The following is a 56,688-nucleotide window of genomic DNA, read 5'->3' as shown; positions in this document are numbered from 1 at the left end:
GGTAGATGGCGCGCAGCTCCTCCGGCAGCTCCGTCAGGTCCTGCACGCTGCCTTCGGCCATCTTGATGCGGTTGCGCGTGCTCTCGTTCCAGAGGCCCAGCTGCTGGAGGTCGCGCACCAGGTAGCGGTTCACCTGGAGGAAGTCGCCGGACAGCGTCTCGCGCTTGAAGAGGTTGGACACCTGCGGCTCGATGCACTCGTAGCAGCCGGCGATGGACGCGATGGTGGCCGTGGGCGCGATGGCGATCATCAGCGAGTTGCGCAGGCCCACCTTCATGATGCGCGAGCGCAGGGCGTCCCAGCGCAGGGTGTCCTCCGGCACGATGCCCCAGCTGTCGAACTGGAGCTCGCCCTTGGCCGCGCGCGTCTCCGGGAAGGCCGGGTGCGCGCCGAACTGCTCCGCCAGGTCGGAGGAGGTGACGAGCGCCGCGTAGTAGATCTCCTCGGAGATCTTCTTGGACAGGTTGCGCGCCTCCACGGAGTCGAAGGGCAGGCGCAGCTGGAAGAAGACGTCCTGGAGGCCCATCAGGCCCAGGCCCACCGGGCGCCAGCGGCGGTTGGAGTCCGCGGCGGTGGGGATGGGGTAGTAGTTGAGGTCGATGACGCGGTCCAACTGCTTGAGCGCGAGCATCGCGTTGGAGCGCAGCAGGTCGAAGTCGAACTTCCCGTCCTTCACCATGCGGCCCAGGTTGAGCGACCCCAGGTTGCACACCGCCGTCTCACCCTGGCTCGTGACCTCCAGGATTTCGGTGCAGAGGTTGGACAGGTGGATGACGTTGCCCGGCTGGCCCGTCTGGTTGCACTTGCGGTTGGAGATGTCCTTGAAGGTCATCCAGCCGTTGCCCGTCTGGGCCAGCACCTTCATCATCCGCGCGTACAGGTCGCGCGCCTTCACCTTGCGCACGGCCTGACCCTGCGCCTCGGCCTCCGCGTAGGCCTTCTCGAAGGCGTCGCCGAAGAGGTCGGTGAGGTGGGGCACGCCCTTCGGGTCGAAGAGGCTCCACTCCTGGTCGGCCTCCACGCGGCGCATGAACAGGTCCGGCACCCAGTTGGCCAGGTTCAGGTTGTGCGCGCGGCGGGCCTCGTCACCGGTGTTGTCGCGCAGCTCGAGGAAGTCCTCGATGTCCGCGTGCCACGTCTCCAGGTACACGCAGCACGCGCCCTTGCGCTTGCCGCCCTGGTTCACCGCCGCCACGGACGCGTCCAGCGTCTTGAGCCACGGGACGATGCCGTTGGAGTGGCCGTTGGTGGACTTGATCAGCGAGCCGCGCGCGCGCACGCGGTGGTACGCCACGCCGATGCCGCCGGAGAACTTCGACAGCATCGCGATGTCCGAATACTTCTTGTAGATGGCGTCCAGCTCATCCGCCGGCGAGTCCAGCAGGAAGCAGCTGGAGAGCTGCTCGTGGCGCGTGCCGGAGTTGAACAGGGTGGGGGAGCTGGGCAGGTACTCCAGCGAGCTGAACAGGCGGTAGAGCTCGATGGCCTCGCGCGCGTTGTCGCCGGAGAGCGCGCACGCCACGCGGAGGAAGAAGTCCTGCGGCGTCTCGATGACCTCGCGGGTCTGCGGGTTCTTGAGCAGGTAGCGGTCGTAGACGGTGCGCAGGCCGAAGTACTCGAAGAGGTCGTTGCGGACCGGATCGATGGCGGCGTTGAGCTTGCGCGCGTTGGCCTGGACGAAGGTGAGCAGGCGGTCCGCGATGAGGCCGTGCTTGTGGCCCGCGGCGACGGACTGGCTGAAGGACTGGATGTCCTGGTTGCTGACCTCCTTCTGGATGAAGGTGGAGAGCAGGCGCGCGGAGAGCCGGGCGTACTCGGGCTCCTCCACGATGAGGGCCGCCGCGGTCTGGATGGACAGGCTGTCCAGCTCGCGCGTGGTGGCGCCGTCATACAGGCCGCTGATGGTCTTCGTGGCCACGCGCATCACGTCCACGCGCGACAGGCCCACGCAGGACTTGCCCACCGCGCGGACGATCTTGTTCAGGTCCACCGACTCCGCCGTGCCGTTGCGCTTCTTCACCCGCATCGTGGTGGCGAAGTCGCTCACGGCCGCCGCGGCCTGCGTGGCGGGCGCCACGGTGACGGAGTCGGGGGGCGGCGAGGCAACGGCGGTCGGCTTCAAGGGCGTCTGGACGGTCACGGGCGTCTCACTTCCAAAGCAAGGCAATGGCGTAGCCATCAGGACGAATCAGACCGTCCTGGTCGGGGCGGACAGCCCCCGTTGGCATGACTTGGCGGTGTGGGGATGGGGACTGACGGGCGATCAGGGCCCGAGGGCTTGGCGACAACAGTCCGACATGTAGTGATTTGTGAGGCAAAAGTGTGTGTCGCGCAAGAAAACCACACTGCCTCCAGGTCTTGGGTGCGGCCCCCCGGAACCCCGGGTGACCGCTCGGCGGCCCACAAGCTATGGGGGGGCATCCAGTGTGTCAACGCTAGATCCTGTGGGCGGCTGCCTGAACCGTCGGATCGATGCTTGCAATCTATGATCACGTACGGGGACGGTTTTCGACGTTTGGCGGCGGACATTTCCGTGTCACGAAAGGGGGGTCCAGCCGCGTGTTTTTCATGGGGTCATCCAACCCCTCAAGATCAGGGCAGGGGCCCCGCATCGGGGGTTGGGCCGGCCGCCGGGGGCTGCGCCGCGGTGTCACCGGAGGGTGACGAGGGGCGCTGCGGGGGGGCGGGTGCTACAGGGCTGTTGTCCGGGGCGCTGTCGGTATGGACGGCGCGGCGCAGGGCCTCTTCCAGGTCGCGGGCGGAGGGGCCCACGGTGGTGAGCATCTGGTTGGCGGCGCGCGCGTGGCGGTTCTCGGTCTCCGAGGCGAGCTTGAGCTGGGCGAGCCCCTCGGACACGAGGCGGCGGGCGTCCTCCAGCTTCTGGCGGGCCTGGTAGAAGGCGACGTCGGTGAGCATGGACTGGAGGCTGCGGCGCTGCTCTTCGGTGATGCCGGAGAGCTTCTCCGCGCGGCGCAGGTAATAGAGGCCGCGCTCCACCTTTGCGGGCTCGCCGGAGGCGATGCGCGGGCGGGCCAGGGTCTCCAGGAGGGGGAAGAGGGCGCGGTCCAGGTCGTCGCGGTCGGTGAACTTCTGCTGCGTCAGCAGGGTGACGTCCTGGCCTTCCAGGGGAATGGGGGCATAGGCGTCCGCGAGGCGCGGGTCGCCGGGGCGGTAGGCGGCGGCCCCGGTGGGCAGGGCGCGGCCCTTCATCACCGCGAGCTCGCCGTTCTCCTGCACGACGGTGAACGTGCGCGCGTTGAGCTGGCCCAGGAGGAAGACGACGCCGCCGCCCAGGCCGAGGATGACGAGGAAGACGAGCAGGCGGGTGAAGGTGCGGCGGGCCCGGTAGCCGAATCCCTGCGGTGAATGGGTGGTCATGTCGCCTGCCCTCCGGTCGGACGGGCGGTGCGCCTGTCCTGGTTGCTGGCCCTTAACTTGGGGCCTCCTGGGGCGACGGTATACTCCCGTGCCCGGAACAGACTCTTGCAATCCACATTTCGTCGCATGGGGCCCAGCGAACTGCTGCCCCGCTACATCTTCGCGGAGAGCCTGTTCGCGCGACGTCGCGTGCTCGAGGTCGATGCCGTGGCGTCCACGGGGGGCGAGAGCGCCCGCTTCCTGGTGGAGCGTGGCGCGCGCACCGTGGTGGCGTGCGACGCGGACGTGGAGGCGGTGGAGGCGGCGCAGAAGGCCCACGCGCACCCGCAGCTGCGCTTCCGCGCCAACGTCTACGACGACCTGGAGCCGGCGAGCTTCGACCTGGTGCTGGTGACGGACCTGGCGCCCTACGTGCGCGCGCCGGAGCTCCTGGCGGAGCTGGCGCGGCTGGTGGCGCGGCAGGGCTTCCTGGTGGGCGGCCTGCGCAACATCGCGGGGCTGGCGCTGCCGCAGTTGGTGGATCCCGATGAGCCGGTGCCGCCCACGTACGGGCAGCTCCTGGACGCGCTGTCGGCGCACTTCCCTCATGTGGAGGTGGCCACGCAGTCGCCGGTGCTGGGCTACCAGCTGGCGTTCGAGCGCGGGGAGGGGCTGCAGGTGGATGGCTCGCTGGTGCGGCACAGCGAGGCGGCGTACTTCGTGGTGATGGCGGGCCTGGAGCCGGCGCGGGTGGTGGACCCCACGTGGGTGCAGCTGCCGCCGGAGCCGCTGGCCTACACCCGCGGCAAGCTGGACGCGGTCGCTGCTCGGGCGAAGGCGTGGGAGGAGCGGACGGAGCGGCTGAAGGAGGTCGTCTCCCGGCTGCGCGCGGAGGTGGGCGACCGCGAGGCGGAGGTGGTGGCGCTCAAGCCAGCGCTGGAGGGCGCGCGGCAGGACATGGCGCGGCTGACCGCGCAGCTGGAGCACGCCCGGGGCACGGTGGAGTCCGCGCGCGAGCGGGATGACCTGAGCAGCCGCCTGCGGCGCCGTGAGCTGGAGTTGCAGGTCGCGACCGAGCGGATCGCGGACGCGGACCGGAGGCTGACGGCGCAGCGGCTGGAGGTGGAGGCGTCGCAGCGCGCGCAGGCGGACGCGGGCGTGCAGGTGCTGGCGGCCCAGGAGTCGCTGCGGCTGGAGCGGGCGCGGCGCGAGGAGACGGCGGCGTCGCTGGACGAGTCCCGCGAGCGGCTGACGCAGGCGTACACGGAGCTGCGCACGCTCCAGGACGAGCTGGGGGCGCTGCGCATCGACCGCGAGCGGGACCGGCTGGCGGCGGAGCGCGCCCAGGACGGAGCCGAGGACCGGCGCCGGCAGGCGGAGGCGGCCCGCGAGCGGGAGCTGCGCATCGCGGAGCAGTATTCGACGGCGCTCGCGGCGGTGGAGCACCTGAAGGCGGAGCTGGCGCGCGCGCAGGACTCCGCGCGGACGGCGGGCGACGCGGTGCCGGTGAAGGAGGCGGAGCTGGCGCGCGCTCGCCGGGAGCTCGCCGAGGCGCAGCAGCGGATGCACTCCGCCGAAGGGGCGCGAAAGGACGCGGAAGGGCGGCTCTCGGAGCGCGAGGCGGCGCTTCGCGGGTTGGAGACGGAGCTGGCCGCGGCCCGGGAGGCCGAAGCGCGGCTGCGGCGGGAGCTGGACGGGCGCGCGCAGGGAGAGTCCGCGGCGCGGGCGCTGGCGGCGCGGCTGGAGGAGGAGCTCCATGCGGCCGGGCTTCGCGTGGAGGCGCTGGAGGCGGAGCAGCAGCGGGTGGAGTCCGCGCAGCACGTCGCGGGACAGCGGCTGGTGGCGGCGGAGACGGAGCGCGTCCGGGTGGAGGCCGCGCTCGTCCAGGCCATCGACGCGGAGCGCGCCCAGGCCCAGGCGCGGTTGGAGGAGGCGCTGGCGCAGGCTCGCGCCGAGGCCGACGAGCGGGTGACGAACGCGCTGGCTGTCGCGCACTCCGACGCGGATTCGCGGCAGGAGCGCGCGCTGGAGGAGGCTCGCGAGCAGGAGGCGTCGCGGCTCGCTCGCGCGTTGGGGGAAGCCCGCGCGGAGGAGGAGGCGCGACTCGAGCGGGCCCTGGCGGACGCGCGTGAAGCCGTGGAGGCGGAGCGCGACGCGGCGCTGGTGGAGGCTCAGGCGAGCGCGGAGGCGGAGCTCGCGAAGGCGCTGGCGGAGGCTTCGGCCGCGCGCGACGCGGCGCTGGCGGAGGCTCAGGCGAGCGCGGAGGCGGAGCTCGCGAAGGCGCTGGCGGAGGCTTCGGCCGCGCGCGACGCGGCGCTGGCGGAGGCTCAGGCGAGCGCGGAGGCGGAGCTCGCGAAGGCGCTGGCGGAGGCTTCGGCCGCGCGCGACGCGGCGCTGGCGGAGGCTCAGGCGAGCGCGGAGGCGGGACTCGCCAAGGCGCTGGCGGATGCCGCTGCGGATCAGGAGCGGGCGCTGGCGGAAGCGGAGCTTCGTCGGGAGCAGGCGCTCGCCGAGGTCCGGGCCAGTGCGGCGGCCCAGCGGGCCCGTCAGCTCGCGGAGTTCGAGGCCCGCTCGGCGCAGGCACTCTCCGACGCGCGTGCGGACACGGAGTCCTTGCGCGCACGGGAGCTGGCGGAAGCCCGCGCCGAGGCGGAGTCGGAGCGGGTCCGGCAGTTGGAGGAGGCAGAGGTCCGGTCCGCTCGGATGCTCGCGCAGGTGCGTGCCGAGGCGGAAGCGGAGCTGGCTCGTCAGCTGGAAGCGGCGGAGGCTCGCGCGGCCAGCGCCGTCGCGGCCCTGGAAGCCCAGCATGCCCTCGCGCTCACCGAGGCTCGCGCCGACGCGGAGGCGCGGGAGGCTCGCGCCCTGGCCGAGTCGAGCGGTCAGACGGAGCAGGTGCTCACGGACGTGCGCGCCGAGGCGGCTCGGGGCCTCCAGCAAGCACGTGACGAAGCGGATGAACGGCTCGAGCAGGTCCGCTCCGAGGCCCGCGACGCCCTGGCCCGCGAGGTGTGGGAGCACGGGGCGCGGCTCGCGGAGGCGAACCAGGCGCGCGAGGCCGCCGAGGCTCGTGGCGTGGAACTGGAAGCCACGCTCCGTTCACTGCGGCAGGAGCTGACCGACGCGGAAGCCCTGGCGACGCTCATCCAGGACGACCTCACGCGGGAGCAGCAGTCCGGACGCACGACCCAGGAGAAGCTGGACGCGGCCGAGCAGGTCCTCGCGACCGAGCGCACCCAACGGCGGCAAGTGGACGCGGCGCTGGCCTCCGCGGAGGAAGACCTGCGTGCGGTGCGTGAGTCCCTGCTCACCGAACAGGAGCGGGGGGCTCGCTGGGAGGCGCTGCTTGCCGACACCCAGGCTCAGTTGCTGTCGGAGCGCGAACAGCAGGCCCGCGCGCAGGTGGCGCTCGCGAACCTCCAGGAGTCCCTTGACGCTGAGCGGGCCCTGCGCACCCGGCTGGAGGGTTCCGAGTCCTCGTGGAACGAGGCCCAGGGCGCGCTGGAGGCGGATCGGCTCCGGTTGGATGCCGCGCTGGGCGTCGCGCGAACGGTCCTGGAAGAGGAGCGCGCGCAACGCGTCAGGCTGGAGGCGTCATTCGCCCAGCTCCGAGTGGACTCCGCCTCGGAGCTTGAGCAAGAGCGTGCGCGGGCCGAAGCCACGTTGGGCACGATGCGTGACGCCCGCGCCGAACTCGAAGCGGACCTGACGGCGACGCGTGCGGCGCGGCTGTCCACCGAGGTCGCGCTCGAACAGACGCGGCAGACCCTTTCAGAGGTCCAGGCCGCCTTCGCGGAAGCGCAGCGTGGGCATGAAGCCGCGTTGCTGGAGCTGCGGCAGTCGAACGCGGCCGTGTCGGACGTGGCTCAAGGACACGCCCGGGAGCTGGAAGAGGCCCGTATCGCGCTGTCGGATGCGAAGCAGGCGCAGGCCGCCCAGGATGCGGCGGTGCGCGAGCTGCGCGCGGAGCTCACCGAGGCCCAGCGGTCCGAGGTCGAGGCCCTTGCGTCGCTGGATGAAGCCCGAACGCAGGCGTCGCTCGAGCGCGAGTCGCGCGCGAAGGACGAGGCGGCGCTCGCGGAGGCCCGCGAGGCCCTGGCCGCGCTCCGCTCGGAGTGGGACGCGCTGCGTGGGGAGTCCACGGCCCAGGGTGCGCGTCTGGCCGAGGCTGAGCAGGAGTCCCGAGCCCGTGAGGAGGCCCTTCGCGCGAGCCTGGAGTCCGAGCGGCTCACCCTTCGTCATCAGGAGTCCCGGCTCGCGGAGCTGGAAGCGGAGCTCGCGGACAGCCAGACCCGGTTCACCGAGGAGGCCGCGCGCCTCCCCGCGATGCAGCAGGCGCTCGCGGACTCCGAAGCCCGACTCACCTCCGAAACCGCTCGACGGATCTCGCTGGAAGAGACGCTCGCGGCGGCGGAGTCTCAGCGGGCCGAGGAGTCCACTCGCTTCGCCGCGCTGGAGACGGCGCTGTCGGAGGCGGAAGCCCGGCATGCCGCCGCGGCCTCGCGACTGGCTTCGGTGGAACAGTCGCTCGCGGAGGCCGAATCGCGGTGGACCTCCGAGTCCACGCGCCGTGCCGAGCTGGAAGCATCCTTCAAGGAGTCGGAGTCCCGGCTCGCGACCTTCGAACAGTCGCTGGCGGACGCGGAGAAGCGCTCTGCTTCCGAGACTTCCCGCCGCGCCCAGTTGGAAGCCTCGTTGACGGAGGTGGAGTTCCGGCTCGCCGCGGAGACGGCGAACCTGAGCGCGCTCGAGGATTCGCTCGCGCAGGCCGAGGCCGCGCGAAAGAGCGCCGAAGCCCGCCTCGAAGCGGGCTCCCAATCGCAAGACGCGGCCCGTGAGGCCGAAGCCCGGGCGACGCGCCTCACGGAGACCCTGACCGCGCGCGAGCAGGAGCTGCGTGAAGCCAGTGCCCTGCGTGTGTCCATGGAGGCGCAGCTGGAAGGCGCCCACTCTCGAAGCGAGCGTCAGCAGCAGGACCTGGACGAACTGCGCGAGCATCTGGAGCTGAAGGCGCAGGAGTTGACGGCCCTGCGCGCGGAGTCGGCTCAGCTCGCCGCCGCGCACCAGGAGCTGCTGCGGCTGGGGTCCGAACTGCAACGCGCGCACGGCGCGCTGCATGAGCGGAGCCAGCAGGTCGGCCGGTTGGAAGCGGAGCTGGTCGACGCCAGCGACCGGCTCGCCGCCACGCGGGAGCACGCCGAAGTGCTCGTGGTGCAGCTCGAGACCGCGCGTCGCTTCGCGGGCAAGGCCACGAACCTGGAGTCCTCGCTCGAAGGACTGCGCTCCGAGCTGGAGACGGCTCGCGCGGAGACGGCCCGCCTCACGGACGCCGTTCGGACCGGGAGCGAACAGGCCTCCTCGCTCGAGGAACAGCTCTCCCGACGCGACGCCCGGCTCTCCGAGGCTGAGGCCCGGTTCGCCGCGGAGAAGGCGGAGCTGGAGGTTCGCCTCGCGGAGATGACGGCCCAGGCCGGCACCGAGCAGGCGGAGCTGGAGCTGCGCCTCACGGAGGCGCTGAGCAGCGCTGGCACCGACAAGGCCTCGCTGGAGCTGCGCCTCAACGAAGCCCTCGCGCGGGCCGGCCTGGAGAAGGCCGAGATCGAAGCGCGCCTCAACGAAGCCCTCGCGCGGGCCGGCCTGGAGAAGGCTGAGATCGAAGCGCGCCTCAACGAGGCCCTGGCGCGGTCGGGGACGGAGAAGGCCGAACTCGAAGCGCGCCTCAACGAGGCCCTGGCGCGGTCGGGGACGGAGAAGGCCGAACTCGAAGTCCGTCTCTCGGAGGTCACCGCGCAGGCCGGCACGGACCGGGCGGAGCTCGAAGCGCGCCTCGCCGAACTCACCGAACAGGCTGGCTCGGAGCGGACCGCCATCGAAGCGCGTCTCGCGGACGTCACCGCTCGGGCATCGGAGGAGAAGGCCACACTCGAAGCCCGGATCCTGGACCTGTCCGCCCAGGCGCAGGCCGTGCTGGCAGAGCACGACGCCCGGCTCGCGGAGGCCCAGGCTCGCGCCGCGGCCGAACAGGCCGAACTGGAAACCCGCCTCACCCAGTCCGCCGGTCAGACGCGCGACGCGCTCTCCGCGCTGGAGGGCCGCCTCGCCACCGCGCTCGAGGACGCTCGGGCCGGACAGGCCGCGCTGGAGGCCCGTGTGGCCGCCCTGTCCCAGTCCGTGGCTGACGCCGAAGCCCAGGCCCGCCGCGCCGACGCCGAGCGCACCGCGATGGCCTCCGAACGCGAGCGTCTCCAGTCGGACCTGACGGTCGCCCGCGCCGCCCGCGTCCGGCTGGAGGGCCGCACCAACTCGCTGGAGACCGCCGCCACGGACGCCGCGCGCCTGCTGGACGCCGAGCGCGCCGAACGCGACGGGCTCACCACCCGGATCCGCGAACAGCAGGCTCGGCTGGAGGCCCTGGAGACGGAGCGCGAGGCGCTGGTCCAGGCCCTCGAGGAGGCGAAGGCCTCCGCCGCCCAGCCCCCGGAGGCCGTGCTGGAGATGGCCGCGGAGATGGAGGTCCTCCAGGCCCACGTCGAGACCATGCAGGACCAGATCGCCGCCCGAGAGGCCGAGCTGGCCGAGCTGCGCCGCGGCAGTGCACCCGCCGCCCCCGGGGCTTCACGCCGGGCCATGCCCGCCCTGGACGTTCCGTCCGCTCCCAAGAAGGTCGGCGAGCGCGAATAGCGGGCGCCGTCTACACTTGCCCCCGTGGACGCAAGCGAACGCATCTTCAAGTACCACGGCCTGGGCAATGACTTCGTCGTCCTGGACCGCCGTGGCACGGGCCTGGACATCGACGCGGTGCAGTCACGCTGGCTGTGCGACCGCCGCCGTGGCATTGGCGCGGACGGGGTGCTCGCCATCCTCCCGTCGTCTCGCGGCCTCGCCCGCATGGTCGTCCACAACGCCGACGGCAGCATCGCGGAGATGTGCGGCAACGGCCTGCGCTGTGCGGTGAAGTATCTGGTGGATCAGGCCCCGCGGCGCCCCGCGCTCATCGACGTGGAGACCGGGGCGGGCGTCCTCACCTGCGAACCCGGCTACGGCGACGGCGGCGTGGTGCGCGTGGACATCTCCATGGGGCCGGCGCGGCTGGTGGCCGCGAACCTGCCGTCGGGGGCGACGGGCCAGCCCTTCGTGAATGCCCCCGTGCCCGGCCATGCGGACCTGCGCGGCACGGCCGTGAACATGGGCAACCCGCACCTGGTCCTCCTGGATCAACCCCTGGAAGCCGCCGAGCGCCTGGGCCCCGGCCTGGAGCGGCACCCGGCCTTCCCGGACCGCACCAACGTGGAGTTCGTCCGCGTGGACGAGGACGGCCTCACCGTCGTCGTCTGGGAGCGGGGCTGCGGCCTCACCCAGGCCTGTGGCACGGGGGCATGCGCCTCGGCCGTGGCGGCGGTCTTGGCGAAGCGCCTGCCCTCGGATGCCTGGCTCCGCGTCACCCTGCCGGGCGGCGACCTGCGCATCCGCGTTCCGGAGGATCTGTCCGACATCCGACTCCGGGGGCCCGTGTCCTTCGTCTTCGAAGGCGTTGTCGCGCTTCCAAGGGCCCGATAGCCTTCGCCTTTCCTCCCTCCTTCCCCCGAGCGCCGTGGCCGGTCCCATCCTCGTCGTCGACGACGACCTGTTCTTCCGACAACTCGCCACGGACCTGCTGTCGCGCCGCGGGCACCGCGTGGTGGCGGTGGAGAACGCCACCCTCGCCCTGGAAGAGGTGGCGCGGGCGACGTTCGACGTGGTCCTCACCGACGTGGTGATGCCCGGCGTGGACGGCTTCGCGCTCACCTCGCGCCTGCGCGAGCGGGACCCGGAGCAGGAGGTCATCCTCGTCAGCCACCGCGACGACGTGCAGGGGTCGGAGGTCGCGCTGCGGCTGGGCGTGGCGGACTGCCTCACCAAGCCCATCGAAGAGGCGGACCTGCAGCTCGCGGTGGACCGCGCCATGGAGCGCGCGCAGCTGCGCCACGAGCGCGCGCGGCTCCAGGACGAGAACCTGGAGTTCGCCCGCTTCCACAACCTCCAGCAGCGCTGCCTGGAGCTGCTCTCCCATCCGGACCTGGAGTGGCTCCAGGAGCGCGTCATCGCGGACCTGGGCGCGGTGTGCGACGCGCAGAGCGCCGCGCTGTGGGTGGTGGACGACCGGGGAGACCTGGCGCTGCGCGCGTACCGGGGCCTGCTCGACAAGCAGTTCCTGCCGGAGAAGATGAGCCCGGAGGGCCCGCTGTCGCTGCGCCTGCGGGAAGCGGCGCCGTGGCTCGCGCGCGATGAGCGCTCGCCGGTGCTGTACGTCCCGCTGGTGGCCGCGGGCGAGGTGATGGGGCTCGCGCAGCTGTCCGACCCGCTCACGGGCGACTTCCGTTCGGAGCACACGCGCGACGCGAAGGTGCTGGCGGACTTCGCCGCGGTGGGCGTGAAGAACGGCCGCAAGCTGATGGCGCTCCAGCGCCTGGGCCTGCGCGACCGCGACACCGCCGCGTACAACCTCAGCTACTTCACCGACTACGCCTCCAAGGAGATCTACAAGGCGCGGCGGTACGGGCGCACGTTCTCGCTGCTCACCTTCAGCATCGACAACCTGCCGCTGGTGCGCGTGCGGCTGGGCGCGCAGGACGCGAAGAAGGCCGTGCGCGGCATCATCAAGGCGCTCAGCAAGATCATCCGCGACTCGGACGTCATCGCGAAGGCGAGCGACCAGGAGTTCTACCTCCTCCTGCCGGAGACGGACTTCTTCGGCGCGATGATGTTCGTGCGCCGCGCGGTGGCCGCGGTGCGCGACGAGCCGGAGGTCCAGGACGTGGAGCAGCGCCTGCCCCTGGCGCTGGTGGGCGGGGCCAGCACCTTCCCCAAGGACGGCGAGGACTTCGACGAGCTGGTGCACCGCTGCCGCCGCCGCATGGACGAGCGCCGCGCGTCGCTCCAGCGCCGGCTGATGTTGGACGGGCTGCCGTTCTGGGACGAGGTGGACCTGCTGCTGGGCACGCCCAACAGCCCGCGCCTGCCCACGGACGACCGCGCCGAGCCCAGCCGCCGGGGCAAGGTGGCGGACGTGCTCTTCGACGAGCTCCAGGTGGAGATCGCGCGCGAGCTGGTGCGCGACCCCGGCTCGCGCGGGCTGCTGTACGTGGGCGGCCCGGAGATCCGCGCGGACCTCCCGCTGGCGGTGGGCCTGGAGCAGGCGCCTCCGGACCTGTCGTCGCGCATCTACCTGCTGGGCCGGCGCGTGGACCTGGAGTCGCACGCGGCGCTCACGCCGGTGTTCCTGGAAGGGGATGACCGCGTGGCGCGCCATGAGTTCATCCTCTGGCTGTCGGAGAGCGCCTCGTACGCGCTCATCCAGCGGCGCGGCCGGGGCGCGACGTGGGGGTTCCACACCTCGGACACCGCGGTGGTGGACGGGCTCATCTCCAAGCTGCAGGCCGAATACGACCTGCAGCCCTACTGACCTCACGAAGCGGAGCAAGCGACCTTGGCCCAGGTGCGGAAGATCCTCATCGCCGACCCCGACCTCGACTCGGTGCGCGCCCTGTCGAGGGCGCTGCGCACCAAGGGCTATCAGGTGCACTACGCGCCGGATGGCTCGCGGGCGCTGGAGGTCGCGGTGCTGCGGCACCCGGACCTGACGCTCTTCGACGAGGCGTGCCGGCTGCTGGACGCGCGCACGTTCGTTCAAATCCTGCGCACCAACCCGCGCACCGAGGACATCCCGGTGGTCCTCACCACGTCCAGCCTGGACACGGACCGGGCGCGGGGCATGCGGGACGGCACGCTGCGCAAGCCGTTCAACCTGGACGAGGTGCTCAGCCGCATCGAGCACATCTTCCGGCGCAATGAAGCGGCCAAGGACCTCAAGAGCGAGCAGCAGGAGATCGAAGGGTCGCTCAGCCAGCTCAGCATCCCGGACCTGATGCAGATCCTGGGCATGAACAAGCGCAACGGCCGGCTGGCGCTGGAGCGCGGCTCGGAGCGCGGGGAGATCACCGTCTCCGATGGGCGCACGGTGAACGCGCGGCTCGGGAGGGTGGAGGGGGAGAAGGCGCTGTTCCGGCTCCTGTCGTGGACCGAAGGCAACTTCACCTTCACGCCGGGCACCAGCGCCGCGCGCCCGCGCATCAACCGCGCGATGGACGACGCGCTCCTGGAGGGCATGCGTCAGTCGGACGAGGTGAACCGCCTGCTGCCGGGCCTGCCGCCGCGCCACACGCGGCTGATGCTGGCGCCGGAGGTGGACCTCTCCGAGGAGCAGCACCCGGTGACGGCGCAGGTGATGGAGCTGCTCCGCCAGCCGCGCGCGCTGGGCGAGGTGCTGGACCTGGCGCCCGCCACGGACATGGAGGTGCTGGGCGTGCTGTCCACGCTGCTCCAGAAGGGCGTGGCGCGGCCCACGGAGAGCGAAGGCCAGAACCTGGGCGCGGGGGACCTCATCGGCGCGGCGGAGGTGCACGCGCTGCGCGGGCGCCTGCTGCGCACGCGGACCCTGGCGAAGGTGGCGACGGCGAAGGTGTTCGTGTGCGGCAGTGGTTCGTCCGCGGCGCGGCGCATCCTGGCGCGGGTGCCGGGGCTGGAGGCGCTGTCGGCGGACCCCACGGCGGTGAAGAGCGGCTTCGGGACGCTGGGGCGCCTGGCGCTGAGCGACGTGCTGAACGTGGACTTCTGCGTGCTGCCGCCCGCGGAGGCCGCGCGCCCCCTGTGGCGCCCGTTCAGCGCGGGGTCCATTGGCGCGCTGCTGATGGACACCTCGGAGCCGGCGGTGCGGCTGGCGCACTATCTGGCGTGGGAGGTCCGCATCCCCATCGTCGTGGTGGGCACGGAGATCCCCGCGCCCTTGCAGGGTGCTCCCGCGGGAGCGAGCGCCCCGGGCGAGGACCTGACGGACGCCCTGCGCGCCATGCTCGTCCAGGCGCTCAACCCCGCGCCCACGCTGCCCGGCGTCTCCCAGGTGCAGCGCGCCGCCGTCGTGACACCTCCTTGAGCCTCGGCGCCCGGGGCTGGGGCGCGGCGCTTCAGGCGGCTTCTTCCAGGACCTCCAGCGCGTCCCGCACGCCCGGCAGCCGGGCGAGCAGCTCATACTCCGCGGGCTGGAGCATGGACACGCGGCGTCCGGCGACGCGCTCCATCCACAGCTCGATGCGGTGGTCCCCGTTCGGGCTGACCTGACGCGAGATGCGGGCGCGGCGGCCTTCCTGGTGGCAGGCGAGGATGTCCTGCTGGAGGCTGCGCAGCCGACGGAAGACCTTCAGCGCCATCCGACCCTCGGGGGTGTCGAACGTGTGGAAGTGCCGGTTCCGCGACAGCGGCCGGCTGGGATCATGAAGCCTCTCCACGAGGCGTCGCACGAAAGGGTCCATCGACGGGGGAGGATAACATCCGCTACCCTGTCCCTCAGCGATGCCCCCTCGATTTTTGCCCCGTCCCTGGACGCTCGTCCTGCTCCTTCCGCTTGCCTGCAAGGACCCGGAGACGGCGGCCGCCCAGAAGCAGGCCGTCCAGGTCCAATCCTCCCTGTCCGAGGGCCGGGAGGCGCTGACCCAGGGCAGCTACAGCCGCGCCATCGCCGCGCTCCAGAAGGCCGCCAACGCGGCGCCGGAGAGCGTGGAGCCGCTGCTGCTCCTCGCGAAGGCCCACCAGGGCGCCGGCAATCCAGGCGCGGCCATCCTCACGCTCAAGCAGGCGGAGGGGCTCCTGCCCGGCACCGACCCCGTCATCCAAAAGCAGCTGGCGGACCTGTACCTGGGGGAGGGGCAGAGCGCCCAGGCCATCTCCACGCTCGTCAGCCTGAGGGACGAGGGCAAGCTGACCAACGACGACATCCTGTTCCTGGCCCGCCTCCAGGCCCGGCAGGGCCACGCGGACGAGGCCTTCACCACGCTGGAGCGCATCCTCCGGGAGAACCCGGATGACGCCGCGACGAAGACGGTGGAGGCGGAGATATTGCTCATGAAGGGCGAGGAGCTGCTCGCGGCCAACTTGATGGACCGCGTGCTCCAGGCCTCGCCCAGCTTCACGCCCGCCCGCCTCCTGCGCGCGCGCTACTTCCTGATGAGCGGCTTCTCCGACCTGGCGGACGCGGACCTCCAGTCCGTGCCCCCGGCCGACGCGGACACCACCGACGTCGTGGCCATGAAGGCCCGGGTGTGGATGGCGTTGAACCGCCCGGCGGAGGCCGAGGGCGCCCTCAAGAAGCTGCTGGAGGATGACGCGGACAACGCGGAGGCGCTGGCGTGGCTGGCGGAGATCGTCCGGGCCCAGGGCCGCGCGTCGGAGGCCCAGCAGCTGGTGGACCGCGCGCTGCACCTGCGTCCGCGCCTGGCCCGCGCGCTGTACGTGCGCGGCCGCGTGCTGGAGGACCAGGACGACGCCCGCGCCGCGGAGGACAGCTACCGCTTCGCCCTCAAGGCGGAGCCCGGCTTCTCGCCCGCGCTGTCGCGCATGTGGCGGCTGCACCTGAAGGCGGGCCGCAAGCCGGACGCGCAGACCGTCCTGGAGCGGCTGATGGGCCTGGGCGAGGCGTCGGTGGAGGAGAAGGCCGCGCTCGCGAACCTCTACGCGCAGTTCGAAACCCAGCTGCCGCGCGGCAGGAAGCTCATCGACGAGGCCCTGAAGCGCGAGCCGCAGAACCCCGAGTACCTGCGCATCCAGAAGGCCATCGACAAGGCGACACCGCAGAAGAAGAAGGCCCCCACGGGGCCCCTCATCATCCGCGGCGGCCGGCGCTGACCCCCGCGGAGGAGGGAAGGCCCTCCGCGTCCGCCACCACCTGCTCCAGCGCCTTGAGGCCCTTGCGCTGGCCCACCGCCACGACGAGCAGGTTCTCGCGGGTGAAGTAGCGACGGGCCACCTCCCGCACCCTCGCGGCCGTCTGGCGGTCCACCTGATCCGCGCGGTGGCTGAACGTCTCCGGCGTGCGGAACAGCTCCACGCCGCCGAACCACCCGGCCAGCTCACCCGGCGAGTCCTGCGAGAACTCCAGCAGCATGCGGTGGCGGCGCTTGGCGCGGTTCAGCTCCTCCTCGCTCGCCTCCTCCTCGCAGAGCGCGGAGAGGACGCGCAGCGCCTCGGCCACCACCAGCGACGCCTTCTCCGGCGCGCTGGCCGCTTCAATCTCGAAGAGGCTGATGTCGTGGTACGTGTCCAGCCCGGCCTGGACGGAGTAGGCCAGGCCTCGCTTCTCCACGATCTCAAAGGGCAGCCGCGACGACAGCCCGTCGTCCAGCAGGCGCCGGAGGATCTGGAGCGCGGGGAAGTCCTCGTGCTGCTCCGGCACGGCGCGGAAGGTGAGCTTGAACTCCGTCTGCGACTCGTCATGCGAGACGAAGTGGAAGTGCGGGCCGGGGCCCAGGGCGGGGGGCGCGCTCTCCGTGGAGGCGACGCCCTGGGGCAGGTGGGCGAAGGCGCGCTCGGCCAGCGCCAGCACCTCCGAGTGCTTCACGCTGCCCGCGGCGGACACCACCAGGTTGCCGGCCACGTAGTGCCGGGCGAAGTGTTCGAGCACCTGGGCGTGGGTAAGGGCCTGCACGGACTCGCGGGTGCCGGCGATCTTCAAGGCCAGCGGGTGGCCGGGGAACAGCAGGCGCTTGGACAGGTTGTCCAGGTCGATGTCGCGCCCCTTGTCGTCCACCTCGTCGAGCATCTCCTCCAGGATGATCTGCCGCTCCACCTCCATGTCGGTGAGGCGGGGGCGGGTGAGCATGTCGCCGATGACGTCCAGGCCCACGCGCAGGTGGGCCGGGTGCAGCGGGGTGTAGTAGTAGCCGTGGTCGCGGGTGGTGGCGCCGTTGAGGTTGCCGCCCACCTCCTCCACCGCCGCGTTCATCTTCACCGTGTCCGGCCAGCCCTCGCTCCCCCGGAAGAAGAGGTGCTCCAGGAAGTGGCTGACGCCGTTGTTCTCCACCGTTTCGTGGCGGCTGCCGGTCCGCACGTAGACGGCCAGGAGGGCGGTGTGCAGGTGGGGCGTTTCGACGGTGACGACGCGCAGCCCGGAGGGCAGCACGTCCCGGTACGGTGTAAAGCTCATGCGCGGGGAAGCCTTAACACGAAGGTCGTCCCCTGGCCGGGAATACTCTGGCAGGAGAGCGAGCCCCCGTGGGCCTGGAGGATTTGTTGGCTCACCGCGAGCCCCAGGCCCGTGCCGCCCTCCTTGGTGGTGAAGAAGGGCTCGAAGAGGTGGCGGCGGACCTCCTCCGTCATGCCGTCGCCGGTGTCGCGCACGGTGACCTCCACGTCGGCGTCGCGCGGCGCGGTGGCCACGGTGAGCCTGCCTCCGGTGGGCATGGCCTCCCGGCTGTTGCGCAGGAGGTTGAGGAACACCTGCCGCAGCTGGCCCTGGTCCGCGAGCACCCGGGGCGTGTCGGGCGCGAAGTCGCGCACCACCTCCACGCCCGCGCGCACCAGCTCCTCGCGGGTGAAGTCGAGCACGCCGTCGAGCACCGCGATGATGTCCTCGGGCTCCAGGTCCGGCCGGGCCGGGCGGGCCATGCGCAGGTACTGTTCGGTGACGTCGGTGAGGCGGTCCACCTCGTGGGTGACGGCGGAGAGCAGCTCCCGCGCCTCGGCGGCGGTGTCGGCGGAGTCGAACGCCGCGCTGTCCACGGCGTCCTGGAGCAGCTCCACGTTGAGGCCAATGGAGGACAGCGGGTTGCGCACCTCGTGGACGATCTGCGCGGAGATGCGGCCCACGGCGGCCAGCTGTTCGGCGCGCATCAGCGCCTCGGCCTGGGACTTGAGCTGCGCCTCGCGCGCCTGGAGCGAGCGGGCCATCTGGTCGAACTCGCGCGCGAGCAAGGCGACCTCGTCCTCGCCGCGCACGCCCAGCTGGGCGGAGTAGTCACCCCGGCCAATGCGGGACACGCCCTCGATGAGGGTGCGCACCGGGCGCAGCGTGCGGGCGCTCCACGCGGTGACGCCCACGCCCACGCCAATGGCCATGATGGACAGCGCGATGATGGTGAGCCCGGTGCGGCGCTCGCGCTCCTCGGCGCCATCCACGCGCTCGCGGATGCGGTTGCCCAGCGTGGCGCGCAGCACGCGCAGCTCCCGGCCAATGGCGCTCTCCAGCTGCCGCAGCTCGGCGGTGGCGCGCGCCACGTCCTGGCTCTCGGGGGATTCGGAGGAGAGCGCGGTGAACACGGCCTCCACCGCGCGGCCGTAGGCCTGGGAGTTGCGCGACAGCTCCGCGAAGCGAGAGTCCAGCTCCATCACGAAGGGCACCTCGCCGCCAGGGGCGAAGGTGAGCACCTCGCGGGCCTTGCCGCGGGCGGCCTCCAGCCGCTGGGCCATCTGGGGCGCGTAGTAGAGGCTCGCCAGCCGGATGAGCGCGCGGCGCGTCTCCACGCTGTTCTGCTCCAGGACCCGTTCGGTGTCCTTCTCCTGGCTGGTCTGGAAGGTCTCCAGCGCCGCGGCGTCCTGGGACAGCTGGAGGTAGCCCTGGCTGACGAGCCGGATCTCCAACCGGTTGCGGTGCAGCTCCGCCACGCTGAAGAGGGACACCGTCCCGAACGTCAGCAGCACCAGCGCGTAGCCCAGGAAGATGCGGGTGGCGAGCGAGAGCTTCATGGCGGAGGGGACAGGACATACGTCCTGGGGCGGGTGCATTACAGCGCAATCCCCGCCGGCACGCCTGCTTCCGCCCCGCCCGGCCGTCCAGACTCCGCCCTTCCGGGGAGGGGGCTGGTAGCGTCCGCCCATGGCTCCGCGCTTCGTCCGCTCCACGCTCCTGGCCGCCTCCCTCCTGGCCCTGGTCCCTGCCTGCGGGCAGAAGGAGGTCCGTCCCTCCCTGGACCTCATCACGGTGGCCTGCGCCGGGACGCCGCCCCTGGAGGGCGCGACGCACCTGCGCTTCCGCGTGACGGGCCCGGGGCTCGACGCGCCCCTCGAGCGGGTGTCGACGGTGGACTGGACGGGTGAGGACGTGCCGGCCCTGCCGGCGGGCCATGCCCGGGTGTTGGAGGTGCGCGCCTACGCGGGCGCCCCGGATCAGGGCGGGCAGCTGGTGTCGCTGGGGCGCTCCAGGCCCTTCGACGTGGCGGAGGGGCAGGCCGCGCCGGTGCGCGTGTTCCTGCGGCGGCTGGGGGCCTTCGTGCCCGTGAACCTGGCGTCGAGCCCCGGCACGTGCTCGGTGCCCGCGGAGGTGCGCGCCGGGCACACGGCCACGACGCTGCCGGACGGACGGGTGTTGATCGCCGGGGGCTTCGCGCCCCGGGTGGATGGGGCGCGGCCGGTGTCTGGGTCCACGGAGGTGTTCGATCCGGCGGACGGGACGTTCCTGCCCGGGCCCGACGTGGGGCCGAGGGCGTTCCACACGGCGTCGCTGCTGCCAGATGGCAAGGTGCTGCTGACGGGAGGCGCGGAGTCGTTCGCCCCGGTGTCGCTGCAGCGCACGTCGCGCTTCGTGGACCTGGGGGCGGGCACCGTGAGCGAGCTCGCGCCGAAGGTGGCGCGCTACCAGCACGCGGCGGCGGTGGACGTGGACGGGCACGTGCTGCTGGTGGGCGGACGCACGGCGGATGGGAGCCCGGTGTTCACGGCGGAAGCCTTCGACATGGCCTCGGGTCGCTTCGTCGACGTGGCCGGAGAGGTGCGGCGTGTCGACACGTCGCTGACCGTGCTGGAGGACGGGAGGACCTTCCTGGTCGCGGGCGGCGCGGACATGGCAGGGCCTGTCCCGGAGGTGCTGGCCGTCGGGTTCGCCGGAACGGACCTCCAGTGGCTGGCCCACGTGCCGCCAAGGCTGCGGGTGCCTCGGGTGGGCGCGACCGTGGCGGTGCTGGGGCGGCCGGAGGAATCCCCGCGCCCGTTGCTGATGGGCGGCTTCGACGGTGTGGACCCGGCCCGGGGCGCGCGGGCGGTGGGGGCCTCCGAGCTCCTGGAGGACGTGAGGACCGTGAGTGACGGCCCCTCGCTGCTGCCCCGGAGCCAACCGTGCGCGGTGTCGCTGCCGGACGGTCGGGTGATGGTGCTGGGCGGGCGGGGGACGGACTCCGGCGCGACGTCCGCGACGGCCTGGGCGGAGTTGATCACCCCGCATCCGGGCGCGCGGCCCACCGTGCTGGGCCTGAAGCTGCTGCCGCAGCCTCACGCGTGGCACACGTGCTCGGCGCTCCCGGATGGCTCCGTGCTGGTGGTGGGCGGCGTGGACGACAGCACCGAGGAGATCCGTGCCCCCGTCGAGGCTCTGGTGATGATGCCTCCGCCTCGCGACTGAAATGGGGCGGCGCGAGAAACACGGAGGCCCCGCGTCCCGGAGAGGGGACGGCGGGGCCTCGGTGTTTCACGCGGGAGCGCGGCTCAGGCGTTGGACGAAGAGGCCTCGGAGGGCTTCGCCTCGGCCTCGGCGGACGCCGGGGCGGCGGCCGTCTCGGAGGGCGCGGACTCGGTCGGCGTGGCCGGGGCGGCGGCGCGGGCCTCCGCCTCCGCGCGGACGCGGGCCATCTCGTCGCTGCGCTGGTCGCTGGCGGCGACCTCGTCCGGCGTCAGCTCCGTGCGCTCGGCGAGCATGCCCGTCTTCTTCTCCAGGTCCTTGATGGCCCGGCGAAGCAGGTCGCGCTCCAGCAGCGTCCGGTTGAGGCGCTTCTCCAGCGCCTTGTACTTGTCCTTGCCCAGGTCGGCCTCGGACTTGGTCACGGCCAGGATGCGCGCCTGCGTGTCGGCGCGGCCCTTCACCCGGCGCAGGTCCTTCTCCAGCTCCACGGCGCGGGCGCGGTCCTTGTTCGCCGCCTGCTCCAGGCGGTCCATCTTCTCGCGGTCCGCGTCGTTCAGCTCGCGGTAGCGGCGCACGGGCTCCGCCGGGGCCACGGGGACGGGCGTCACCGACACCGCCGCGCTCACCACGGGCTCGCTCGCGGGCGCGGCGATCTGCTCGGCCGGGGCGGCGGGGGCGGCGGCGGGCGTCTGCGCCGGGGCGGCGGCGGGGGCCTCACGGCGACGGGCGCCACCGCGCGACTCGCTGTCCGCGCGCAGCCGGGCGTTCTCCGTCAGGGCCTGCGCCAGCTCCGAGCGGGTCTGCTCCAACTGGACGCTGGCGTTGCGCTCCACCTCGGCGCGGGCCTTCACCAGGTCGTTGGAGCCCTTGTCGCCTTCCTTCTGCTCGAAGAGTTTGCGCTTGGCCTGCTTGAGCTGCTCCTTGACCTCCTGGAGCTGCGCGCGCTGTTCGTCCAGCTCCTTCTGCTTGCGCTGGACCTCCGATTCCGCCTTCGCGCGCGCCTTGGTCTCCGATTCCAGCTCGCCCCGGACGGAGGGCGACGAGGACGTCGAAAGCGAGGGCCGGCCGGCGTTGGCGCCGGTGCCGCTCGTGTCTCTGAAGAGCAGCAGGCCGAGCGTCACCGCGAACCCGACCGATACGAGGATGAGTGCAAACAGCAAGGGAACGACCTCCACAGAAGGATGCAAAAAGCGGGGCAGCCTACCGCCCGGACATGGCGCGTCAAGGCTTCACTGGCAGGCGACCCGCCGGGCCCCGCCCACCGCGCCGGCCCGGCGCAGCCGCCCGCCTGCTTTCCGTCCCCCATGAGGGCCATCCTGGTGCACGCTGGGGGGCATGGCGCACCTGGAGCTGAAGCCGAAGCGTGACGTGTCGAGCTTCCGCAAGCTCGCCATCGGCAGCTGGACGACCGCGTACGACCCCACCGTCTACGGCACGCTGACGGTGCGGATGGACGCGGCGCTCGAATACCTGGAGGCCTTCCGCCAGCGCACCGGCGTGCGGCTCACCACGACGCACCTGGTCCTCAAGGCCACGGGGGAAGCGCTGCGCCGGTGCCCGGACGCCAACGCGCTCCTGCGCTACCAGCGCATCTACCTGCGCCAGCGCATCACCGTGTGCGGGGTCCTCCCCGGGCGGGAGGAGGACGGGGCGGGCCCCACGCCCGTGCGGATCGAGGACGTGGACCAGAAGCCCGTGCGGGAGCTCGCGCTGGAGGTGGAGGCCGCGGTGGCGCGTGCGCGCGGAGGCCGCGACCCCCGGATGGAGCAGGGCCGCCGCCTGCTGGAGCGCGTGCCGAACCTGCTGCTGCAGCGCTTCACCGGGCTCATGTCGTTCCTCACGTACACGCTGAACGTGGACCCGTCGTGGATAGGGCTGCCCCGGGATCCGTTCGGCGGCGCGGTCGTGGTGGACGTGGGCGCGCTGGGGCTGGACACGGCGTACCTGCCGCTGGCGCCCTTCACCCGCGTGCCGGTGTTCCTCGCGCCCGGTTCGATCCGGGAGGTGGCGGTGGTGGAGGAGGGGAGGGTGGTGCCCGGCCGCGTGATGAACATCAACGCGTCCTTCGACCACCGCTTCATCGACGGCTACCACGCGGGCGTCATCGCCAACACGCTGCGCGAGATGCTGGAGCACCCGGTGGAGTCCTTCGGACCGCCGCCGGATGCTCCAGGTGCCACGCCCTAGTACGCGTACTCCCAGCCGCCGCGGGCCCGGCTCCCGCCGCCCATGCGCGCGCTCATCTCGCGCAGCCGGCGCACGCGCTCCGGGATGGGCGGGTGCGTGGAGAACAGCGACATCACCCCGCCATGGTGCAGCGGGTTGACGATGAACAGGTGCGACGTGGCCGGAGCCCGGTCATACGGGATGGCCTCCGCGCCGCGCTCCATCTTCAGGAGCGCGCTCGCCAGCGCGTCCGGGTCCCCGCACAGCTCCGCGCCGGTGGCGTCCGCGCCGTACTCGCGCGAGCGGCTCACGGCCAGCTGCAGCAGCGTGGCCGCGATGGGCGCCACCAGCAGCAGGCCCAGGTTGGACAGCGCTCCCGCGATGCCGCCCCCCTCGTCGTCGTCGCTCCGGCTGAGCATGCTGCCGCCGAACCAGAAGAGCATCTGCGCCGCGTAGCTGATGATGCCCGCGAGCGTCGCCGCCACCGTGCCAATGAGCGTGTCCCGGTTTCGAACGTGGCCAATCTCGTGCGCCAGCACGCCCTCCAGCTCCCGCCGGTCCAGGATGTCCATGATGCCCGCCGTCACCGCGACCGCCGCGTGGCTCGGGTTGCGGCCCGTGGCGAACGCGTTGGGTTGCGCCGTGGGCAGCAGGTAGACCTTGGGCTTCGGCATCCCCGCCCGCGCGGCCAGCCGCGCCACCATCTCATGCAGCCACGGCGCCTGTTCGTAGCTCAGGGGCTGCGCGCCGTGGATGGCCAGCGCGATGCGGTCGCTGAACCAGTACGAGCCGAAGTTCATCACCACCGCGAAGACGCCCGCCATCGCGAGCCCCTGCGCGCCGCCCAGCCGCTGACCGATGACGAGCACCAGCGCCGTCAGTCCCGCCAGCAGCACGGTCGTCTTCAATGCGTTGCCCAGCCGGTGCCACCCGCCGCCCTTGAGCGCCGGGGTGGCCGGTCCTCGGGTTGTCATCTGGGGGTCACGCTGCGCCATGGTCCTCGTTCCGTGCCTTTCGCCCCGCGAGGGGGCCACACGAAACGTAAGCAGGCGCAGGGAGGCGTCAACGTGGCGGGTCCAAGCCGCCCCGGAGGCCCACGGCACCAGCCACCGTCCGCCTCAAAGGTAGAAACGATCCGTCACGCCCGCCGTACGCTGGAGGATGGCGCTCCAACCGAGCCACACGTCGATGCCACTGTCGCCCGCCTTCGACTCGCTCCCCAGGGCACCGAGCGAGCCCGTACAGCCCGCCACCGTGCCCAGCCCCGACTCCCGCACGTGCTCCCACAGCGCGCGGATGGAGGGCATGCGGCGAGCCTCGAAGCGGTCCGCCACGTCCTCACGGCCGGTGAAGTCCGGGTCGTCCAGGCGGTCCAGTAGGACGCGTTCCAGGGCCCACCAGAACAGGTACACCTCCGCGCGCCGCCCGGCCGCCACCGCCGCCGCCGCGATGGAGAAGCCCTGGTGGACCCGGTCGTATTCGCCACTGTGCAGGAAGACGACGACCCTGTTGTCCGACGCGCTCACGCGGTGGCTCATACCGTCCAGAAGCCACCACGTCCATTCACGCCCCGAGCGCGACCGGCCGGGCCCTTTGGCTTGCACCCCGGCCCCGCCGCTTGCTAGGAACCAAAGGACCTTCCAGTCTTACACGTTTTTTGCAGCGCCAGAGCGGGTGGCATTCAGCGACATGGGCGATGAGACGACAGCCAGGCGGAAGGATGCCCACCTCGACTTGTGCGCGACCGGCGATGTGGAGCCCGCGCAGAACTCCACCCTGCTGGAGCACGTGCACCTCGTCCACTGCGCCATGCCGGAGATGGCGGTGGACGACGTGGACCTGTCCACGCCGTTCCTGGGCCGGCGGCTGAAGGCGCCGCTGCTCGTCACCGGGATGACGGGTGGCACCGAGCGTGCGGGTGCCGTTAACCGGGACCTGGCGCTGCTCGCCGAGCGCCACGGGCTGGCCTTCGGCGTGGGCAGCCAGCGCGCCATGGCGGAGGACACCTCGCGCACGGCGTCGTACGCGGTGCGGGACGTGGCGCCCACGGTGGCGCTGCTGGGCAACATCGGCCTCTATCAGGCCATCGGGCTGGGCGTGGACGGCGTGCGGCGGCTGTCGGACGCCATTGGCGCGGACGGCATGGCGCTGCACCTCAACGCCGGCCAGGAGCTGACGCAGCCCGAGGGCGACCGGGACTTCCGGGGCGGCTACCGGGTGGTGGAGGAGCTGGCGCGGGCCTTTGGCGACCGGCTGCTGGTGAAGGAGACCGGGTGCGGCATTGGTCCGGACGTGGCGCGGCGCCTGGTGGAGCTGGGCGTGCGCAACGTGGACGTCTCCGGGCTGGGCGGCACGTCGTGGGTGCGGGTGGAGCAGCTTCGCGCGGCGGGCTCGCAGGCGCAGGTGGGCGCGGAGTTCAGCGGCTGGGGCATCCCGACCGCGGCGGCCATCGCCAGCGTGCGCGGGGCGGTGGGGCCGGACGTGCGGCTCGTCGCGAGCGGTGGCGTGCGGGGCGGGTTGGACGCGGCGAAGGTGCTGGCGCTGGGCGCGGACCTGGCGGGCATGGCGCTGCCGCTGTTCCGGGCCCAGCAGCAGGGCGGGCTCGCGGGCGCGGAGGACGCGCTCCAGGTCATCCTGACGTCGCTCCGGCAGGCGCTGGTCCTGACGGGGAGCCGGACCGTCGCGGCGCTGCGGCAGCGCCCTCGCGTGGTGTCCGGAGCGTTGAAGGATTGGTTGGCGGCGCTGTGATGCAGCGTGGATCCCAGGTTGGGAAGGAAGACAATGTCTGACACCGTGACGTCCCGGCTCGCCGGATTCCACAAGCTGCCCCTGGAGGAGCGCCTCGCGCAGATTGGCCGGATGTTCCGGCTGACGGAGACGGAGCTGGAGCAGCTTCGCGGCGAGGGCACGCTGGACCTCACGCTGGCGAACCAGATGATCGAGAACGCGGTGGGGACGTTCTCCCTGCCGCTGGGCCTGGGCCTCAACCTCAACGTCAACGGGCGCGACTACCTGGTGCCCATGGCGGTGGAGGAGCCCTCCGTCGTCGCCGCGGTGTCGTTCGCGTCGAAGATCGTCCGCGAGGCGGGCGGGTTCGTCGCGGAGGCCGACGAGTCGATGATGATCGGCCAGGTGCAGGTGTCCAACTACGGCGACCCCGGCCGGGCCACCGAGAAGATTCTGGACGCGAAGGAGCAGATCCTCGCCCTGGCCAACAGCTTCCACCCAGCCATGGTCGCCCGGGGCGGCGGCGCGCGGGACGTGGAGGTGCGCCTGTTGCCCGCGCCGGAAGGCCCGCGTGGCGAGCCGCTGCTCATCGTCCACATCCTCATCGACACGCAGGAGGCGATGGGGGCGAACCTCATCAACACCGTCGCGGAGGGCGTGGCGCCGCTCATCGAACAGGTGACGGGGGGCCGCGTGTACCTGCGCATCCTGTCCAACCTGGCGGACCGCCGGCTGTCGCGGGCGACGTGCCGCATCCCGCTGCCGCTGCTGGCGGACTTCGACCTGCCGGGCGAGGAGATCGCCGAAGGCATCGCCCAGGCCAGCCGCTTCGCGGAGGCGGACCCGTACCGCGCCGCCACGCACAACAAGGGCGTGATGAACGGCATCGACGCGGTGGCCATCGCCACGGGCCAGGACTGGCGCTCCATCGAGGCGGGCGCGCACGCGTTCGCGTGCCGCGGCGGGCAGTACCGGCCGCTGTCCACCTGGTACCTGGAAGAGGGGCACCTGGTGGGCCGCATCGAGCTGCCGCTGGCGCTGGGCACGGTGGGCGGCCCCATCAAGGTCCACCCGGGCGTGCAGATGGCGCTCAAGCTGATGCGCGTGTCGGGCGTGCGCGAGCTGTCCATGGTGTTCGCGGCGGTGGGCCTCGCGCAGAACTTCGCGGCGCTCCGGGCCCTGGGCTCGGTGGGCATCCAGAAGGGCCACATGGCCATGCACGCCCGCTGCGTCGCGGTGACGGCGGGCGCGCGCGGCGGGGACGTGGAGAAGGTCGCGAACCTGCTGGTGAAGGCCGGGCACGTGAAGGTGGAGAAGGCGCGGGAGATCCTCGCGAACCTGCCCCCGGAGGCCCCGGTGATCGCCGCCACGGTGACCAACGGCTGACGTCCAGCCCCGCGTACCCGACGCGGGGCGCTTGACGGAGCCGGGCAGGGCGCCCGAGAAAGCGCCCGCCCCCTCGTGTGTTCCCGGTGCCATGACTCCCGCAAAGAATCCCCTGGTCGCCTTTGGTGCCGGCAAGGTCATCCTGCTGGGTGAGCACAGCGTGGTGTACGGCTACCCCGCGCTCGCGGGTCCGCTGAGCATCGGCGTGACGGCGCGCGGCGTGCCGGCGCGCTCCTGCACCCTCGACGTGCCGGTGACGGCGGACGCCGGGCAGAAGCGGATGATGCGCAAGGCCTTCGCGCGCGCGGCCCAGCGGGTGGGCGAGCCGAAGGTGAAGGTGACGCTGGAGCCGCAGCTGCCCCTGTCCGCGGGGCTGGGCAGCTCCGCGGCGCTGGCGGTGGCCACGGCGCGGGTGCTGTTGCAGGCGGCGGGGCAGGTGCCCACGCCGAAGGCGACGGCGCTGCTGGCGTGGGAGATGGAGCAGGAGTTCCACGGCACCCCGTCGGGCGTGGACCACACCACGAGCGCGGAGGAGAAGCTCATCCTCTACCGGCGGATCCAGACGCCGTCGGGCGTCACCGGCCGGGCGCGCGAGGTGAAGAGCCCGCGCGCGGTGTCGGTGGTGGTGGCGCTCGCGGGCGCGCGCAGCCCCACGAAGGTGACGGTGGGCGCGCTGCGCGAGCGGCAGGCGCGGTGGCCGGAGCGCTACCGCCGGCTGTTCGCGCAGGTGGGGAAGCTCGTCACCGAGGCGTCGAAGGCGGTGGAGGCGGGGGACCTGGAGGGGCTGGGGGACGCGATGAACGTCAACCAGGGCCTCCTGAGCGCCCTGGGCCTGTCGTCGCCCGCGTTGGAGGACATGGTGTACCGGCTGCGCGGTCTGGGCGCGCTGGGCGCCAAATTCACCGGGGCGGGAGGTGACGGTGGCGCGGTCATCGGCCTCTTCCTCGAACCGGAGCCCGTGGTCGCGCGCCTGACTCGCGACGGCGTGCGCTGCTTCGCGAGCCAGCTCGCGGGGCCGCGGGCCCAGGGAGACATTCCATGAAGGCAACGGTCCGGGCGCATCCCAACATCGCCCTCGTGAAGTACTGGGGGAAGCGCGACGACGCGCTCATCCTCCCGCACCAGTCCAGCCTGTCGCTCACGCTGGCGCCCATCCACGTGACGACGACGGTGGAGTTCGGCGCGGCGGCGGATTCGGTGGAGCTGCATGGCCACGTGGCCAAGGGCAGCGAGCGCGACCGCGTGCTGCGCCTCCTGGACGCCGTGCGCGTGCAGGCGGGGCGCGACCTGGGGCCCGCGAAGGTGGTGTCGCGCGGGGACTTCCCGATGGCGGCCGGGCTCGCGAGCAGCGCGGCGGGGTTCGCGGCGCTGGCGGTGGCGGGACGCGCGGCGGCGGGCCTGCCGGAGGACACGCGGGCCTCCAGCATCCTGGCCCGCCGGGGCAGCGGCTCCGCGTGCCGCAGCGTGCAGGGCGGCTTCTGCGAGTGGCTGCGCGGCGAGCGCGCGGACGGCGAGGACAGCTACGCCGTGCAGCGCTTCGACGCGGGCCACTGGGCGGACCTGCGCATGGTGGTGGCCATCCTCGACCGCGGCGAGAAAGAGGTGAAGTCGCGGGACGGGATGAAGGGCACGGTGGAGACGAGCCCGTACTACCCGGCGTGGGTGAAGGACGCGGAGGCGGAGGTGCCCCGCGCCCGGGAGCTCATCGCGAGCAAGGACCTGGAGGCGCTCGGCGAGCTGTGCGAGCGCAACGCGTGGCGGATGCACTGCACCTCGCTCGCGGCCGACCCCCCGCTCTGCTACCTGAGCCCGGCGACGCTGGGGCTCATCCAGCACCTGCGCGAGCAGCGCAAGAAGGGCGTGCCCGTGTGGTTCACGCTCGACGCGGGCCCGAACCCGGTGCTGCTGACGGACGCGGCGCACGAGGTCGCGGCGGAGGCCCTGGCCCGCGCCTGCGGGGCCGTGGACGTGGTGCGCTGCGTGCCCGGCGGGGACGCGACGCTCCTGGCGGAGCACCTGTTCTGATGGGCCTCGCGCGTCGCACCCGGGCTGGAGTCGAGGCTCCCGTGGACGCGCCGTGCCTGGGGGCGCGCGTCGCGCGTCGCGTCCCGATGAAGCGCGCGGCGGCGGCCCCGCGGCGGTGGCCCGGGCGCGACGGATGCTCCGGGGCGCCCGGAGCCGAGGTGACGGTCTGATGGAGCGAGCGCTCTCCGCCCCGGGCAAGCTGTTCGTCTCCGGCGAGTACGCCGTGCTGTGGGGAGGCGTCTCGCGGGTGGCCGCGGTCGCGCCCCGCACGGCCGCCTTCGTGCGCAGGCGCAACGACTCGTGCGTCCACATCTGCCTGGAGGAGGGCACGCTCCAGGGCCTGACCACGCCTCGGGGCGTGAAGTGGGAGCGCGAGGTGCCCGCCGGCTTCTCGTTCGTCGCCCGCACCCTGGATGAAGCCCTGCGCGCGCACGGCCGCGCGAGCGTGGGCTTCGACGTCGCGGTGGCGCCGGGCGCGCTGGGCCCGGGCGGCCACAAGCTGGGCATCGGCGGCAGCGCCTCCGCGACGGTGCTCGCCGCGGAGGCCGCGCGCTTCGTGCTGGAAGAGAAGTTCGACGTGCTGAAGCTCGCGCTCGTCGCGCACACGCTGGGGCAGGGCGGCAAGGGCAGCGGCGGTGACGTGGCGGCCAGCTTCGCGGGCGGACTCGCGCGCTACCGCCGCTATGACGTCACCGCGCTCGCGGACGCCGCCAACACCGGCCGCTTCAACGCCGCGCTCGCGGAGTCTCCGCCGGTGGACCTCTGGCGCATGCCCGTGCCTCGCGTGGCCATGCTCTACGCCTTCACCGGCGAGAGCGCGTCCACCAAGCTGCTCATCGCCCAGGTGGAGGCACGGCTCGCGGAGGCGGGCCGCGCGGCCTTCGTGGAGCGCTCGGACGCGCTCGGCCACGCCATCGAGGACGGCCTGGGCGGCGGCGACTTCCGCGCCTTCAGCGACGCCGTGAAGGCCCAGCACGCGCTGCTCCTGGAGCTGGGCCCGCTGGAGACCGAGGGCATGCGCCGGGTGCTGGCGCTCGCGGCGTCCTACGGCTGCGCGGGCAAGCTGTCCGGCGCGGGCGGTGGCGACGGCTGCATCCTCTTCGCCCCGGACGCGCAGGCGCGGGACGCGCTGCGCCAGGGCCTGGAGTCGCGCGGCTTCCTCACGCTGACGCTGGACGTGGAGCAGGGCGTGCGCGGCGAGGCGCAGGCGGACGCGCGGCTTCGCGGCTGGGTGGATTCGCTCGTCTGAAATGTCGCGGCGCGCGCCCGGGCGCGCCGTTAGAACATGTGACCGAACGTGATGTAGAAGCGCTGGCGGCCCGTCTCGGTGGAGCGCGCGTAGTCCATGCGCACCACCGCCGCGCGGCGCGAGAAGCGCAACCCGCCGCCGATGCCCGGGTGCCATTCATGCCACTTGCCATCCGACACGCCCGGGTGCCACACGCGGCCCAGGTCCAGGAACACCACCGCGCCCAGCGCGAGCGGCTGGCCGAAGACACTCATGCGCGCCGCCTGGAAGCGCAGCTCCGAATTGCTGAACGCCTTCACGTTGCCGGCGAAGCGGTTGCGCTCGATGCCGCGCACGCTGCTCATGCCGCCAATGCCCTCGGAGACGTTGACGCCGCCCGTCGTCATCCACTCGAAGAACGGCACCTCGCCGAACAGCATGTCCAGCGTGAGCCGCTGCGCGAACACCAGCCGCGGCGTGAGCTTGATGTAGCGGCGCTCGCTCAGCGTCACGCCCGCGTACTGGTAGCGGCTGAAGGTGGCCAGGCCGGACACCCGCAGCGCGACCTCCTCCACGCCGCCGGAGGTGGGGTCGGACTCGTCGTCGCGCGTGTCCCAGAGCGCGCCCGCCAGCAGCTGCCCGCTGGGCCCACCCTCGATGCCGATGGGCTTCTCCTGCGCCAGGATGGACGTCGCGTAGGGGGACACGCGCGTGTAGCGCCAGCCGTAGCCCACGTACGACTGGAACGGGTGGTTCTCACCAAAGGGCCGGCCGCGCAGGCGCACCCAGAGGCCCGGCGAGCCCTTGTCGAAGTTGTACTTCTGGTCGTCCACGTCGCCGCGGAAGTCCGGGGCGGACAGGTTGCCCGCGCCGAAGAAGGGGCTGCTCTTCTCCTGCCGGTACTCCAGCCGTGCCTCCAACCGAAGGGGCCCCAGCAGCTGCGGGCCGTCGTAGCGGAGGTAATGATTCATGGCGCCGCGTGAGCTGAAGAACACCTGCGCGGCCAGGGCGTGCGCATAGGGCGACTTGCCCGGCCCGTACAGATACATGCCGCCCACGGCGCCGTACCCGAAGCCTTGATCCGAGCTGAAGCTCAACAGGGGCAGGGCGATGCCATCCATCGTCGGCGTCTGCTTCACGGGCACGAGCCCGGGCGCGGTCCGTCCGGCCGCCACGGCGCTGAGCGACAGCAGCAGGAAGAAGAGGAAGACGACAGGAGCCAGCATCGAAACCCCGTGAAGCCCCAGGGGGGCGCGTCGATTCCAGCCCGGGACAAGATGCCCTTTCCGCCCGCCTGCCCTCCAAGAGAGCAACACGGCCCCGGAAGCACCTGTCCCCCTGAATGCCCATTTTGCCTTGCCGGATGGGGGAGCCGTCAACGTGCGCGAAAGTCTCAACGAGCTCGTCAGCGAAAATTCACGGAACTGGGCCAACCGCTTGGTCCGGAGGATCGGGTCGAAAGTTCCGCCCGTGGCGGCGCGTCGGCCCCGGAACGCATTGCTCGTCCATCTGGACGGGGTTCCCAAGGCCCTCCTGGACGAAGCCATTGTTTCAGGCCAGATGCCCTTTGTTTCACATCTGGTCAGGTCTGGCGCGTATCACCTGGAGAACGCATTCTGGGGCGCGCCGACCTCCACGCCGTTCTTCCAGGCAGGGCTGCTCTACGGACTCCAGCACCCCAACCTGCCGGGCTACAGCTGGTTCGACCGGACGCTCGGCCGCAAGGTGCAGATGAATGCCCCGGCGGACGCGATGGCCATCGACGCGCGCCTGCGGGGGCACGGCCGCATGAGCCTGCTGGACCACGGCGGCCACACCTACTTCTCGCTCTTCCACGCGGGCGCCCGCAACCACATGTGCATGAGCACGCTGTCGAGCTTCAAGCTGATGGCGCGCTCGCTCTCCTACGAGATGCAGGGCCTGGGCTCGGCGCGCACGCGCGGCGCGTGGGAGTTCCTGTGTTCGCTCGGCATGGAGTCCTGGCACGCCGTGCACGAGGTGAACCAGTGGGCGCGCTCGCTCAACGACTGGCGCCATGAGCAGGGGTTCCTCCTGAGCCGCATCCTCCTCCAGCGGTTGGGCTGGAGCTTCGCGTACACCAAGTCCCTGGTGGACATGGTGCGCGGCGTGCCGCTCATCTACCTGGTGTACGGGAACTACGACGAGGTCGCGCATCGCCGGGGGCCGCGCTCGGCGCTGGCGCTGTCGGAGCTGCACCGCGTGGACGCGTCGCTGGCGGAGCTGTTCGCCGTGGCCCGCGCCGCGCCGGAGCCCTACGACGTCATCCTCCTGTCGGACCACGGGCACGTGGACAGCCTGCCCCTGGAGCAGCGCCAGGGCCGGCGCCTGGAGGCCGTGCTCTTCGAGGGCCCCACGCCGCCGCTGCATGACGACGTGTGGCGCGGGCTGCTGGACGGCAGGGCCCCCCCGGCGCCGGACACGTCCGTGCGCGAGCCCTTCCGTCCGGTGGTGGTGGAGGCCGGCAACTTCGCCCACGTCTACCTGAGCGGGCGCCCGGCGCCGCTGGAGGCGCGCGAGCTGCTGTCGCGCTACCCGGAGGTGCTGGCGCGCGCCCTGGACAATCCGGACATCGGCATGCTGGCGATGCGCCGGGGCACCGAGGCGGTGGTGGTGATGGGCGGCGGTGTCTACGGCCCGGCGGACCTGGACCGCGCGCCGCTGACCTCCGAGTACAGCCGGCACGCCGTGGCGGACTTCCTCCACGGGTTGCCGCGCATGGACACGGCGGGAGACCTGGTGCTCTTCGGCGCGGCCGTCCGGAAGGGCGGCACGGTGGGCTTCGCGTGGGAGTTCGGTTCGCACGGGGGCCTCACGCGCGTGGAGTCCGACAGCCTGGTGATGTGGCCCGCGCACGGCCCCGTGGACCTGTCCGGCCTGAGCCACTGCTCGCGGCTGCACGAGCGGCTGGCCGAGGCGTACCTGGACACCGGCTCACCCCGGAGCCTCCATTGATTCCTCGGAAGGGTGGACCATGCGGCTTCCCAATGCCGGCGGACGCACGTGGCTCAAGGTGCTGGGCGCGGTGGTGGGGCTCGCCCTGTCCGTGTTGCTGCTGTCCACCGCCTTCTTCAAGTGGAACCTGAGCGGGCAGGGCGAGCTGTTCATCCCGCGCTTCCCGCTGCGCAAGTTCGTGGACGACCTGCCGGGGCACCTGGTGTGGCTGGTGCCCTTCCTGCTGCTCCAGGCGTCGCTCGTGCCGCTGCGGGCGGTGCAGTGGCAGGCCACGCTGCGCAGGCCCATCCCGTTCCGCGACCGCTACCACCTGGTGGGCATTGGCGTCTTCGTGCACAACGCGCTGCCCGGGAAGCTGGGGGAGGTGACGCGGGCCTTCCTCCTGTCGCGCACGCAGCACGTGCCCTTCATCCGGGGCCTGGGCACCGTGGGCGTGTGCAAGCTGATGGAGTTCGCCTGCCTGATGCTGCTCGTGGCCCTGTCCTTCCTGGGCCCCTTCGGCGAGACGATGGCCCACTTCCGCGGGGAGATGAAGGTGGCCCTGTCGCTGTGCATCGGCCTGGTGGCGCTGGTGGTGCTGCTGGCCCACTGGGCGGCCCCGCTGGGCCGCTGGCTGCACCAGCGCCACAGCCTGCCCCGCGTGGACAGCTTCCTCTCCCACGTGGGCGAGGGCCTGGGCACCGCGCGCTCCTTCAAGGGCATGGCGAAGGTGTTCTTCTTCTCCATCTTCCCGGTGTTCGCCTCCGCGCTGGCGTACGGGCTCGCGCTGCGCGGCGTGCACATCCCCGGGGGCCTCTTCGCGGGCGCCGTCGTCCTGGGCGCCATCTCCCTGGGGCAGGCGCTGCCGGGCGTCCCCGCGGGCATGGGCATCTACTACTTCGTGACGAGCTGGGCGGCGCGCTCGCTGGGGGCCAACCCTGAGGACGCGGCCGCCTTCGCCACGCTGACCCACCTGGGCACCGTGCTCAGCCTGGTGTCCGTGGGCGCGTGGTCCGTGTACCGCTCCAAGCTGCGGATCCGCGACCTGCGCAAGGGCGGCCGGCTGGCCAACGCCGCCGCGCACCACGTGGCGCACGAGGCCGTGGAACCCGCGCCGCCCTGAGCCGCGAAAGGGGCGGGGCCGGAAAACAAAAAGGGCCCCGACTTGTGGTCGGGGCCCTTCTTTAACTTCATGCCCAGGAGAGGACTCGAACCTCCATGCCCTTGCAGGCGCTAGACCCTGAATCTAGTGTGTCTACCAATTCCACCACCTGGGCGGGTGGGGCGCTGCGGTGCGACGGGCGAGACGTATAAAGAACCTCTTCCGCCCGGTCAAGCACCCTTTTTCACCCTACTTCTTCAGGGGCCATTTCCCCTCGGACTCGAGCTGCCGGCGGATGGCCGGGTTCTCGTCCATGAAGGCGACCAGCGACTCCTCGGTGATCTCCACCGTGACGTCCTCGCCGCCGACCTCCGTCTGGCAGGAGAGGCGGGAGTAGGGCCGCACGTCGAAGCCCATGTCCAGGCGGTCCATCTCGTCGTCCCGCTGCTCGCTCAGCGAGTCCAGGCCCTTGCGGACCCAGACGTGGCAGGTGGAGCACCCGCACACGCCGCCGCAGCTGTGGCCCACCTGGGCCTCGCCCTTCTCCGCGGCGTCCAGCAGGGTGGTGCCCGGGGGCACGTCCACGGCGACCTCCGCCAGGGGGCTCTTGAAGGTGACCTTGGGCACGGCTCAGTACTCCTCCACGGAATGGCCGGACACCACCTGGGTGATGGCGCGGTTCATGACCCGCTCGATGAAGGCCCGGGACGCTTCATCCAGCGCGTGCAGGGCCTCCTTCACGGCCAGGTAGTCCTTGCCCCGCGCGGCCTCGCGCACGCGGTCCATGGCGGCCTGGATGGCCTCCGGCTCGCCGGCCTCCAGCAGGGCCGCGTTCTCGCGCAGCTGGCGGTCCGCTTCGGCCAGGACGCGCTCGGCGTCGACCTGCTGCTCGCGCAGCTGGCGGGCCTGGATGTCGTCCTCCGCGAAGTCGATGGAGTCGAGGAGCATCTTCTCGATCTCCTCCTCCGACAGGCCGTGGCTGGGCTTCACCGTGATGGCCTGCGCGACGCCGGTGCTCTGCTCCTTCGCGGTGACGGAGAGGATGCCGTCCGCGTCCACCTGGAAGCGCACCTCCACGCGGGCCATGCCGGCCGCCATGGGGGGAATGCCGGAGAGGGTGAAGCGCGCGAGGCTGCGGTTGTCCTGCACCAGCTCCCGCTCGCCCTGCACCACGTGCACGTCCAGGCCCGTCTGGTGGTCCTTGAACGTGGTGAACACCTGCGCCGCCGCCGTGGGGATGGTGGAGTTGCGCGGGATGAGCTTCTCCGTGATGCCGCCCATCGTCTCCAGGCCCAGCGACAGGGGGATGACGTCCAGCAGCAGCACCTCGTCCTGGCGGTTGCCGTCGGTGAGCAGGCTGGCCTGCACCGCCGCGCCCAGCGCGACGACCTGATCCGGATCGATGTCGCCCAGGGGCTCGCGGCCGAACAGCTCCGCCACGAAGCGGCGCACCGCGGGCACGCGCGTGGAGCCGCCCACCAGGATGACGCCGTCCAGCTCGCCCGGCGCCGCGCCCGCGTCCTTGAGGGCCCGCCGGCACACCGCGCCCGTCTTCGCCACGAGCGGTTGGATCCACGCCTCGAAGTCCGCGCGCGTCACCGGCTGCGAATGCCCGCCGACGGTGAGCGTCACCTCCGCCGCGTCGGTGAGCGCCTCCTTCGCGCGGCGCGCGGAGCCCAGCACCTCCGCGACCTGCTCGGGGGAGGGGGAGCCCACGCCCATCTTCTGGAGCACGCGCTCCGCGATGGCCCGGTCGAAGTCGTCGCCTCCCAGCGCGGAGTCGCCGCCGGTGGACTTCACCTCGAACACGCCGTCCTCCAGCTTGAGGATGGAGATGTCGAACGTGCCGCCGCCCAGGTCATAGACGGCGAACAAGCCCTGGCTGCCCTTGTCCAGGCCGTAGGCCAGCGCCGCCGCGGTGGGCTCGTTGAGCAGCCGCAGGACCTCCAGGCCGGCGAGCTTCCCCGCGTCGCGAGTGGCCTGGCGCTGCGCGTCGTCGAAGTAGGCGGGCACGGTGATGACGGCCTGCTCCACCTTGCCGGAGAAGTGCGCCTCCGCGCGGCGCTTCAGCGCGCGCAGGATTTCGCCGGACACCTCGATGGGCGTCACCGGCTGGCCACCGGCCACGTCGAAGCGGACCACCTGCGCGCTGGGCGCGAAGCGGTAGTGGCCCAGCTTGCGCGTCTCCGCGTCGTCCGGGCCCCGGCCCATGAAGCGCTTCACCGACACGATGGTGTCCGTGGGGGCCTCGGCCGCGAGCCTGCGCGCGCGGGCGCCCACCACCACGCCGCCGTCCTTGCCGTAGTGCACCACGGAGGGCAGCAGCAGCGAGTCGCCCTCGTCCACCGGGACGCAGCGGGGCTTGCCCTGGGTGACGGACGCCACCAGCGAGTGGGTGGTCCCCAGGTCGATGCCCACCACGTGCCCCTTCGGCTTGAGCGGGTCGTGGATCTGCAGATAGCCGTTGTTGCTCACGCGAGCACCTCCTCCTCGAACGCGTCCACCTGCTCGAGGAAGCGCGTGAAGTAGCGCACCCGCCCCAGCGCGTGCGATGCCTTTCTCACCCCGTCCGGAGAATCACCCGCTCCCTCCAGGGTCCCGAGCGCCGCCACGGCCTCCTGGAGCGCGGCCGCCTTGCGGACCGCCACGTCCTTCGCCATGACCTGGGCCCGGGGCAGGTCCCTCGCCGCGATGGCGTCGTCCAGCTCCTCGCGCAGGGTCATGACCTCCTCCAGGAACTCCAGGGGCATGTCCTTCTGCGCGCCCGCGTCCTCGCGGTCCAGGTCCACGCCGTGGAGCTTGAGCAGGTAGAAGGCCCGGCGCACCGGGTCCTTGAGCGTCTTGTAGGCCTCGTTGAGGGCGGTGGTGCCCTCCAGGGCCTGGAGCCGCTCGCGGGTGTTGCCGGGGGCGACGCGGTCCGGGTGCAGTTGGAGCGACAGCTCCCGGTACTGCTTCTCCAGGGCCGGCACATCCACGGCGTGGGCGCGGGGCAGCCCGAACACGTCGAAGTGGGTCCTCACGGTGGGGGAAGTCCTCGTCCGAATCAGGGGGGAAAACGAAATGGGGCCCGGCGCCGGGCCGGACCCCATGAAGCCCGCTCCCTGACCGACGGGGCGGGCGGGCAAGGCGTCGCGACTCAGACGGAGAAGCTCTCTCCGCAGCCGCAGGCCGCCTTCACGTTGGGATTGTTCAGCTTGAAGCCGGACGCCATCAGCGTCTGCTCGAACACCAGCTCCGTGCCGATGAGGTACAGGTAGCTCTTCGGATCCACGAAGACGCGCACGCCGTCCCGCTCGAAGACCTTGTCGCGCTCGCGGGACTTCTCCGACCACTCCATGGAGTACTGGAGGCCGGAGCACCCGCCGCCCTTCACGGCGATGCGCAAGCCGGCGTCCGGCGTCTGGCGCTCCGCCAGGAGCTCCCTGAGGCGCGCCACCGCGCTGTCCGCCAGGCCAATGCCCTTGGGGGCCGGCTTGGGAGGCGTCTGAGGGGCCTGGGTCGTCTGGGCCTGCTCGTTCATGGTGTCCTCACTCCTGGAAGAACCGCGTGCCGCTGCCTTACGCCTGACGCGACGCGCGCTTCTTCTTGAAATCCTCGATGGCCGCCTTGATGGCGTCCTCGGCCAGCACGGAGCAGTGGATCTTCACCGGGGGCAGCGCCAGCTCCCGGGCCACGTCCTTGTTGGAGATGGTCATGGCCTGATCCACCGTCTTGCCCTTCACCCACTCGGTGACGAGCGAGCTGGACGCGATGGCGGAGCCACAGCCGAAGGTCTTGAAGCGCGCGTCCTCGATGACGCCCGAGTCGCTGATCTTCAGCTGGAGGCGCATCACGTCACCGCAGGCGGGCGCGCCCACGAGGCCGGTGCCGACGTTCGGGTCGTTCTTGTCGAGCGTCCCCACGTTGCGGGGGTTCTCGTAGTGCTCGATGACCTTCTCGCTGTAAGCCATGCGTCTAACGCTCCTTCACATCCACAACGCTTGAACTGATGCGCTTCGCGGGCAACCGATGCGCGGCCAGGCGGGCGGGGGCTCTTTCCGCCGGGCCGGAAATCCAGGGAGGAGCCGGGCGCCTAGTGCGCCGTCCACTCGATGCTCTTCAGGTCGATGCCTTCCTTGGCCATCTCGTACAGGGGGCTCATGTCTCGCAACTTGCGGACTTTGTCCACCACCAGGCGGATGACGAAGTCGACCTCCTCCTCCGTGTTGAAGCGGCCCAGGCCGAAGCGGATGGAGCTGTGCGCCATGTCCTCCTCCACGCCCAGGGCGCGCAGCACGTAGGAGGGCTCCAGGGACGCGGAGGTGCACGCGGACCCGGACGACACCGCGACGTCCTTGATGGACATCATCATCGCCTCGCCCTCCACATAGGAGAACGACAGGTTCAGGCTGCCCGGCATGCGGTGCTCCAGGCTGCCGTTCACCGTGACCATGTCCAGCTGCTCCATGATGCCGGTGCGCAGCCGCTCGCGCAGGCGCAGCAGCCGCGCGGCCTCCTCGGGCAGGTCCTTCCTGGCCACCTCCGCCGCCGCGCCGAAGCCGACGATGGACGCCACGTTCAGCGTGCCGCTGCGCATGCCGCGCTCGTGGCCGCCGCCATCCACCATGGGGGCGATGCGCACGCGCGGCTTGCGGCGCACGTACAGCGCGCCCACGCCCTTGGGGCCGTACATCTTGTGGGCGCTGATGGACGCCAGGTCCACCTGCATGGCCTCCACGTCGAAGGGCACCTTGCCCACGCCCTGCACCGCGTCGCAGTGGAAGAGCACGCCCCGCTGCCGGCACAGCCTGCCAATCTCGGCCACCGGCTGGAGCACGCCGATCTCGTTGTTGGCGAACATGATGGAGACGAGCACCGTCTTCGGCGTCATCGCGGCGGCCAGCTTCTCCAGGCTCACGCGGCCATCCGCCTCCACGTCCAGGTAGGTGACGCGCGCGCCGCCCGTCGGCAGCTCCGCCCACTTCTTGTACGTGTCGTCCGCCTCGATGTTGAACTTCGCGGACAGCTCCGCCAGCTCCTCGGGGGACACGTCGCGCTCCGCCAGCTGGCCCAGCCGCAGCAGCTTGAGCTCATCCAGCCGCTCCTGGCGCACGCGCTCCAGGCGCTTGCAGGTGTCCAGGACCGCCTTGTGCTCCGTCTTCAGGGTGATGATGTGGTCGCCCTTGGACTTGTAGAATTCGATGACGCCCTTGATGGCCAGGTTGTCGGACTCCGTGGCGCCGGAGGTGAAGACGATCTCCTTCTCCGACGCGCCGATCAGCTCCGCCACCTGCCGGCGCGCCTTCTCCACCGCGGCCTCGGCCTTCCAGCCGAACGCGTGGTTGCGGCTGGCCGCGTTGCCAAAGTCCTCGCGGAGGTAGGGCAACATCGCTTCCAGCACCCGCGGGTCGAGCGGGGTGGTCGCGTGGTTGTCCATGTAGATGGGCAGGTTCAGCATGGCTTCCTCGGAAGAAGTGACGCGGGAGGGTGGAACATCCCTCCGCTCCCCGGCGACGCGGTGGGTCCGCGCGCAGCGGCAGGGTCTACATGGGCCCACACGAATGTGGACCGGACTGGTCAATTATAAAATCGACCCCCCTCGGGTCAAGGGAACATAAGGCGAGGAGCCCCCATCCGCGACGCGCCGGGTCGTGGTTCAACACCTCGCCGGAGTGGCGCGCTCGGACCGCGCCGTCCTGGGGCGGGCTGATCCGAAACGGTGCTTCGCGCGCCCATAAGTGCCCGTTTCGTGGCCCCGCGGGGCATGGCCGGGCGCCTGCACTGGAGCGGCCGCGGAGGGTACGCACATGAGCGCCAACGCGAAGTCACACGCCCGGGGCAACGGTCAGGATCCGCAGCTGGAGGGGACGGGGCGGCCGTCGTTGATCCGCCTGGAGGGGGGCCTGGAGCGCTCCCGCTACGCGGACGGGTGGCGGGCGGGCAAGCCGGCGGAGGACCCGGAGAAGGTGAAGCGCTGGGGGCTCATCACCGCGCGGCCCAGCGAGTTCCTCATCCACATGCGCCGGGGCCGGGTGCGCGAGGTGAGCGGGCAGGGCGCCAGCTGCTTCAAGCTGCCGGGGGACTCGGTGGCCATCGTGCCCACCAGCATCCAGCGGCTCCAGTTCACCGCGGAGCAGGTGACGAGCGAGAAGGTGGGCGTGGCGGTGACGGGGCTCGCGGTGTACCGCATCGCGGATCCGCTGGTGGCCTTCCGGATGCTCAACTTCAGCTACCCGGAGCGGGCGCAGGAGAAGCTGGCGGAGCTGCTCCGGGAGATGTTCGTGGGCGCGGCGCGCAGGCTGGTGGCCAACCTCGCCGTGGAGGAGTGCCTGTCTCGGCGCAAGGAGGGCATCGCGGAGGAGCTGATGCGGGAGATCGCCCCCGTGCTCTCCGGCCGGGGCCGGCTGGAGGACCGCACCGACTCCGGCTGGGGCGTGCTGCTGGACACGATTGAGATCCAGGACGTGCGCGTGCTGTCCGCCGCCGTCTTCGAACACATGCAGGCGCGCTTCCGCCGCGAACAGGAGCGGCAGGCGCGCGAGGCGGAGCTCGCCAAGGAGCGCTTCGTCCGGCGCGAGGAGACGGAGGCCGAGCGCGTGCTCAACCTCCAGAAGCTCGCCGCGCGCGAGGAGGTGCGCCAGCGCACGCAGGCCACCGACGAACAGGCGCGGCTGGAGCAGTTGGCGGTGGAGGCGCGCCTCGCGCAGGCGAAGATGGAGCAGGTGCGCCAACAGCAGCAGGAGCGCACGGCGGTGGAGCGCGAGATGGCGCTCGCGAAGCTGGGCGCCGACGAGGAGGTGCGCCAGCGGACCCAGTCCCTGGCGGAGCAGGCCCGCCTGGAGGCGCTGGCCACCGACGCGCGGCTGGAGGAGGCGCGGCTCACCAGCGAACGTCAGCTCACGTACAACCGCGCGCAGGGCGCGCTGGAGCAGCTTCGCTGGGAGCAGGAGGCGGAGGCCGCCAAGGCCCAGGTGGAACTGGAGCGCATGCGCCGCCAGCAGGAGGCCGAGGCCACCCTGCACGCGCTGCGGGTCGAGGAGGCCCGGCAGGAAGCCGAGCAGCTGTCCGCCCGGCTCCAGGTGCTCCTGGCGAAGCAGTCCATCGCGGAGGCGGAGGCCGGCATCGCGGAGCTGGAGCTGCGGCGCACGCGGGCGCAGCAGGGCCTGGAGATGGAGCGCGCGAAGGCGCTGCGTGAGATTGAGAACACGGTGAGTCCGGAGGTCATCCAGCTGACCGTGGCCCGGCAGCTCCCACAGGTGGCGGCGGCCTTCCAGCAGCGGATGGGGGAGGTCCACGTGACGGCGGTGGATGGCGCGAACCCCTTTGGCTACATCGCCGCCGCCGTGGAGGGCGTGATGGGGCTGGCCCGCTCCGCGGGCTTGAACGTGCCTGCCTCCCCGCCGCGGGTGCCGGTGGGGTAGCCGCGTCCCCGGCCTCCGCATATAGAAGGGAGCCTCCCGGTCCGGGATGCGCGGGGAGTCGAGGCACGCATGGACATGAAGAAGCTGACGGTGGCGGCGGTGCTGGCGGGCGTGGTGGTGGCCGTGGTGCCGTGGTTCCTGCCCACCGGCCCGAGCGCCGGCCTGGACGCGGCCCGGTTCCTGGAGTCGGGCAGCCTGGCCTGGGGCGCGCTGGTGGTGTTCGCCGGCGGCCTGCTCACCGCGATGACGCCGTGCGTGTACCCGCTCATCCCCATCACCGTGTCGGTGTTCGGCGCGCGCAAGGCGGAAGGGCGGGGCCGCTCGCTGGCGCTGACCTCCGCGTACATCGTGGGCATGGGCGTCGTGTTCAGCGCGCTGGGCATCCTGGCGGCGAAGACGGGCCAGGCCTTCGGCTCCATGTTGGGCAGCCCCGCGGTGGTGATGGGGCTGGCGCTGTTCCTCCTGCTGCTGGCCTCGTCCATGTTCGGCGCGTTCGAGCTGGCGCTGCCGTCGGCGATGCAGACGAAGCTGAGCAACGTGGGCGGCACCGGCCTCGCGGGCGCGTTCATCATGGGCAGCGTGTCCGGGTTCCTCGCGGCGCCTTGCACGGGCCCCGTGCTCACGGGCCTGCTGGCCTTCGTGGCGAAGTCCGCCAACACGACGCTGGGCGCGGCGCTGCTGTTCATCTACGCGCTGGGCATCGGCGTGCCGTTCTTCCTCATCGGCGTGTTCACGGTGCGGCTGCCGCGCGGTGGCGTGTGGATGGAGTGGGTGAAGAGCGTGCTGGGCATCATGCTGGTGGCGCTCGCGTTCTCGTACGTGAAGGATGCCTTCCCCTGGGCGCGCGACACGGTGAAGGCGCTGGGGGCGGAGGTGGGGCAGGTGCCCGGCGCGGTCGTCGCCGCGCTGCTGGTGACGGTGGGCGTCCTCCTGGGCGCGGTGCACCGCTCGTTCAAGGAGGGCGCGCGCGACTTCGGCTTCAAGGCGCTGGGCGTGGCGCTGGTGGTGGGCGCGCTGGTGGTGCGCGGCGGCGCGCTGGACGCGCGGCCCACGGGGGAGCTCTGGGTGCGCATGGGGCTCGTGGCGCCTCCGGCCGCGCCGGCCTGGCAGTGGCACCACGTGATGCCGCCGAAGTCGGCCACGTTCGACGCGGGCCAGTTCGAACGGGTGCTCGCGGCCGCGAAGAAGGAAGGCCGTCCGGTGCTCATCGACTTCTTCGCGGACTGGTGCGCGGCCTGCAAGGAGCTGGACCGGCACACCTACCCGTCGAGCGAGGTCATCTCCCAGGCGGAGGACGGGCACTTCCTCACCATCAAGATCGACGCGACGAACAGCGAGGACCGCCTGGACGCGCTGATGGAGCAGCTGGGCGTGGAGGGCCTGCCCACGGTGGCGTTCGTGAACCCGGATGGCACGGTGCTGAAGAACCCGCGCGTGACGGGGTTCCTGGAGCCCGTGCCCTTCGCGGCGGAGATGCAGAAGGCGGTGCAGTAGGAGGCCACCGCTGGCCGCCGCTCAGCGGTAGTTCTCCCAGCCCAGCCGCCCCCGGCTCGCCAGCACGCGCTCGATCATCAGCTCGTGCAGCGTGAGGAGCGGCTTCGCCACGTCCGCGCCCTCCAGCCGCGCGAGCGCGCCGGCCATGGCCTCCAGCGTGGACATCCCGTCGGGGTGCGGCGGCCGTCGCAGGCGGCGCGTGTCCGGCCCCGGGGGCGGCAGCCTCAGGCCCGGCAGCCGGCGCAGGGCGGGCACCCGCTGCATCATTCGCCGCGCCTGGGCCCAGCTCCCGTCGATGACGATGAGCCGCTTGGGCGGAGGGCCCTCCGCCTCCGGCGCGTCGGGGAACAGCAGCCAGGTGTCCGGGGTGTCCAGCACCGCCGCGTCGAACGGCGACCCGGGCGCGCCATAGGAGACGATGCCGCAGCGGGGCAGGGCCAGCGCCGCGATGCGCGCGGTGTTGGTGCTCTTCTGCGACTCCTTGTGGTGCCGGATGACGAGCAGCTCCGTGCGCGTGGGGACCACGGGCACGTCCGCGCACAGGCACCACGCCGTGGGCAGGTAGCACCGCTCACAGCGGCCGGCGAGGTCCTCCGGGGTGCGCGACCTCATTTCGTCGCGGTGCGGTAGCGCTCCATCAGGGTCCGCGCCTCCCGCAGCTTCTCCTCGACGAAGCGGTCGTCCGCGTCCGGTTCGTATTCCGCGTCCGGAGGGTCCAGTTGGAAGAGGGCGGACAGGCTGGCGGGGGCGACCTCCAGCCACTCGGAGGTGCGGTTCAGCGCGGCCTGGCGGCGCCCGGCGAAGGTCTCCGGTCCGTCCTCCGGCCCACACCGGCAGATGCGCGCCGAGTCCCCCGACACGTCCACGTAGAGGCCCAGCACCTCCGCGTCCACCTCCGCCGCCAGCGCGCAGGTGGCCTCGCTGACGTAGGCCGCCATGGCCTGCGCCGCCGAGCGCTCCGTCAGCGAACGCACCAGGTACACCTGCCACCCGGCCTCCGTCAGCGCCCCGGCCTCGCTCAGCGGGGCCAGCTCCGCCGGGGGCGCCTGGATGCGCGACAAGAGCCGGCGCACGGGGACCTCCAGCCGCTCGAGCCGGGCGTTCGACGCGGGGCAGAAGAAGACCACGCGGTACTCTCGGCTGTCGGCGGCGGTTTCCATGGGCATACGGCGGTGCCCAAGAGGACCAAATGACTCCCCAGGCACGCAAGGGGGAGTTTCAGCCCCGGGGCGCTTCCCTCGGCCGCCCCCACCATGAGCGACGGTCCCGGCCCGCTCCCTCGCTCCCCAAGGCCGTTGAGCCTCGGCAAGGGGGCACGGGCCGCGCCGCGAAGCGACCCAGCGGGAGGTGTCACCCAAGGCTGACGCACCAGAAGGGGCATGCGCGGGCCGCGCGCCCGGCGCGGATCCACCCGGCGCGAATATCCTCCGGAGCCAGCGAACGGCTGGGGCATGCTGGACGCCCTTTTTCACGCCGGGCGGGGCGCGCGCCACCCGGAGGCAATACACACCCATGGAGAGGAATTGATCCGGGAGTGCCTGGATGTCTGTCTATTCCATGCAATGAATTGGCGTCTGCTTGAAGTGTTCCAGTCGCACTGCCAGATGTGACGCCGGGTGAATCGCGCGCGCGTTTGTCGCATCCGTGAGAAAAAAAGAATCCGACCCTCGGCGTTCTCTGAGGGAAGGGAGGCGGTCGCATGGTGCCAGGGAGGGAGGAGCCGCCGGTCAGGGAGGGCTCTGGAGGGGAATTCGCCGCTTTCGCGATCCGCCATCAGCCGGTGCTGGTCGCCATCGCGCGCAACGTCTGTGGCAAGAGTGCCAGCGATTGCGACGACCTGGTGCAGGACGTGCTGCTGCGGGCGTTGTTGCAATGGGAGCGGCTCAAGCGCTGGCCGGAGCCCGCGCGTCGCGCGTGGCTGGTGCGCGTGCTGCACAACCGGTTCCTGGATCAGTGCCGGCGCCAGGGCGCGGAGACGGACCGGCGGGTGGACCTGCACAACGTGCACATGCTCTTCGAGGATCCGGAGGACGCGCCGGAGCCCGAGCAGTGGGAGTGCGTCACGGAGGACGAATTGCGCCAGGCGGTGGCCCGGCTCAACGAGAAGCTTCGCCAGGCGTTCGAACTGCACGCGCGCGGCCTGCGCCACGCGGAGATCGCCCGGCGGATGAACACCCCCAGCGCGGGAACGGTGGGCACGTGGCTCTTCCACGCCCGCCGCCGCCTCAAGGTCATGCTCCACGACACCGCGGAACGCCGCCGGCAGGAGAGGGAACGATGAGCACCGCGTGTGAGGACCTGCGGCCCTTCCTGGACGGCGAGCTGTCCGCGGAGGACCAGCGCCGCGTCCGGGGCCACCTGGCCCGCTGCGACGTCTGCGCCGGGCGCTTCCATGACCTGTTGCAACTGGAGATGCTCGCGCGGCTGGCGCTGGAGGACGCCGCGGAGAGCGAGCGCTGGGTGTCCGCCCGGCAGGCCCGTGACACGGTGCCGGGCTCCTGGGACGACGAGGTCCCGGCGCACTGGCCCGGGGGCGTCCTCCCGGAGCACGCCCCGCCGCCTCCGGACCGCGAGGGCCGGGCCTGGCACCAGGGCGCGCGCCGCTTCCGCCGCCGGTGTCCGGGGTGCGCCTCCTGCTGCCCCTGGTTCGCGCGGGAGGAGGACGTGGAGGCGGTCAGCGCCCCGCGTTGGCCCTGTCCTCGCGCGAGCCGGTCCGGGGGGACGCTCCTGCGGCCCCGCTCGCGCCGCTGAAGCCGCGGAGGTCTGCCTGCTCCTCCCCGTGGGGCAGGCGGAGGGACGCGCGGCGGACCTTCGGGGAAGAAGCCCCAAGGATTGATTCCGCCCGCGTTTCGACAGGGACGGGAGGCGGCTGCCCGGGACGGGGCCTGGCGCACAATGGATCTCTGGTGCAAGAAGCTCTACCGGTTCCTGGATGGCGAGCTGGAGTCAGGCGACGAGGAGCACTTCCGGCTCCACCTGGCCCTCTGCCGCGCGTGCGCCAGCGGGCTGCATGACGCCATGCAGCTGGAGATGCTCAGCGTCCAGGCCCTCTGCGGCGCCGTGGCCCACAACGACGCGCCCCCGCCTCCGGCCCCCGCCCGCCAACGGGTCGCGCTCCGCCTCGGCCTGCTGCGCGGTTGGCGGGGGCGGACGCTGGGGGCGCTGCTGGCGATGGGGTTGGGGGCGGCCGCCGCGCTGTTCACGGGCTTCCCCTCCCGGATGGCGGATGCGTGGCGGGCGGATGCGTCGGGCCGGGAGCTGGAGGCGCGCATCGCCTACCCGGCCGCGGACCGGTACCTGCCCTACGTCCCCGTCCGGACGGGGGCGGTGGGGGACCGGACCGGGCTGCCCGCCGAACCTCCCGTGCCCCTGCGCACCCTGGCCGCGCTGGAGGAGCAGGGGGACCTGCACGGCATCGCGGCGGCATACCTGGTGCGCGGCGAGCTGCGTCAGGCCGCGGACTTCCTGGCGCGCAGCGCGCCCTCGGTGGACCGGGACAGCGACCGCGCCGTGGTGGCGATGGCGGCCGGCGACCTGCGGGGGGCGCTGGAGCTGCTGGAGGGCGTGTTGCGTCAGGCACCCGACCATCCCCAGGCCCTGTGGAACCGGGCGCTGGTGCTCCGGGCGATGGGCCTGCCCCTCCAGGCGGCGGAGGCCTTCGAATCCGTGGCCCGCCGGGGGGAGCCCGGGTGGAGCGAGGAAGCCGGAATCCGGGCCCGCGCCCTGCGGCAGGCGGGCCACTTCCTGAATTGAGGTCGCCGCGACCCAAGGATTCTGGCGGTCGGCGTCTAATTATCGAGGCGCGGCGTGGCGGTGGCGACGGTGGCGGGATGGAAACACCGCACCCAGGGGGACGCGATGTACCGCATCGATGCGTGGAGCCAGGGGGACGGCGCGATGTGGGCGCCCGGTTCCAACGGGGGCGCGGGTGTGCGGACGGAGGACGCGGTCCGGGAGCCGGGGAACGACCGGACCGAGGATGAGGGGGACGGGGAAGCGGTCTCCCAGCAGGAAGGGGAGGCGTCGCTCTTCGAGTTCGATGAAAGCGACCTGGACGGGGTCGCCAGCTACTGACGTGACGGCGCGCGCGGTTGGGTGTCCGCGCTCCATGCGGCTTTCGGGGGAAGGCCGCCCGCTTCCAGTGGATCCACCGGCCGTGAAGGCCGGGTTGGGTCCCGGAGTTCCGGACCGGGGGGGACGGGGCCCGGAAGCGAGCAGGAGCGAGGTCGTCCGAGCGGGTGAGCAGGTGGGATGCGCCCCAGGCCCTCTGCTCCCGGATCCTTCAGGGTTCCGGGAGCGGGGGGCTTCGGTTTTTCGCGCGCTAAGCTCCCGGCCTCCTTCCCGACCTGGAGTTCCCGACATGATGCGTTGGCCCGCGGCAGTCCTGTCCGCCTTGAGCCTGGGGTGTCTGGTGGCCTGTGCCACCGCGCCCGTGCGTGACACCCCCGTTGCTGCCTCCACCCGTGTGCCTCCTCCGTCCCAGGCGCTGGCGCTTCGCGAGTCCTGGCTGGCGGGGCGGCACGCGCTGCTGCTCGACATGATGCGGCGGCACGGCGTGGGCATGTGGGTGGTCATCAACGAGGAGTTCCACGATGACCCGCTGACGGCCTGGGTCGCGCCGCCGCTGCCCTACGCGGGCAACCGCGACGTGTTCGTCTTCGTGGACGCGGGCGACGCGGGGCTCAAGAGAATCGCGCTGACGGGCTACGCCACGGAGGCCGTGACGCGGTTCTTCGAGATGCCCGCCGTGGAGCGCAAGCAGGAGGAGGCGCTCGCGGAGCTGGACGCGCGCTACCGCCCGCGCACCATCGCGCTGGGCATGGATGGCCGGCGCGGGGTGACGCGCAGCCTGACGCATGGCAGCTACCGGTGGCTGGTGGAGGCGCTGGGCGCCTCCGCGGAGGCCCGCTTCGTGAGCGCGGCGCCGCTCATCGAGGAGTACCTGGACACGCGGCTGCCCGGCGAGTTCGAGCCGTACCGCGACCTGGTGGCGCTGACGGAGTCGCTGGTGAAGCGCGCGCTCTCCAACGAAGTGGTGGTGCCTGGGAAGACGACGGTGGGGGACGTGCGCCGCTGGCTGTACGACGCGCTGTGGGAGGCGCGTGTGGGCACGTGGTTCGAGCCGGACCTGCGCGTGCAGCGCCAGGGCATGAAGGACGGCTTCTCGCGTGGGTTCCTGGCCGTCGCGGACGAGGCGGTGGTCATCCAGCGCGGGGACCTGGTGCACGTGGACTTCGGCATCACGGCGTTGGGCTTGAGCACGGACTGGCAGAAGATGGCCTACGTGCTCAAGGAGGGGGAACAGGACGCGCCGGAGGGGCTGAAGCGCGCGCTGACCAACACCCAGGCGCTCCAGGACGCGCTGATGCTGCGGGCGTCGCGGCCGGGGCGCTCGTCGGCGGATGTCTACGACGACACCCTGGCGGAGATGAAGGCGAAGGGCATCGAGGCGAAGGTGTACAGCCACCCGCTGGGCGCGCAGGGCCATGCGCTGGGGGCCTCCATCGACTTCCGCGCGGCCTCGCGTCAGGAAGCGCCCCGGTTGCTGCGCAAGGGCTCCTATCTCGCGGTCGAGCTCAACACCGTCACCGCCGTGCCAGAGTGGGGCGGCCAGCAGGTGGCGGTGATGCAGGAAGATCCGGCGTACCTGACGGACGAGGGCTGGAGGTTCTTCGTGCCGCGGCAGGACGCCTTCTATCTCATCCACTGAGGACACGAAGGGAGCGGAAGCGATGCGCATGGACAGGCCATGGACGTCAATCAACAGGAGGGAGGGCCGCGCGCGGTTCGCGCTGGCGCTCCTGTGGGGCATGGCGGGGGGCGCGGGCTGCACCGCCTCCGCCGCCGATGAAGCCTCCTCGGAAGCCCCCCAGCGTCAGGAGCGCCCCCTGGCCGCGGAGGCCACGCTGCGTCCTCCGCGCAGGGTGGACAGCCTGTTGAGCCTGTTCGACCAGACGGCCTCGGTGGTGGAGGGCGAAGTCACGGACATCCGCTCGGAGTACTCACCGCGCACGGGCCCGTGGACGGTGGTGACGCTGGGCAACGTGCGGGCGCACCTGGGCACAGCCCCCCGGGAGGTCCAGCTCAAGCAGGCCGGAGGGCTGCTCCCGGACGGACGGCGGCTGGTGATCAGCCACGTGCCCCGCTTCGTCCAGGGGGCGCGCTACGTCGTCTTCCTGCGCAACACCGGTTGGAGCCTGTCTCCCGTCCTGGATGAGCATGCCTTCCGCGTGGAGACGGTGGCGGGCCGGGAGGTGCTCGTCGGAGCCGAAGGCGGACTCGTGTCCGGCATGGACTCCGAGGGCGTGCGGCAGACGGCGCCGGTGTTCGAGACCGTGGATCTGATGGGCGTGCGGCCGGCGCTGCGCGCGGGGGCGGAGGGCCGGAAGGCGCCGGAGGCACTGGGGCGTGAGGCCTTCCTGTCGCTGCTCCAGAACCACCTGCGCGCGCGGGGGCTCACCGTGGAGGGGACGTTCCGAGCGGAGCCCGTTACCGCCGCGTCGTCCCTGTCCGTGGCGGTGGCGCCCGCGCCGGCGCGGGGCCCCGCGTCCGGCATCGTTCCCCTTCAGCCCGAGCGGGACGTCCCGCCCGGCCAGCCGTGATGAGGTTCGCCATGAGGTCAACGCAACTCGCGGGCATCGTCGCGGCGCTGGCGCTGGGCGGCATGGAGGCGGAAGCCGCCGCCTGGGACACGTGCAACGGGCTGCCGGTGAAGTGGTACGCCGGGCCGGCCGTGTATCGCAACCGGTGCAGCATCCCGGACTCCGGCAACGTCAACACGGCGTACTGGAACGGCCTGCGGCAGTGGGATGACCTGTCGCGCATCGTCAGCGCCTTCAACGTGAACCCGGTGACGGACTGCTCGCTGGACCACAGCGACGGGCAGAACGAGATCGGCCTGTGCGACCGGGCGGCGATCGACGGGAACAACGGCGTGACGTACTCCACGGTGGGGCTGTGCTTCATCGGGAGCAACGGCATCGACGAAGCGGACGTCTGCATCGCCAGCGACCTGGACTTCACGCCGCGCACCGGGAATGCGTTCGGCACGTCGGGGCGAAGCACGTTCGTGCATGAGGCGGGACACTTCTTCGGCTTCAAGCACGAGGGCGGGCACAGCATCCTGCGCACGTCCCCGCCGCACCTGGTGACGGGAGGCTATGAGTCCTCCACGCTGTGGCCCACGAACGCACAGGGCATGAACACGCTGTATGGCTATGCGCAGTCGAAGCCGAACCTGCTGCCCTCCTCGATGGGCGTGGTGGGGGATGTGGCGCAGACGCTGGATCCCGCGGGCACCCGGGCCGTGTGCCGGGGCTCGGCGCAGAGCGTGAAGTTCTACGTGGGCAACATGGGCAACGCGGCGGTGTCTTCGTACACGCTGCGCGTGCGCCTGAGCCCGACGGCCCCTCCGACTGGCTACTACGAGTCCAGCACCACCGTGGCCACGTACAACCACTCGCTGGGCGCGTTCGCGGAGGGCACCTATTCGCTGGGGTTCACGGTGCCCGCCGGGCTGCCCTTCAACACGTATTACATCTACCTGGACATGGATCCGGAGGGGGCGGTGGACGAGCTGCGTGAGAACGACAACTCCACCGTCAGCGCGATGCTCCTGCGGGTGGGGTGCTGAGCTTGCGAGCCATGGCCCTGATGGGGAGCCTGCTCCTGGGCGCCTGCGCGACGCCCAGGCAGGAGCAGGCGTCGTCACGCGACGCGCTCAGGGCCACGCCTGAGTCAACGGCCGCCGCCGAGCGTCCCCAGCCTCCTGGCCCGGTCACGGTACGCACGCACGAGGGCACCTACGCGGCCCCATCCGTGATGCTCGTCGCCACGTTCCTGGCGAGTCCTCCCATGCGCCTCCTCTTGGTTTCGGTGCGCGCGGAGTCAGGGAGCGGGGCGAAATGGCACATCGTCATGGGGGTGGATGAGACGTTCCTGAAGACGAAGCGAGCCACCGCGCGGCTCATCCCCGCGCAGGGGTTGGGTCCGGGGCTCGCGTTGGTGGAGTTCCAGTCTGGCTCAGGGCCCTGGATGGTGTTCGCGGACGGGACCCTGGAGCTGACCGCCACCGGTCAGGAGGTCCGAGGCACGGCGCGGCCGAAGTCCGGGAGCGAGTTCGCGACGTTCGAGGGTCCCCTCACGCTCGAATGCTGGGTGCCACCCGAGTGGTTGAACGGAGCGGGCGCGCAAGGGGCACCGCCGCCGACCCCCGTCGCGTCCGAACCAGAAGAGATGCCGGTCCGAGTGCTCGATACGGCACTGGCCACGCCGCAATGTCAGGCCATGGCGGACGCCTTGCGCTGAGCCGCGCCTGACCCCGTGGGCCCGTCCGGAAGGGCTCACGGGGGCGGGCCGCGTCACTCCGCGTCGCGTCCGCTCACCTCCGCCCAGGTCAGTCCGAAGCGCGCCAGGTATTTCCGCAGCCTGTCCGCGTCGTTGACGCTCTTCTTCTGCGCGCGGGACTGGGCGAACAGCGTCCGGCCCGCGTCCGACAAGGAGCGCGCGGCGCGGCACACGCTGACCACGTCCGCGAGCTGCACACGGTCGAAGCGATCCAGCTCCGCCGCGCGCTCGGGGCCCAGCACCTCCATCAACACGGACTCATTCCCTGAAGCAGCCGCCCCCGCGGGCCGCCACTGCGCGCGCAGCCGCTCCAGCTCCTCGTCCACCACCTCGCGCGTCATCCTCCCGCCGGCCGCCAGCGTGGACATGCGCAGCACGGCGGCGTTGAGGTCCCGGAAGTTGCCGCTCCAGCGGGCCTCGGGGGAGGTGGCGAAGCGCAGGAAGTGCTCCTGGGCCTCCCGGCTCATCGTCACCCGCGTGCCGAGCGCCTGGGAGGCCTGGTCCAGCTCGTAGAGCAGGTTGGGCGCGATGTCCTCCGGACGCTCGCGCAGCGCGGGCAGCCGGAAGGTCCACAGGTTGATGCGCGCGAGCAGGTCCTCGCGGAAGCGTCCCCGCTCCACGTCCAGCTGGAGGTCGCGGTTCGTGCCCGCGATGAGCTGGAAGTCGCTCTCCGCCTCCTTGTCTGCGCCCACGGGCAGGAACCGCTTGTCCTCCAGCGCGCGCAGGAGCATGGCCTGCTCGTCCGGGCCCAGCTCTCCAATCTCATCCAGGAACAGCACGCCCCCGTGGGCCTGTCGCATCAGCCCGGGCCGGTCTCCCGCCGCGCCCGTGAACGCGCCCTTCACGTGGCCGAAGAGCGTGGACATCGCGCCGTCGCCGCGCAGCGTGGCGCAGTTGAGATCCACGAATGGTCCCGCCACCTGGTTGCGCGCCTTCTTCAACGCGTAGATGCGCCTGGCGAGCTGCGACTTGCCCGCGCCCGTGGGCCCTGTCAGCAGCAGCGGCGCGCGGGACTGCACGGCCACCTGCTCGATCCGTTCGATGAGGCGGTTGAACGCGGCGTTGTGCGTGTCGATGCCGGACTTGAGGAACGACAGGCCCTCGCGCTGCTGCTGCTGGAAGCGCGCCGCCAGCGTGTCGTAGTTCGACAGGTCCAGGTCGATGAGCGCGTGCGTGCCCACGGTGCCGTGCTCACGGCCCCGGCCCGGCGCCGTCTGCACCAGCCGGCCCGGAATCAGCCGGCTCTCCACCAGCAGGAACATGCAGATCTGCGCGATGTGCGTCCCCGTGGTGATGTGCACCAGGTAGTCCTCTTCCTCCGGATGGAAGGCGTGCGCGCGCACGTGGTCCAGGAGCGCGCCGTACGTCTCCTCCAGGTTCCATGGGTCGCGGAGGGGCAGCGGCGTCAGCCGCACCTGCGTCTCCGGGGACACCTGCGCGATGTCCTCCTGGAGCAGCGCGGCCAGCGCTGACGCCTGGGGCGGATGCAGCAGCTCCAGCCGGTGCACCAGCAGGTCCTCCTGCTGGCACAGCGCCACCGTGGGCCGCCACCGCGCCCAGCGCTGCGCCCCCATCCCCGTGTCCAGCGTCGTCCCCAGCATCCCGATGACGACGGTCCGCCGCGCCCTGCCTTTTTGAGCCATCAGGATAGGTATTTATCCCATGGGATATGGATTTCCATCCCCGAACAGGGGCTCCCTCGGAGACGGCGTTGGCACGGCGGGTGCTCTAGCTCCCCCACGTGACCGGGACAGCAAGCCCGAGTCGAACGACCGAAAGGTGCAGACCATGGACCGCGTGAACACGAACTACGAGGTGCTGTCGGACGAGGCGGGCCGCCCCATCAAGGCGTGGACGGTGGGGGTGCCGTTCGAGGACGAGGCGAAGAAGCAGCTTCGCAACCTCCGGGGCCTGCCCTTCATCCACAAGTGGGTCGCGGTGATGCCGGACGTGCACCGCGGTTACGGCGCGACGGTCGGGAGCGTGGTGCCCACGGTGGGCGCGGTGGTTCCGGCGGCGGTGGGCGTGGACATCGGATGCGGGATGATCGCCGTGCGCACGACGCTGCGCGCGTCGCAGCTGCCGGACTCGCTGCGCGGGGTGCGCTCCGCCATCGAAGCGGCGGTGCCGCACGGCCGGACGGACAACGGCGGCCGCAATGACCGCGGGGCGTGGAAGGACTCGCCCGTGACGCATACGGATGCGTGGGCGGCGCTCGCGAAGGGGTACGCGCAGATCATCGCCAAGCACCCGCGCATCGGCCGTGGGCCGGAGCTCGCGCACCTGGGGACGCTGGGGACGGGGAACCACTTCATCGAGCTGTGCCTCGATGAGTCGGACGGCGTGTGGCTGATGCTGCACTCCGGGTCGCGCGGGGTGGGTAACCGCATCGGAAGCCACTTCATCGAGCTGGCGAAGGAGGACATGCGCCGCTTCTATGTCCACCTGCCGGACGCGGACCTGGCGTACCTGCCGGAGGGGACGGAGCACTTCGATGACTACGTGTTCGCGGTGAGCTGGGCGCAGGACTACGCGGCGATGAACCGCGAGCTCATGCTGCGCTCGGCGGTGGATGCCCTGAAGGCGAGCGGTGAGCTGCCTCCGTTCGAGCTCTCCGAGTCGGCGGTGAACTGCCACCACAACTACATCTCGCGTGAGCACCACTTCGGAAAGAACTGCTTCGTGACCCGCAAGGGCGCGGTGCGGGCGCGCGAGGGCGACATGGGAATCATCCCCGGAAGCATGGGGGCCCGTTCCTACATCGTCCGCGGGAAGGGAAACGCGGATGCGTTCCATTCGTGCAGCCATGGCGCGGGCCGCGTGATGTCGCGGGAAGCGGCGAAGAAGCGCTTCACGCTGGAGGACCACGCGAAGGCGACGGCGGGCGTGGAGTGCCGCAAGGACGTGGATGTGATTGACGAGACGCCCGCCGCGTACAAGCCCATCGACGCCGTGATGGCCGCGCAGGCGGACCTGGTGGAGGTCGTCCACACGCTCAAGCAGGTGGTGTGCGTGAAGGGATAGCTCCCCCCGAAGTCCTTCCCACCCGCCACCCCGCGGAGGTGCCCATGCCGGGATGAATCCATCGAGGCGCCCGTTCCCCCACGGAGGTCCGCGCAAGCGGCCGTGATGGCGGGGGAGCGGGCGCCGCTATTTTTTAATCAGGGATGGGATGCTGCATCCGTCCGCGAGCGCGCAAAGGAGCACGACGCACATGGTCCGCATTGATGGTTCACAGGGAGAAGGGGGCGGCCAGGTGCTGCGCACCGCGCTGGCGCTGTCGCTGGTGACGGGGACGCCGTTCGAGATGATCAACGTGCGTGCCGGCCGCGCGAAGCCGGGCCTGCTCCGGCAGCACCTCACCGGGCTCAAGGCCGCGGAGGCCGTGGGGGCCGCGGAGGTGACGGGCGCGGAGCTGCGCTCCCAGCGGTTGACCTTCCGCCCGCGAGCGTTGACGGCGGGCAATTATCACTTCGCGGTGGGGACGGCGGGCAGCGCGACGCTGGTGCTCCAGACGGTGCTGCCCGCGCTCCTGCACGCCGAAGGCCCGTCCACGTTGATGCTGGAGGGCGGAACGCACAACCCGGCCGCGCCGCCGTTCGAATTCCTGGAGAAGACCTACCTTCCGCTGCTGCGCCGCATGGGCCCGCGCGTGGACGTGGCGCTGGAGCGGCCCGGCTTCTACCCGGCCGGAGGTGGGCGCTTCCGCGTGGACATCCACCCGGCGAAGCTCCAGCCGCTCCAGTTGATGGAGCGGGGGCGGGTGCTGCGCACGGAGGCCGTGGCCCAGGTGGCCTCCATTCCCTTCGACGTGGCGAGGCGCGAGTTGGAGACCGTGGCCCAGGTGCTGAAGCTGCGGCCCGACCAGCAGCGGCCCGAAGAGCTCAAGCGCGCCTTCGGTCCGGGCAACGTGCTGCGCGTGGAGGTGGAGAGCGAGCACGTCACGGAGGTGTTCACCGGCTTCGGCGAGCGAGGCAAGCGCGCCGAGGTGGTGGCGGAGGACGTCGCCTCCGAAGTGAAGCGCTACCTGGACGCGGGGGTCCCGGTGGGCGAGCACCTGTGTGATCAGCTCCTGCTGCTGCTCGCCCTGGCGAAGGGCGGACGCTTCCGCACGCTGGCGTTGGACAGCCATGCGCACACGCAGCGCGAGACGATGGCGCACTTCCTCGACGTGAAGGTGGACGTGCAAGCGGTGGAGCGCGACGTGCACGAGGTGACGGTGCGCGGCTGAAGCGCGGCGGGCCCGCGTCCCTTGTCCGGCGGGATGCACGGCGGGCGGACGCGGCGCCCGCGGCTGCGGCCCACGCGGGGCTCGCTGCCGCGACCGGGGGGCTGGTATGAACAGGGCCGTGTCCGACGGTCCCTCTCCTTCGCCCCTGTCCCTCGAAGACGCGCTCCTGCTCGCGAGCGAGGAGCACCAGTTCCCCAGCTACTACCAGTCCAGTGTGCGCCCGCTCCTGCGCGACCCGGAAGGGCGCTGGCCCCACTGCTGCGGTGGCGGTTGTGAGCCGTGCGCCCAGACGCTCATCCGCGTCGCCCTGCGCACGCTCGAGCTGATGGGCACGCCGCGCCAGAGCCCTCCGCCCGACTTCTAGAACAACCGCGTGCCCAGGCCCACGCGCCCGGTGAGGCCCAGGCGGGTATGGCCCGCGCCCGCGCGCTCCTGGAACGTCTCCACGCCCACCTGTCCCGCCGCGAGCAGCGACAGGTTTCCGCCCAGGTACACCTCCACGCCCAGGCCCCCCAGCGCCTGGAAGCGGCGCTGCTTGTCACCGGTGAGCCCCAGGTCGATGGGCAGGTCCACCAGCCCCAGCAGCTCCACGGTGTCCGCCACCCGGTAGCCCGCGACCATCCCCGGCAGGATGCGCACCAGCACGCCGGAGAAGTTGCGGGAGTCCATGTACGTGGAGCCCGAGTTGAGCACCAGGCCCAGGCCCAGCGTCGGCGCGAGCTGGAACGCCCCCCGCCGCACCACCTCCTTGCGGCCCAGGAACTCCAACGCCACGCCCAGCTTGAACCAGTCGAAGCGCGCCCGCGCCTCCACCTCCAGCGCACCCAGTCCCTGCCGGAACCCCACCCCCACCTCGGGAGCGCCCGTGTAGCCGTAGAGCGCCGTCGCCCCCGCCGGCAGCATCACCGGCGCGACCACCGAGCCCAGCGGGTCCTCGTTGGAGAAGGAGACGTCGGCATCCTGGGCGGCCGCCAGGGCGGGCATCACGAGGACGGTCAGCAGAAGGGCGAGGCGCATCATGGGCGCACCCTAGCGTGGGATGCGCGATGGCCAAAACCCAACGAATCCAGGGACTTGGGGGAG

46 protein-coding genes and 1 tRNA gene (1 of these 47 cut by a window edge) are annotated in these 56,688 nt (G+C 71.8%); 27 read left to right on the top strand and 20 right to left on the bottom strand.

Translation table 11 applies throughout. The features are described 5' to 3' along the window. On the bottom strand, positions 1-2,179 hold the 5' portion of the coding sequence (locus tag GTY96_RS30395) for a ribonucleoside-diphosphate reductase subunit alpha (protein ID WP_407926989.1). Its footprint begins 335 nt before the window's first position; only the first 2,179 of its 2,514 coding nucleotides appear in the window; it begins with the start codon at positions 2,177-2,179; its stop codon lies beyond the left edge, outside the window. A gap of 413 nt (positions 2,180-2,592) precedes the next feature. Beyond that, positions 2,593-3,378: an IF-2 protein gene (locus GTY96_RS30390; RefSeq protein WP_143907364.1), complete on the bottom strand. Its 786-nt coding sequence runs from the start codon at positions 3,376-3,378 to the stop codon at positions 2,593-2,595. Positions 3,379-3,504: 126 nt separating this feature from the next. Between GTY96_RS30390 and GTY96_RS30385 the strand changes: the two genes are divergently transcribed. The 4 genes from GTY96_RS30385 to GTY96_RS30370 are packed head-to-tail and all read left to right on the top strand — an operon-like array spanning position 3,505 to position 14,323. Next, positions 3,505-10,035 (top strand): methyltransferase domain-containing protein, encoded by a 6,531-nt coding sequence (locus tag GTY96_RS30385; protein ID WP_161666552.1) that lies wholly within the window; start codon positions 3,505-3,507, stop codon positions 10,033-10,035. A gap of 24 nt (positions 10,036-10,059) precedes the next feature. Next, on the top strand, positions 10,060-10,911 hold the full coding sequence (gene dapF / locus GTY96_RS30380; RefSeq protein ID WP_161666551.1) for a diaminopimelate epimerase: 852 nt from the start codon (positions 10,060-10,062) through the stop codon (positions 10,909-10,911). Between the two features lie 34 nt (positions 10,912-10,945). Continuing rightward, a complete protein-coding gene (locus GTY96_RS30375) occupies positions 10,946-12,796 on the top strand; it encodes a GGDEF domain-containing response regulator (protein ID WP_143907359.1) in 1,851 nt (616 codons plus the stop codon). Between the two features lie 24 nt (positions 12,797-12,820). Continuing rightward, a complete protein-coding gene (locus GTY96_RS30370; protein ID WP_143907357.1) occupies positions 12,821-14,323 on the top strand; it encodes a DUF4388 domain-containing protein in 1,503 nt (500 codons plus the stop codon). 31 nt (positions 14,324-14,354) lie between these two features. On the opposite strand, the gene GTY96_RS30365 is transcribed toward GTY96_RS30370, so the two are convergent. Beyond that, positions 14,355-14,699 carry a hypothetical protein gene (locus GTY96_RS30365; RefSeq protein WP_143907356.1) on the bottom strand — a complete coding sequence of 115 codons (345 nt, stop codon included), beginning with the start codon at positions 14,697-14,699 and terminating at the stop codon, positions 14,355-14,357. 55 nt (positions 14,700-14,754) lie between these two features. Between GTY96_RS30365 and GTY96_RS30360 the strand changes: the two genes are divergently transcribed. Then, on the top strand, positions 14,755-16,068 hold the full coding sequence (locus tag GTY96_RS30360; protein ID WP_235685979.1) for a tetratricopeptide repeat protein: 1,314 nt from the start codon (positions 14,755-14,757) through the stop codon (positions 16,066-16,068). Here the strand turns inward: GTY96_RS30360 and GTY96_RS30355 are convergent. Both GTY96_RS30355 and GTY96_RS30350 read right to left on the bottom strand, forming a co-directional pair. Beyond that, positions 16,046-17,365: a M16 family metallopeptidase gene (locus GTY96_RS30355; protein ID WP_143907352.1), complete on the bottom strand. Its 1,320-nt coding sequence runs from the start codon at positions 17,363-17,365 to the stop codon at positions 16,046-16,048. The two genes, GTY96_RS30360 and GTY96_RS30355, sit on opposite strands and share 23 nt — an antisense overlap. Then, positions 17,362-18,903, bottom strand: coding sequence for a sensor histidine kinase (locus GTY96_RS30350; protein ID WP_143907350.1), 1,542 nt, complete (start codon positions 18,901-18,903; stop codon positions 17,362-17,364). Before GTY96_RS30350 ends, GTY96_RS30355 begins: the two co-directional genes overlap by 4 nt. A gap of 130 nt (positions 18,904-19,033) precedes the next feature. Here GTY96_RS30350 and GTY96_RS30345 point away from each other — a divergent pair, with 130 nt between their 5' ends. Continuing rightward, positions 19,034-20,551, top strand: coding sequence for a Kelch repeat-containing protein (locus tag GTY96_RS30345; protein WP_161666550.1), 1,518 nt, complete (start codon positions 19,034-19,036; stop codon positions 20,549-20,551). An 83-nt stretch (positions 20,552-20,634) separates the two neighbouring features. Here GTY96_RS30345 and GTY96_RS30340 read toward each other — a convergent pair whose 3' ends face one another. Continuing rightward, entirely contained in the window at positions 20,635-21,708 is a 1,074-nt protein-coding gene (locus GTY96_RS30340) for a coiled-coil domain-containing protein (protein ID WP_161666549.1), read from the bottom strand. Positions 21,709-21,883: 175 nt separating this feature from the next. Here GTY96_RS30340 and GTY96_RS30335 point away from each other — a divergent pair, with 175 nt between their 5' ends. Beyond that, positions 21,884-22,735 (top strand): 2-oxo acid dehydrogenase subunit E2, encoded by an 852-nt coding sequence (locus GTY96_RS30335; protein ID WP_161666548.1) that lies wholly within the window; start codon positions 21,884-21,886, stop codon positions 22,733-22,735. Here the strand turns inward: GTY96_RS30335 and GTY96_RS30330 are convergent. After that, positions 22,732-23,688 (bottom strand): zinc metalloprotease HtpX, encoded by a 957-nt coding sequence (locus tag GTY96_RS30330; RefSeq protein WP_201756530.1) that lies wholly within the window; start codon positions 23,686-23,688, stop codon positions 22,732-22,734. The two genes, GTY96_RS30335 and GTY96_RS30330, sit on opposite strands and share 4 nt — an antisense overlap. A 144-nt stretch (positions 23,689-23,832) precedes the next feature. Beyond that, entirely contained in the window at positions 23,833-24,240 is a 408-nt protein-coding gene (locus GTY96_RS30325; RefSeq protein WP_328701058.1) for a hypothetical protein, read from the bottom strand. A gap of 163 nt (positions 24,241-24,403) precedes the next feature. Here GTY96_RS30325 and fni point away from each other — a divergent pair, with 163 nt between their 5' ends. From fni to GTY96_RS30300, 5 genes are all read left to right on the top strand, one after another. Further along, on the top strand, positions 24,404-25,462 hold the full coding sequence (gene fni / locus GTY96_RS30320; RefSeq protein ID WP_143907338.1) for a type 2 isopentenyl-diphosphate Delta-isomerase: 1,059 nt from the start codon (positions 24,404-24,406) through the stop codon (positions 25,460-25,462). Positions 25,463-25,495: 33 nt separating this feature from the next. Next, positions 25,496-26,827, top strand: coding sequence for a hydroxymethylglutaryl-CoA reductase, degradative (locus tag GTY96_RS30315; RefSeq protein WP_143907336.1), 1,332 nt, complete (start codon positions 25,496-25,498; stop codon positions 26,825-26,827). 91 nt (positions 26,828-26,918) lie between these two features. After that, positions 26,919-27,869 carry a mevalonate kinase gene (mvk, locus tag GTY96_RS30310; RefSeq protein ID WP_143907334.1) on the top strand — a complete coding sequence of 317 codons (951 nt, stop codon included), beginning with the start codon at positions 26,919-26,921 and terminating at the stop codon, positions 27,867-27,869. Beyond that, on the top strand, positions 27,866-28,852 hold the full coding sequence (gene mvaD / locus GTY96_RS30305) for a diphosphomevalonate decarboxylase (protein WP_143907332.1): 987 nt from the start codon (positions 27,866-27,868) through the stop codon (positions 28,850-28,852). The genes mvk and mvaD overlap by 4 nt, the downstream gene beginning before the upstream one ends. A gap of 169 nt (positions 28,853-29,021) precedes the next feature. Beyond that, positions 29,022-30,101: a mevalonate kinase family protein gene (locus tag GTY96_RS30300; RefSeq protein WP_161666545.1), complete on the top strand. Its 1,080-nt coding sequence runs from the start codon at positions 29,022-29,024 to the stop codon at positions 30,099-30,101. A gap of 29 nt (positions 30,102-30,130) precedes the next feature. On the opposite strand, the gene omp85 is transcribed toward GTY96_RS30300, so the two are convergent. Then, complete coding sequence (gene omp85 / locus GTY96_RS30295) at positions 30,131-31,306, bottom strand: Omp85 family outer membrane protein (protein WP_143907328.1); 1,176 nt, start codon at positions 31,304-31,306, stop codon at positions 30,131-30,133. Positions 31,307-31,460: 154 nt separating this feature from the next. On the opposite strand from omp85, the gene GTY96_RS30290 reads away from it, so the two are divergent. Together GTY96_RS30290 and GTY96_RS30285 are read left to right on the top strand one after the other, a co-directional pair. Further along, positions 31,461-33,053: an alkaline phosphatase family protein gene (locus GTY96_RS30290; protein ID WP_143907326.1), complete on the top strand. Its 1,593-nt coding sequence runs from the start codon at positions 31,461-31,463 to the stop codon at positions 33,051-33,053. 19 nt (positions 33,054-33,072) lie between these two features. Continuing rightward, positions 33,073-34,155: a lysylphosphatidylglycerol synthase transmembrane domain-containing protein gene (locus GTY96_RS30285; RefSeq protein WP_161666544.1), complete on the top strand. Its 1,083-nt coding sequence runs from the start codon at positions 33,073-33,075 to the stop codon at positions 34,153-34,155. Positions 34,156-34,225: 70 nt separating this feature from the next. Here GTY96_RS30285 and GTY96_RS30280 read toward each other — a convergent pair. The 7 genes from GTY96_RS30280 to GTY96_RS30250 all read right to left on the bottom strand — a co-directional run bounded on the left by GTY96_RS30280 (position 34,226) and on the right by GTY96_RS30250 (position 39,568). Continuing rightward, positions 34,226-34,309 (bottom strand) — tRNA-Leu (locus GTY96_RS30280). A 74-nt stretch (positions 34,310-34,383) separates the two neighbouring features. Continuing rightward, the gene (locus tag GTY96_RS30275; RefSeq protein WP_143907322.1) at positions 34,384-34,761 is read right to left on the bottom strand and encodes a 2Fe-2S iron-sulfur cluster-binding protein; all 378 of its coding nucleotides are present in this window, start codon (positions 34,759-34,761) and stop codon (positions 34,384-34,386) included. Positions 34,762-34,764: 3 nt separating this feature from the next. Continuing rightward, positions 34,765-36,609 (bottom strand): Fe-S protein assembly chaperone HscA, encoded by a 1,845-nt coding sequence (gene hscA / locus GTY96_RS30270; RefSeq protein WP_161666543.1) that lies wholly within the window; start codon positions 36,607-36,609, stop codon positions 34,765-34,767. Continuing rightward, a complete protein-coding gene (gene hscB, locus GTY96_RS30265; protein WP_161666542.1) occupies positions 36,606-37,154 on the bottom strand; it encodes a Fe-S protein assembly co-chaperone HscB in 549 nt (182 codons plus the stop codon). The genes hscA and hscB overlap by 4 nt, the downstream gene beginning before the upstream one ends. A 116-nt stretch (positions 37,155-37,270) precedes the next feature. Next, positions 37,271-37,654 carry a HesB/IscA family protein gene (locus GTY96_RS30260; protein ID WP_143907316.1) on the bottom strand — a complete coding sequence of 128 codons (384 nt, stop codon included), beginning with the start codon at positions 37,652-37,654 and terminating at the stop codon, positions 37,271-37,273. Between the two features lie 37 nt (positions 37,655-37,691). Next, a complete protein-coding gene (gene iscU / locus GTY96_RS30255) occupies positions 37,692-38,084 on the bottom strand; it encodes a Fe-S cluster assembly scaffold IscU (protein ID WP_120553652.1) in 393 nt (130 codons plus the stop codon). Positions 38,085-38,206: 122 nt separating this feature from the next. Next, positions 38,207-39,568 (bottom strand): IscS subfamily cysteine desulfurase, encoded by a 1,362-nt coding sequence (locus GTY96_RS30250; protein ID WP_235685984.1) that lies wholly within the window; start codon positions 39,566-39,568, stop codon positions 38,207-38,209. Between the two features lie 352 nt (positions 39,569-39,920). On the opposite strand from GTY96_RS30250, the gene GTY96_RS30245 reads away from it, so the two are divergent. Continuing rightward, the gene (locus GTY96_RS30245; protein WP_161666541.1) at positions 39,921-41,534 is read left to right on the top strand and encodes an SPFH domain-containing protein; all 1,614 of its coding nucleotides are present in this window, start codon (positions 39,921-39,923) and stop codon (positions 41,532-41,534) included. A 69-nt stretch (positions 41,535-41,603) separates the two neighbouring features. Continuing rightward, entirely contained in the window at positions 41,604-43,028 is a 1,425-nt protein-coding gene (locus GTY96_RS30240) for a protein-disulfide reductase DsbD family protein (protein ID WP_161666540.1), read from the top strand. Positions 43,029-43,049: 21 nt separating this feature from the next. Here GTY96_RS30240 and GTY96_RS30235 read toward each other — a convergent pair whose 3' ends face one another. Next, a complete protein-coding gene (locus GTY96_RS30235) occupies positions 43,050-43,640 on the bottom strand; it encodes a tRNA-uridine aminocarboxypropyltransferase (RefSeq protein ID WP_143907310.1) in 591 nt (196 codons plus the stop codon). Further along, the gene (locus GTY96_RS30230; protein ID WP_143907308.1) at positions 43,637-44,188 is read right to left on the bottom strand and encodes a hypothetical protein; all 552 of its coding nucleotides are present in this window, start codon (positions 44,186-44,188) and stop codon (positions 43,637-43,639) included. Before GTY96_RS30230 ends, GTY96_RS30235 begins: the two co-directional genes overlap by 4 nt. Positions 44,189-44,727: 539 nt before the next feature. Between GTY96_RS30230 and GTY96_RS30225 the strand changes: the two genes are divergently transcribed. The 8 genes from GTY96_RS30225 (at position 44,728) to GTY96_RS30190 (ending at position 51,335) form a co-directional block, all read left to right on the top strand. After that, positions 44,728-45,309, top strand: a complete 582-nt coding sequence (locus GTY96_RS30225) for an RNA polymerase sigma factor (RefSeq protein WP_143907307.1) — start codon at positions 44,728-44,730, stop codon at positions 45,307-45,309. Next, positions 45,306-45,779, top strand: a complete 474-nt coding sequence (locus tag GTY96_RS30220) for an anti-sigma factor family protein (protein ID WP_143907305.1) — start codon at positions 45,306-45,308, stop codon at positions 45,777-45,779. The genes GTY96_RS30225 and GTY96_RS30220 overlap by 4 nt, the downstream gene beginning before the upstream one ends. Before the next feature lie 144 nt (positions 45,780-45,923). Continuing rightward, the gene (locus tag GTY96_RS30215) at positions 45,924-46,781 is read left to right on the top strand and encodes a zf-HC2 domain-containing protein (protein ID WP_143907304.1); all 858 of its coding nucleotides are present in this window, start codon (positions 45,924-45,926) and stop codon (positions 46,779-46,781) included. 54 nt (positions 46,782-46,835) lie between these two features. After that, positions 46,836-47,102: a hypothetical protein gene (locus GTY96_RS30210; RefSeq protein ID WP_143907302.1), complete on the top strand. Its 267-nt coding sequence runs from the start codon at positions 46,836-46,838 to the stop codon at positions 47,100-47,102. 286 nt (positions 47,103-47,388) lie between these two features. Beyond that, positions 47,389-48,738, top strand: a complete 1,350-nt coding sequence (locus GTY96_RS30205; RefSeq protein WP_161666539.1) for a M24 family metallopeptidase — start codon at positions 47,389-47,391, stop codon at positions 48,736-48,738. Between the two features lie 28 nt (positions 48,739-48,766). After that, a complete protein-coding gene (locus tag GTY96_RS30200) occupies positions 48,767-49,630 on the top strand; it encodes a hypothetical protein (protein WP_161666538.1) in 864 nt (287 codons plus the stop codon). 11 nt (positions 49,631-49,641) lie between these two features. Further along, complete coding sequence (locus tag GTY96_RS30195; protein ID WP_161666537.1) at positions 49,642-50,661, top strand: CARDB domain-containing protein; 1,020 nt, start codon at positions 49,642-49,644, stop codon at positions 50,659-50,661. Between the two features lie 11 nt (positions 50,662-50,672). Beyond that, positions 50,673-51,335, top strand: coding sequence for a hypothetical protein (locus GTY96_RS30190; RefSeq protein ID WP_161666536.1), 663 nt, complete (start codon positions 50,673-50,675; stop codon positions 51,333-51,335). A gap of 53 nt (positions 51,336-51,388) precedes the next feature. Here GTY96_RS30190 and rtcR read toward each other — a convergent pair whose 3' ends face one another. Then, the gene (gene rtcR / locus GTY96_RS30185; RefSeq protein WP_161666535.1) at positions 51,389-53,017 is read right to left on the bottom strand and encodes an RNA repair transcriptional activator RtcR; all 1,629 of its coding nucleotides are present in this window, start codon (positions 53,015-53,017) and stop codon (positions 51,389-51,391) included. Between the two features lie 145 nt (positions 53,018-53,162). Here rtcR and GTY96_RS30180 point away from each other — a divergent pair, with 145 nt between their 5' ends. From GTY96_RS30180 to GTY96_RS30170, 3 genes are all read left to right on the top strand, one after another. Then, positions 53,163-54,398 (top strand): RtcB family protein, encoded by a 1,236-nt coding sequence (locus GTY96_RS30180; RefSeq protein WP_161666534.1) that lies wholly within the window; start codon positions 53,163-53,165, stop codon positions 54,396-54,398. 190 nt (positions 54,399-54,588) lie between these two features. Then, on the top strand, positions 54,589-55,605 hold the full coding sequence (gene rtcA / locus GTY96_RS30175; RefSeq protein WP_161666533.1) for an RNA 3'-terminal phosphate cyclase: 1,017 nt from the start codon (positions 54,589-54,591) through the stop codon (positions 55,603-55,605). Between the two features lie 106 nt (positions 55,606-55,711). After that, positions 55,712-55,969 carry a hypothetical protein gene (locus tag GTY96_RS30170; RefSeq protein WP_143907286.1) on the top strand — a complete coding sequence of 86 codons (258 nt, stop codon included), beginning with the start codon at positions 55,712-55,714 and terminating at the stop codon, positions 55,967-55,969. Here GTY96_RS30170 and GTY96_RS30165 read toward each other — a convergent pair. Then, positions 55,966-56,625: a hypothetical protein gene (locus tag GTY96_RS30165; protein WP_143907284.1), complete on the bottom strand. Its 660-nt coding sequence runs from the start codon at positions 56,623-56,625 to the stop codon at positions 55,966-55,968. The genes GTY96_RS30170 and GTY96_RS30165 overlap by 4 nt on opposite strands. Between the last annotated feature and the right edge of the window lie 63 nt (positions 56,626-56,688).

Source organism: Corallococcus silvisoli (genome assembly GCF_009909145.1).
Lineage (GTDB): Bacteria > Myxococcota > Myxococcia > Myxococcales > Myxococcaceae > Corallococcus > Corallococcus silvisoli.
Note: the sequence above shows the minus strand (reverse complement) of the source record. Positions and strands in the feature narration are given on the sequence as shown.

Coding starts and splice junctions, on each gene's coding strand:
- GTY96_RS30350 (WP_143907350.1), bottom strand. CDS start 18,903: ATGAAGCTCTCGCTCGCCACCCGCATCTTCCTGGGCTACGCGCTGGTG.
- GTY96_RS30285 (WP_161666544.1), top strand. CDS start 33,073: ATGCGGCTTCCCAATGCCGGCGGACGCACGTGGCTCAAGGTGCTGGGC.
- GTY96_RS30235 (WP_143907310.1), bottom strand. CDS start 43,640: ATGAGGTCGCGCACCCCGGAGGACCTCGCCGGCCGCTGTGAGCGGTGC.
- GTY96_RS30165 (WP_143907284.1), bottom strand. CDS start 56,625: ATGATGCGCCTCGCCCTTCTGCTGACCGTCCTCGTGATGCCCGCCCTG.
- GTY96_RS30260 (WP_143907316.1), bottom strand. CDS start 37,654: ATGAACGAGCAGGCCCAGACGACCCAGGCCCCTCAGACGCCTCCCAAG.
- rtcA (WP_161666533.1), top strand. CDS start 54,589: ATGGTCCGCATTGATGGTTCACAGGGAGAAGGGGGCGGCCAGGTGCTG.
- GTY96_RS30180 (WP_161666534.1), top strand. CDS start 53,163: ATGGACCGCGTGAACACGAACTACGAGGTGCTGTCGGACGAGGCGGGC.
- GTY96_RS30365 (WP_143907356.1), bottom strand. CDS start 14,699: ATGGACCCTTTCGTGCGACGCCTCGTGGAGAGGCTTCATGATCCCAGC.
- iscU (WP_120553652.1), bottom strand. CDS start 38,084: ATGGCTTACAGCGAGAAGGTCATCGAGCACTACGAGAACCCCCGCAAC.
- GTY96_RS30240 (WP_161666540.1), top strand. CDS start 41,604: ATGGACATGAAGAAGCTGACGGTGGCGGCGGTGCTGGCGGGCGTGGTG.
- GTY96_RS30335 (WP_161666548.1), top strand. CDS start 21,884: ATGGCGCACCTGGAGCTGAAGCCGAAGCGTGACGTGTCGAGCTTCCGC.
- GTY96_RS30315 (WP_143907336.1), top strand. CDS start 25,496: ATGTCTGACACCGTGACGTCCCGGCTCGCCGGATTCCACAAGCTGCCC.
- GTY96_RS30300 (WP_161666545.1), top strand. CDS start 29,022: ATGGAGCGAGCGCTCTCCGCCCCGGGCAAGCTGTTCGTCTCCGGCGAG.
- GTY96_RS30230 (WP_143907308.1), bottom strand. CDS start 44,188: ATGGAAACCGCCGCCGACAGCCGAGAGTACCGCGTGGTCTTCTTCTGC.
- GTY96_RS30345 (WP_161666550.1), top strand. CDS start 19,034: ATGGCTCCGCGCTTCGTCCGCTCCACGCTCCTGGCCGCCTCCCTCCTG.
- GTY96_RS30385 (WP_161666552.1), top strand. CDS start 3,505: ATGGGGCCCAGCGAACTGCTGCCCCGCTACATCTTCGCGGAGAGCCTG.
- GTY96_RS30355 (WP_143907352.1), bottom strand. CDS start 17,365: ATGAGCTTTACACCGTACCGGGACGTGCTGCCCTCCGGGCTGCGCGTC.
- GTY96_RS30245 (WP_161666541.1), top strand. CDS start 39,921: ATGAGCGCCAACGCGAAGTCACACGCCCGGGGCAACGGTCAGGATCCG.
- GTY96_RS30330 (WP_201756530.1), bottom strand. CDS start 23,688: ATGACAACCCGAGGACCGGCCACCCCGGCGCTCAAGGGCGGCGGGTGG.
- mvaD (WP_143907332.1), top strand. CDS start 27,866: ATGAAGGCAACGGTCCGGGCGCATCCCAACATCGCCCTCGTGAAGTAC.
- GTY96_RS30215 (WP_143907304.1), top strand. CDS start 45,924: ATGGATCTCTGGTGCAAGAAGCTCTACCGGTTCCTGGATGGCGAGCTG.
- GTY96_RS30390 (WP_143907364.1), bottom strand. CDS start 3,378: ATGACCACCCATTCACCGCAGGGATTCGGCTACCGGGCCCGCCGCACC.
- GTY96_RS30220 (WP_143907305.1), top strand. CDS start 45,306: ATGAGCACCGCGTGTGAGGACCTGCGGCCCTTCCTGGACGGCGAGCTG.
- mvk (WP_143907334.1), top strand. CDS start 26,919: ATGACTCCCGCAAAGAATCCCCTGGTCGCCTTTGGTGCCGGCAAGGTC.
- fni (WP_143907338.1), top strand. CDS start 24,404: ATGGGCGATGAGACGACAGCCAGGCGGAAGGATGCCCACCTCGACTTG.
- GTY96_RS30195 (WP_161666537.1), top strand. CDS start 49,642: ATGAGGTCAACGCAACTCGCGGGCATCGTCGCGGCGCTGGCGCTGGGC.
- GTY96_RS30190 (WP_161666536.1), top strand. CDS start 50,673: ATGGCCCTGATGGGGAGCCTGCTCCTGGGCGCCTGCGCGACGCCCAGG.
- GTY96_RS30200 (WP_161666538.1), top strand. CDS start 48,767: ATGGACAGGCCATGGACGTCAATCAACAGGAGGGAGGGCCGCGCGCGG.
- rtcR (WP_161666535.1), bottom strand. CDS start 53,017: ATGGCTCAAAAAGGCAGGGCGCGGCGGACCGTCGTCATCGGGATGCTG.
- GTY96_RS30225 (WP_143907307.1), top strand. CDS start 44,728: ATGGTGCCAGGGAGGGAGGAGCCGCCGGTCAGGGAGGGCTCTGGAGGG.
- GTY96_RS30205 (WP_161666539.1), top strand. CDS start 47,389: ATGATGCGTTGGCCCGCGGCAGTCCTGTCCGCCTTGAGCCTGGGGTGT.
- GTY96_RS30170 (WP_143907286.1), top strand. CDS start 55,712: ATGAACAGGGCCGTGTCCGACGGTCCCTCTCCTTCGCCCCTGTCCCTC.
- omp85 (WP_143907328.1), bottom strand. CDS start 31,306: ATGCTGGCTCCTGTCGTCTTCCTCTTCTTCCTGCTGCTGTCGCTCAGC.